The organism is Butyricicoccus pullicaecorum DSM 23266 (genome assembly GCF_900167005.1).
GTDB classification, from domain to species: Bacteria; Bacillota; Clostridia; order Oscillospirales; family Butyricicoccaceae; genus Butyricicoccus; species Butyricicoccus pullicaecorum.
Map to the genome: position 1 here is coordinate 1 of NZ_FUXW01000016.1, position 50676 is coordinate 50676.

The following is a 50676-nucleotide window of genomic DNA, read 5'->3' on the forward strand; positions in this document are numbered from 1 at the left end:
CCTGATGCTTGGTATGCCGAAGCAGTTAACTGGGCTGTTTGGCAGGGCTATATGAGCGGCTACGGTGCGGGCAGTTTTGGTCCGAACGATGCGCTAACGCGTGAGCAGCTGGTAACGGTTCTGTGGCGTTATAGCGGCAGCCCGGTGATGGGTGATTCATCTATGCTGAATACCTTCTCGGACGCTGCATTGACATCTGATTATGCGCAGCAGGCAATGATCTGGGCGTATGCGCAGGGTGTAATCAGCGGAAATGCGGATGGTACGCTCAACCCGCAAGGCACGGCAACTCGTGCTGAGATTGCACAGATGCTGATGAATTACTGTGAAAACGTCAAATAAATAACGTTCGCGTAAAGGGCTGACCGTTTGGTCGGCCCTTTTTGCAGCGCTGATTTCAAGTCCAATAAATATTTATATCATGGAGAATTGCCCACAAAACCAGTCTGTTTTACAGGGGAACAATCACACAGCACATCCCTATTGTATTTCAAACAAATCTGCACATAAAAGTACATAAAAATCCTCATATACCTTCTTATTGCTATGTTATAGCACAGAAATAAGGGGGTATTTTTTTACACACAGATCAGACAGTTCAATAAACAATATTTTAGAAAAAAAGGACTGTTTGAAATGAGTAAGATTGTGACAAAGAAAGCACGTTTTATGTTAGAAGCAGATGGATTCTCCATCCATACATTTGAAATATCCAGAAAGCTGACAAAGAGTGAATGGAATTACTGCAAAGAGAAGCTGTATGATCAGAATAAGATTTCTCCCAAGATTTGTATTTATCAAGAGTCGAAAGGTGTACATCGGGTATCACAGTATGAGAAGTATGGTCTGCGTATCACATTGGAGCACGCACACGATCAAGAGGACAGCCGCGGTTATTATGTACGCATGGTAGTCAATCCACGTAAGGTCATCGATCCGAATGCATCCTACATTGGCATTTTTCCACCTGTAAAATCTAGCATCACAGAGCTGCAAGCGGCGTTTCATGCACTTTTAGAGCAATCAGCCTTTAATGACCAACTGGATGACTATTACCTTAGTCGGGTGGATCTGTGCGTCAATATCCGCTGTGATCATAAGAAGATATTTCGCGAGGTTGTCCGTGTATTGCGAAAACTGCCCACGCCTCCAAAGTACAAGCGCGTGTCCCGCAAAGAAAAGGACAAGAAAAAGGCGAACAAGTACAACAAGCACTACATCAAGTTTCAATGTGGTACCCATAGCCTCGTCATTTATGACAAGACTTACCAGGCAACCGAACAAGGTTTGCGGGTCGATTATGAGGATTTACCCGAGGGTGTGCTGCGATTTGAGGTACAGTATCAGCGTTCTGTATTACGTGGATTGGAAAAGAAGCTGGGTACCGATAACCCGAGTGAATTGTTATGGCACTTGATGCAGAAAAGTGAAAAACGTATCTGCAAGCACTTCGAGCAGTGCTTTGCTGATGTTCAGTTCTGCCAGATCGAGGAGATTGAGAAGCGGATTGTGGGTTCAAAATACGAAGATGGGACCAAGCAAATAATGCTGGAACTTGCCCATAGAATGCAGCGCAAGCAGTCGGTCGATCAGGTATTGGAGGAAATGCGATCAGAAGGCTTTTTGGTAGAAGATTTGCTCAGAAAGGTGCACAAGCTGGGGTTCAGTCCCATCCCATTGTGGAAGAATTTCTGTGCTCAGCAGATTCCCGGACCGGTGTCCTTGCTTCGGATGATTTCGGAAGGTGAGGTTGTGATTCCATACCAGAAAATAAAATAATCGTGCAATCACACTGGAATTTTGCGGAAATCGCAACGAATTATAAATTCAAATGGGTAACAGTGGTATAAGGTGAATGCAGATAGTGTGCGCTGAGAACACCAGTTTTCAGGATCGTAAATCGTGTTATCAGGACATTACTGTATGCTATAAAATGAATCTTTTTGGAATGAGATAGGAGGAAGAAGGAATGAATCGTTTGCTGACTGTAAAAGAGGTTGCCGTGCTGCTCCAGACCAGCCGGGTGCAGGTGCGGCGTATGATTCAAAGCGGGGAGCTGGCTGCACTCAAAGTAGGCCGGGAGTATCGCATCCCGCTCGCAGCACTCGAGGAATTTGTGCAGGCAGCGATCTGTGAATAATACAAAAGAGACTGGCCCGAAGGTCAGCCTCTTTTCCTGTTGTTCCAGCATCATGCAAAGATACAGAATCATCACTTTTCGACGCGATACACGACGATTTTACAGCAAATCATCGGATATGTATCACCAACCCTGCCGTTTCGACAGATCAAGCATACCGAAGCAGAAGGCCTCCCACCATGTCAATGTGGTCTGTGACGGATCGCCCTCGCGGATGCGCATGGTCCGTCGGATCTCCTTGGGGATGACCACGCGGCCGAGGTCATCAATACGGCGTACAATGCCGGTTGCTTTCATATTTGGATCTCCTCCCAGAATCGGAATGTTCTTTACAAAGATTGTGATGGTAGTATTTGCACGGAGACAGCAAATATGTAAACGGCGGAACGAGGCGGGATTGACAAAAAACGGAAGGCGCGAAAAATGCTGGAAATATGGATGGTGTCCACGGATGGACGCAGTGTACACGGACGGCGGTCAGGCGAGGCGGCTGTCTACGAGCGGGAAGAGATACATTTTTGCGGGCGCGGCGCAAAAAAATCGGCCTGTTGTGCCTGTTGAGCGATGAAACAGAAAATATTTTTGAGTAGAGCAGAAACAACCAAAAAAATTGCGGTAAATTAAAAATTGCCCGAAAGAGTGCGTTCTGTTTCAATGTCAGATTGACGAAAAGTGCTAATATTTTAGTGGGTAAAACTGTGAAAGCGACGAAAGTATAAAAAAGGAGAAAAAACATTATACATTTATAGAAAACAGGTGTATAATACAAGAAAGTTGTTCCATAAGGACAGATGTATTTCTGCTGGGGACGGCTGAACGCATCACCTAATGAGGGAGGATACTATGATGAAAAAGGCACTGAGTCTGTTCCTCGCGGCTGCGATGTGTGCTGGCATGCTGGCTGGCTGCGGCGGCGGTGCAGACACGAATGAGGCAACCAATGGCGACTCCGGCGAGAGCACTGCGGCAGCATTCAAGATTGGCGGCACCGGCCCGCTGACCGGCGACGCTGCAATTTACGGCAACGCAGTTAAGAACGGCGCACAGCTGGCAGTTGACGAGATCAACGCAGAGGGCGGCGTACAGTTCGAGCTCAAGATGGAAGACGATGAGAACGATCCTGAAAAGGCCGTTTCCGCATACAACGCACTCAAGGACTGGGGCGTACAGCTGTCCCTGAGCTCGGTTACCAGTAAGCCGGCTGAGGCGACCGCAACCGAGAACTTTGCAGACCGTATCTTTGCTCTGACCCCGTCGGCATCTTCGACCGCGGTCACCGAGGGCAAGGACAATGTGTTCCAGATGTGCTTCGCAGACCCCAACCAGGGTACTGCATCGGCAGAGTACATCGCCGACAACCAGCTGGGCACCAAGATCGCAGTGATCTACAAGAACGACGATGTTTACTCCTCGGGTATCTACGAGAAGTTCAAGGCAGAGGCTGAGACCAAGGGCCTGAACATCGTTTCGACCACCACCTTCACTTCCTCCAGCGCAACCGACTTCTCGGTACAGCTGGGCGAGGCTAAGGCAGCTGGTGCAGACCTGCTGTTCCTGCCGATCTACTACCAGCCCGCATCTCTCATCCTGCAGCAGGCTAAGAGCATGGGTTATGCGCCCAAGTTCTTCGGCGTAGACGGCATGGACGGTATCCTGACGCTCGAGGGCTTCGATACCTCTCTGGCAGAGGGCGTTATGCTGCTGACTCCGTTTAACGCGGACGCAGAGGATGAGAAGACCCAGTCTTTCGTTACCAAGTACAAGGAACAGTTCGGCGATGTACCGAACCAGTTCGCAGCAGACGCATACGACTGCGTCTACGCATACAAGGCAGCCATCGAGGCATCGGGCGCAACGCCTGACATGTCGGCTGAGGAGCTGTGCGACCTGATGATTCAGACCTTCCCGACTCTGACCTTTGACGGTCTGACCGGTGAGGGCGTGACCTGGGATTCGACCGGTGCGGTCTCCAAGAGCCCCAAGGGCATGGTCATCCAAAACGGCGCTTATGTCGGTATGTAAAGCCAGAAAGTAAGAATGTACGAAATCCGCAGGGGAGGCAGCCGGCAGCATCAGCGCCCGGCGCTCCCCTGCGCTTTTTTGTTCCGCCTATGGTGCGGGGCGACGGCTCGCACGCTCGAACCTCCGCCCTGCATCATCGGCCATCCACTAGAGAAAGAATGAGGTGTATCGCATGACTTTCTTATCCTATCTGATCAGCGGTATCAGTTTGGGCAGCGTCTACGCAATCATCGCGCTGGGGTACACGATGGTTTACGGCATCGCAAAGATGCTGAACTTCGCGCACGGCGACGTCATCATGGTAGGCGCATACATATCCTTCTGTACGACGAGTTATCTCGGCCTGTCGCCGCTCGTATCCGTCCTGCTGGCCATCGTGGTCTGTACGGTTCTGGGCATCGTCATCGAGCGTCTGGCCTACAAACCGCTGCGTCAGGCGCCCGCGCTGGCCGTCCTGATTACTGCAATCGGTGTGTCGTACTTCCTCCAGAATGCAGCACTGCTCATCTGGGGTTCGAGCTCCAAGACCTTCTCGTCGGTTGTCGGTGACTGGTCGATCAAGCTCTTTAACGATCAGCTGACCATCACCGGTGTCACCATCGTCACCGTTCTGGCTTGTGTCGTCATCATGGTCGCTCTGACCCTGTTTACCACCAAGACCAAGCTCGGTACCGCTATGCGTGCGGTGTCCGAGGACAAGGGCGCAGCCCAGCTCATGGGCATCAGCGTAAACTCCACCATCTCGCTGACCTTCGCCATCGGCTCTGGCCTAGCTGCGATTGCAGGCGTTCTGCTGTGCTCGGCTTACCCGATGCTCATGCCGACCACCGGCTCCATGCCCGGCATCAAGGCATTCACCGCAGCCGTTTTCGGCGGTATCGGCTCCATCCCGGGCGCAATGATCGGCGGCATCCTGCTGGGCATCATCGAGATCTTCGCCAAGGCGTATATCTCCACCCAGCTGTCGGACGCTGTGGTCTTCGCCGTCCTGATCGTCGTCCTGCTCGTCAAGCCTGACGGCCTGCTGGGCAAGCGCGTGAGTGAGAAAGTGTGAGGTGAGCCAGATGAAACAGTCCAAAAATCTGCTGGCAGGCAAGCGCGATACCCTGATCTCGTTTGGTATCGTCATTGTCGCCTTCATTGTTGTTCAAATCATGATCATGACCGGCAACATCTCGTCGTCGCTCAAGGGTCAGCTGGTACCGATCTGTGCCTATATCGTCATGGCAGTCTCGCTCAACCTGACCGTCGGTATTCTGGGTGAGCTGTCGCTCGGCCACGCGGGCTTTATGTCGGTCGGCGCGTTCGCGGGCATTGTTGCCACGACCAGCCTGGCTGAGACCATTCCCGCAGCACCGCTGCGTCTGGCGATCGCTATGGTCATCGGTGCTGTCTGCGCTGCCATCGCGGGTGTCATCGTCGGCGTGCCGGTTCTGCGCCTCAAGGGCGACTACCTCGCCATCGTTACTTTGGCATTCGGTGAGATTATCAAGAATATTGTTGGTGTTCTGTACATCGGCCGCGACAGCAGCGGCCTGCACTTTAGCCTCATCGAGCAGAAGTTTGAGCTGGCTGAGGGCGGTAAGATGATTATCAACGGCCCCATGGGTGTCAGCGGTGTCACCAAGATTTCCTCGTTCACCGCGGGCTTTGTGCTCATCCTCATCACGCTTTTTATCATCCTCAATCTGGTACATAGCCGCACCGGCCGTGCCATCATGTCGGTACGCGACAACAAGATCGCAGCCGAGAGCATCGGTATCTCGGTCACCCGCTATAAGCTGCTGGCCTTCGTCATCTCGGCAGCATTTGCCGGTATGGCAGGTACGCTGTACGCCATGAACTTCTCGACCGTCACCGCGGCAAAGTTCGACTTTAACACCTCGATCCTCATTCTGGTCTTTGTCGTTCTGGGCGGCCTGGGCAATATCTGGGGTTCGATCATCGCGGCAGCCCTGCTGACCGTTCTGCCCGAGCTGCTGCGTGCGGTCAACGACTACCGTATGCTCATTTACGCAATCCTGCTGATTGTCATGATGATCTTCAACAACTCGGGTGTGAAGGAACGTCTGATGGAAAAGCGTGCGGCACGCCGCGCAGCAAAGCAGGTAAGTAAGGAGGGGCTCTGATATGGCAATGCTCGAAGTAACCAAGCTGGGCATCTCGTTCGGCGGCCTGCGTGCTGTTGACGAGCTGTCCATGAAGATTGAAAAGGGCGGACTGGTCGGTCTGATCGGCCCGAACGGCGCGGGCAAGACCACGGCGTTCAACATGCTGACCGGCGTGTACCGTCCGACCGACGGCGGTATCCGCCTGGACGGTCAGAACCTCGTCGGCAAGAAGCCGCACGAGATCTGCAAGATGGGCGTTGCCCGTACCTTCCAGAACATCCGTCTGTTCCCCAAGCTGACCGTGCTGGATAACGTCAAGGTCGGCCTGCACAATCAGGTTGGATACAGCCTGATCGAGAGCATGCTGCACCTGGGCAGCTACCGCAAGAAGGAGCAGGAGATGGACCGCCGCGCACTGGAGATTTTGAAGGTGTTCGACCTCGACCGCGAGGCGGGCAACCTGGCGGCAAACCTGCCGTACGGCAAACAGCGCAAGCTGGAGATCGCACGCGCACTGGCGACCGATCCCAAGCTGCTGCTGCTCGACGAGCCGGCAGCGGGCATGAACCCCAACGAGACCGGTGAGCTGATGGACACCATCCGTCTGGTACGTGAAAAGTACGGCGTGACCATCCTGCTGATCGAACACGATATGAAGCTGGTTCAGGGTATCTGTGAGTATCTGTACGTCCTGAACTTCGGCAAGCTGCTCGCCGAGGGTACGCCCAAAGAGGTACTCAACGACCCGGCGGTCATCAAGGCCTATCTGGGCGACTAAAGGAGGGCTTTTACGCATGGCAATGCTTACGGTAGAAAATTTAAACGTATATTACGGCATGATCCACGCGCTCAAGGACGTGTCGTTTGAGGTCAATCAGGGTGAGATCGTCGCCCTGATCGGCGCCAACGGCGCGGGCAAGACCACCACCCTGCACACGGTCAGCGGCATGCTGCCGGCGAAGTCTGGCTCGGTCAAGTTCGAGGGCAAGGAGATCATCAAGACCCCGGGTCACCAGATCGTCAGCCTGGGCATGTCCCACGTACCCGAAGGCCGCCGCGTGTTCGCCGGTCTGTCGGTTTACGAGAACCTCAAGATGGGTGCGTACACCCGCAAGGACAAGAAGGAGATCGCAGACACGCTGGAAATGGTTTATACCCGTTTCCCGCGCCTCAAGGAGCGTACCCGCCAGCTGGCTGGTACCCTGTCGGGCGGCGAACAGCAGATGCTTGCAATGGGCCGTGCGCTCATGGCACATCCCAAGATCATCCTCATGGACGAGCCGTCCATGGGTCTGTCCCCGCTGTTTGTCAGCGAGATCTTCAAGATCATCGAGGAGATCAACAAGCAGGGCGTTACCGTTTTGCTGGTCGAGCAGAACGCAAAGAAGGCGCTGTCCATTGCAAACCGCGCTTATGTCCTTGAGACCGGTAAGATCGTCAAGGAAGGCAACGCACGCGACCTGCTCAACGATGAATCCATCAAGAAGGCATACCTGGGCGAGTAATCCGCCTTGCACCGAGGCTTTGACCCTGTTACAATAAAGGGTAGGATAAACCAAAGGGGGCGTTATCTCTATGGAAAAAACGATCATCACCATTGCGCGTCAGTATGGCAGCGGCGGCCGCACGGTCGGTAAGATGCTGGCGAAGCGTCTGGGCATTCCGTACTATGACCGCGAGATCATCGAGATGGCCGCAGAGGACAGCGGTATCAATGCCGTACTGTTCCAGGATGAGAAAAAGCTGCACAGCCTGCGCGCTCTGCTTGGCGGCGGTTATCAGGGCAATAAGTTGCTCTCGCCCGAGAGTGCGGGCTTTACCAAGGACGATAATCTGTTCAACTATCAGGCAAAGATCATTCGTAAGCTGGCAGACGAGGGCTCGTGCGTGCTGATTGGCCGCTGTGCCGATCACGTTCTGCGCGACACACCGGGTGTTATCAGCGTGTTTGTCCACGCACCGGCTGATTTCTGCTTGCAGGAGGCAATGAAGGTCAATAGCCTGCCCGAGCGCGAAGTAGAAAAGCTGATTGCCAAGACCGACGATTACCGTGCACGGTATTATAAGTACTATACCGGTAAGGAGTGGAAGGACGCACGGAACTACGACCTTTCGCTTAATAGTAAAAAGCTGGGATTTGAGGGCACTGTAGAGGCGATTTTGGCTTATATTGAGGTGCGTAAGCGCTTCGATCCGGCGTTTCAGGACTAAGGGTTGAACCAATCCCGCCCGCAGGCGAAATAAAGCTTTCGCTCAAGCCTTTCTCGAAAGGCTTGCGGGTTCTCAGGGCAGAGTCCTGAGCCGGACTCCGCAGAGTCCGGAATCCCCTTTTTGAAACCCGGTGTCCGACCCGGGTTTCAACCAAAACAAACAAAAGGAAAAGACCGTCCGAAGGGACGGTCTTTTCAGAGATTGCGCGACCTGCGGGTCGCGCTTTTTTATTCTTTTTTTAGTTGATTCCGGTCGAAAGACCGGAATCAAGAGGGGAGTTTCGCTCGCTGCGGCGAGCGACTCAGGGCGCTGCCCTGAGAACCTGCAAACCTTTGAAAAGGTTTGATCCAAACTTCAATAGGGGTGCGGTGGTTAGCCGAGGGCGACATCCAAAATCATCATCAGCACAAATCCAACCGCAAAACCAATCGTACTGATATTACTATGCTCACCCTCTGAAGCCTCAGGAATCAGCTCCTCAACCACGACATAAATCATCGCGCCCGCCGCAAAAGACAGGAAATAGGGCAAAATCGGGGTCATAACCGACGACAGTGCGATGGTGATTGCCGCCGCAATCGGCTCTACAACACCCGACAGCGTGCCATAGACAAATGCGCGGGAACGGCTCATTTCACCGGCGCTGCGCAGGGGAAGCGAGATAATCGCGCCCTCGGGAAAGTTCTGGATGGCAATGCCGATGGACAGCGCGAACGCACCGGCGAGGGTCAGGGTGGTATTCTGCGCCATCAGACCGGCAAAGACCACACCGACGGCCATACCCTCGGGAATATTGTGGATGGTCACGGCGAGCACGAGCATGGTGGACTTGCGCAGCTGGCAGGCGGGGCCTTCTGCGACCGAGCTTTCCAGATGCAGATGGGGAATCAGGTGGTCGATGAGCAGCAGGAAAGCGATACCGGCCAGAAAGCCGACGGCAGCGGGGATGAAGGCCAGCTTGCCCATATCTTCAGACTGCTCCATCGCAGGGATGAGCAGCGACCAGATGGAGGCGGCTACCATAACGCCCGAGGCGAAGCCCAGCAGGCCTTTTTGCAGTTTGACGGGAAAGGCATCGCGCAGGAAGAAAACGCAGGCAGCACCCAGCGTGGTGCCGAGGAAGGGAATGAGTAATCCGACGAAGGTTTGCATACAAAGCTCCTTTCCAAATGACGGGACCGTCATTGATAATCTATCTTAATGTTAGCATAAACTAACATTTTGATTTTGTCAATCTAAAATATGCAAAAGGAGCGAGAAAAAGCCCGGAACGTGCGTGCGTTCCGGGCGAATTTTTTTTTGCGATAGTAACGCGGCGACACAGACCCCGCATGTTTGCGCGGGTCGTGCGTATAATGGGATTATCCCCGTTCGTCGATGGGGATGTAGGGCGCGGACTTGGACACCGCCTTGTATGCCGGACGGATGATACGTCCGCCGAATGCGACTTCCTCCATGCGGTGCGCAATCCAGCCCACGATACGAGCGGTTGCGAACAGCGGAGTAAACATTTCCTGCGGGATGCCCAGCATTTTGTAAACCAGACCGGAATATAGGTCGACGTTTGCGCACATGACCTTGGAATCCATGCCGCGGGACTCGGCAAAGGCAGCCGGAGTCAGGCGCTCGACGGTCTCGATGAGGTTGAACTCGTCGAGATAACCCTTTTTCTCGGCCAGCGGGCGTGCAGCCGCCTTGAGCGAGACCGCACGGGGGTCGCTCAGGGTGTAGATGGCGTGACCCATACCGTAAATCAGACCGCTGTGGTCACCGGCTTCACCGGCGAGGATGCGCAGCAGGTACTGATAGACCGCGTCCTGATCGCTCCAGTCCGTGACGTGCGCCTTGATGTCGTCGAACATCTGGACGACCTTGAGGTTTGCACCGCCGTGACGGGGACCCTTGAGTGAGCCGACCGCAGCGGCAATCGCCGAGTATGTATCGGTGCCCGAGGACGAGACCACGTGCGCGGTAAATGCCGAGTTGTTACCGCCGCCGTGCTCTGCGTGAATAATCAGGCAGCGGTCGAGCAGCTTGGCTTCGTCGTCGGTGAACGAGCCGTCCGGACGGATGAGGCGCAGGATGTTTTCGGCCGTGGACAGCTTGGGGTCGGGCTCGTGCAGGAACAGCGACTTGCCCTCAAAGTAGCGGCGGCGTGCCTGATAGGCGTGGGAGATGATAACCGGGAACTTGGCCATCAGACCGATGCCCTGACGGAGGATGTTCTCGGTCGAGATATCGTCCGGGGTGGGGTCGTAGGAGTAGAGCGCGAGGGTTGCGCTTGCCAGCTTGTTCATGATATCCGGGCTGGGCGCACGCATGATCATGTCCTCGGTGAAGTTGTCGGGCAGGGCACGCGCCTCGCCGATCATTGCCGTGAAGCGGCTGAGCTGCTCGCGGGTGGGCAGACTGCCGGACAGCAGCAGGTAGCCGACCTCGCCAAAGCCGAAGCGGTTCTCGTGCTCGAAGGCGTAGAGCAGGTCGTACAGATCGATGCCGCGATAGGTCAGCTTGCCCTCGATGGGTTCGCGCTCACCTTCGTTGAGCAGGTAGCCATGAACGTTACCAAGACGGGTGATACCGGCCATAACGCCTGTGCCGTCCGCGTTTCGCAGGCCGCGCTTGACATTGTACTTTGAGAAGGTATCCTTTTTGACCTGATGCAGCGGACGCAGCTGTTCACAGATCGTATGGATCGTTTCAGGGTCCATATTTTTCATCTGGTTGACCATGGCAAAATCCCCTTTTCTTAGAAAAACTATATGAATCAATATTACTATTATCCTGCAAAGTTGTCAATGTGTTAAAGTTAAAAATCGTGAAGTCAGGAGGGCGGAAAAAATGAGGAAAGTGCTGGTGATTGGACTACTTCTCACGGCTGTGATCTATATACTTCCGGTGTTTTGCGGACTTTTAGAGCAGGAAGAGCCCTTGTCGATCCCGCAAGAGAGCGTTGCAGCGGATGCAGAAATCACCGAGAGCCCACCAGCAGAGGGCGAACAAACGGTAACCGACGAGTCGATTGTTGCAAATGGAGAAATCACCGTCCTGGTGGACGGGGAAGCACGGACGATGAAACTGGAAGATTATGTGGTAAGCGTGGTCGCGGGCGAGATTTCGCCCGATTTTCCAACCGAAGCCATCCGCGCCCAGGCGGTCGCTGCCCGTACTTACGCACTCTATAAACAAAAGACCGGCAGACCGGCACAGCATGAAGAAGCCGACGTGTGCGACGACCCGGCGCACTGTGCCGCCTTCGTCGACCTCAAGACCGAAGCCGCAGCGCGCTGGGGCGAGCAGGCGGATACAGCCCAGGACGTCATCCGACAGGCGGTCGAGGATACAGCCGGTCAGGTGCTGACCTACGAGGGCGAGCCGATTGTCGCGGTGTTCAGTTCGGCAGCGGGTGAGAAGACCGAGCGCGCGGTCGACGTGTGGGGCAGTGACATTCCCTACTTGCAGTCGGTAGATAGTCCGGGCGGCGAGGCCTGCCCCAAGTATTACGATGCGGTCGTGCTGACCGCAGATGAGATTCGCGAACGCGCGGCCAAGACCCTGCCCTCAGCCGACCTGTCGGGCGACCCGTCGGGCTGGTTCAAGGCTTCCGAGCGCAGCGAGGCGGGCGGCATTGTGCGCATGAAGTTCGGCGGTGTGGAGGTCAAGGGAACGGTCATGCGTACACTGCTGGGGCTCAATTCCACCAATTTTACGGTCAAGATCGACGGAAATACCCTGACTTTTACGACCACCGGTTACGGTCACGGCGTGGGTCTGAGTCAGTGGGGTGCAAAGTACAGCGCCGAGCAGGGACAGACCTACGACGAAATTCTGGCACATTACTATCCGGGTACGACTTTGACCACGATTTCGACAGAATAACCGGTCGATTTCTTCGCGAAAATCCGGTATAAACCAGCGCAGCCCAGCCGATACTATCCCCGGAGGTGTTCAGAGTATGCGCAAGCAGGGATATACCGGTCAGGCGAACAAGTCCGACCGCAGTTTCTATGTCATTTTATCCATCTGTCTGGTTGTCATCGCGGTTTCCAGTTATGTCCTGTTCTTTTCGGCAGGGGAGAGCGACCAGACCGACCAGACGGTTTATCTGCCGTCGAGCAGCGATACCGCCGTGCAGACCCCGGTCGCAGTGCCCGACGTGGATATACCCGCCGAGCCGACCGAACCAGTGGTACAGCCTGAGCCAGAGCCCGAACCCGAGCCGGTGCCCGAGGCCGAGCAGCCCAAGGAGGAGACCGCAGCCGAACAGCCTGCACCCATCTGGGTCAGACCGGTAGACGGTGAGGTGCTCAAGGCGTTCTCAGGCGATACGCTGGTCAAGGATGAGACCATGGGCGACTGGCGGGTACACACCGGAACCGATTATGCCGCCCAGTCGGGTATGCGTGTGTATGCTGTGTCAGACGGCACGGTCGAGCGTGCTGAGGTCGACGCACAGTATGGCGGTACGGTTGTCATCAACCTGACCGACGGCAAACAGGCCGTGTATCAGTGTCTGGCCGAGGATTTGAAGGTCAGCGCAGGCGATCGCGTGCGTGCGGGTGATGTGATCGGTACGGTGGGAACAATCGGCTATGCAGAGTCCGGACAAGAAAGTCACCTGCATTTGGAATTATATGCGAACGGCGAAGCGATTGATCCCGAACAGGTTCTGGGCGTGAGCGAAGAGACTGTGGCGGAAGAGGATATTGCAGTCGATGTCAGTCAGCCGCAGGATGGGATCTATACAGAAGAATAGCACCGCACCAAACAATGAAGTTTTCGCCGGCCTTTTTCAAAAGGCCGCGGGTTCTCAGGGCAGAGCCCTGAGTCGCGCTCCGCAGAGCGCGAAACTCCCTTTTGATTTTCGCTTTTGCGAAAATCAACCAAAAAGAACAAAAAAGCGCGTCCGCAGACGCGCAATACTTCGCGCACAAAGTGCGCTCATGGAAAAGACCACCCAAAAGGGTGGTCTTTTCAGAGAATTTCGCTCGCTGCGGCGAGCGATTTTTTTGATGTTTGAATTGAAACCCGGGCCGGACACCGGGTTTCAAGAGGGGATTTCGCGTCCTGCGGGACGCGACTTGAGGCTCTGCCTCAAGACTCCGCAAGCCTTTCGAGAAAGGCTTGAGCGAAAGCTTCATTTCGCCTGCGGGCGGGACGAAAGAGTCGAGCGTCGATTTACTCTCTCTCAAAGATATAATGTTCACACATATCCGCGAACGCGCCCTCGTGTGCCGGACAGCACACATAATCAGCGTGCGCTTTGGCGGTATCCGTACCATCTGCCGGACAAGCCGACGTACCCGCCGCATCCAACAGCTGAATATCGTTTTCGTTATCTCCGATTGCCAATGTCCGCGCAGGGTCGATGCCCAGCGTCTCACACAGCGCGGTCAATGCCGTGCCCTTACTGATACCCCGTGCGTAGCAGTCGATATAATTATCATGGCTACGATGCCACTGATAGCGCGGGTCGGTATCCGCGGTCAGGATGGGCAGGGCGCGGTCGATGTCCTCAAGCGGCGCATTGAGCACGATCTTATTCATGGGTTTATAGATGATGGTCTTGAGGTCGGGAACTTCGACGAGCGGATAGCACAGCAGACGCGCTTCGTTTTCCAGCAGCGCCGTGCGGCGCGAGACGTACAGCTTGCCGTCCATCGGCAGGACGAAGGACAGACCAAGATCTACATAACGGTCGAAAATCTCGCACAGGATCTGGATGGATAACATACCGGTCATCTGGTTTTCGCGGGTGGCGATCGTGTATACACCGGCACCGCCCGAGTGAATAATATGGGTAAAGTCATCCCAGAGATTCAGACGGTCGAGCGCCGGGACAACGGCATCCAGTTCGCGGCCGGTCGCGATGGCGCAGCGAATGCCCTGGGCTTTCAGACGATGCAGTGCATCGCGGTCACGGTCACAGATATTTTCCCGATCGTAGAATAGTGTACCGTCCAGATCGGTCACGACAAAATCAAAGCAAGACATGATGGCAGAGTCCTCCGAATATAGCGTATTTGCATCTGTTCCCATCATACAGGTTACAGAGAGCAAAGTCAACCGGGGAACAAATGATAGAATTCAGAGAGTTTTTACAAAATTGCGTTGCATTTCATCCGGCGTTCTGATACCATCTAAAATAGATAATATGTTTGGATAAAGAGAGGGTTTGAAGTTTGGAAAGTTTATTCACATGGTTGGGCGCGGCGGGAAAAGAGACCGCCCTGTTCCTTGTGTCCATGCTGCCGCTCATCGAGCTGCGCGGTGCGGTGCCGATCGGCATTGCTGCCGGTATGCCTTGGACCGAGGTACTGCCCATCTGTATTCTGGGCAACCTGCTGCCCATCCCGTTTTTGCTGCTCTTTGCCGAGCGTCTGCTCGATTGGCTGGCCAGACAGCCGCTGTTTAAAAAACCGGCAACTTGGTACACCAATAAGCTCAACAGCAAGAAGGGACAGATTACAAAGTACGCAAAATGGGGTCTGTTCCTGTTTGTCGCTATCCCGCTGCCGGGCACCGGTGCCTGGTCGGGTGCAGCCATCGCAGCGCTGCTCAAAATGCCGCCCATCCGTGCGTTTTTCTCCATCGCTGCCGGTGTTGTCGCAGCCGGTCTGATTATGGCGGTTGCATCTTCGGGTGTATTTTCGCTCTTCACCTGATACGCGGCAAAAACTCAAACTGTATGAAAAAAGCGCCGTCTCGCAGACGGCGCAATTTTTTTTGACCGGTTTACACTTTTCGCAGCACCAGACGCAGACCATGCCGCCAGACCATAGGCGTAATGCGTCCCATGAGGAACTCAGCGGTTACATCGCCGTCGGTCACGATCTCCAGCATCGGACGGCCGGACAGGTAATCCAGCCGCAGACGACCCAGACCGTGGGACAGATACCACAGACAGCCGCCATAGGGCATTGCCGCGAGCTTTTCCATCAGGAAGCGCTGCGGAACGTAACAGATGACATGGAAGGCACTGTCGGGGTCAAAGAGCATGGCGGCGAGCAGATCGAGCGGGAGCTGCGAGCCGGGATGGAGCAGGAACGAGGGGCTGGCGCTGTCGCGCACGACCTGACCGAAGGCCTCGGCACAGTCGGCAAGCACGGGCGCGTCGGGATGATCGGAGCGGACACAGTGGAAGTGGATCAGTACGGGCAGATGCCCCGTCATCATGTGCAGCACGTCCAGAATCATCGGCACAGCATCGCGCTGTGCTTCGGGGGCAAAGAACTGCTCGTAAAGATAGGGGCGCAGCGTGAACATGTGCGCATTTTTGTGTGACTGATCCGCCAGCAGAACCCAGCAGGTACGAAAACGCTCGCGCTGCTTGTCGGTCAAATTTTCATCGATACAGTCGTTATGCATATACGTCCCTCCTGAATTGGACACAATCGGTTTGGTACACTTATTATATGGTTCACGGCGTGGAAAAGCAAGGCAGAGGCGGGCAAAATCGGCAGATTTTTTTGTGCCGCACAGGTCGGGAAAAATGGGATGCGTTCCCCTTGACAATTGAGTATGGGAGAGTATAATTAAAAATTGTCAGGAGCCTTTTTCTGGCAAAACCGATTAGAAATTTTGTATATTATGGGCCTGTAGCTCAGTTGGGAGAGCGTTCGGTTCGCATCCGAGAGGTCAAGGGTTCGAATCCCTCCAGGTCCACCAAAAATCGACAAGTTTCGCAAGGAGCTTGTCGTTTTTTTTTGCTTATTCGCGATGTTCGATTCGCTTTTCCGTGAAAACGGAGAAGTCGATTTTTGGAAGTAAGAAGTAATAGGGAATAGGTAATAAGTGGGATGATTTTTACTTCTTCACTCTTCACTATTCACTTTTACTTAAACAAGCGGGTCGATTTTTGGAAGTAAGAAGTAATAGGGAATAGGTAATAAGTGAAGGAATGATTTTCACTTCTTCACTCTTCTCTATTCCCTTTTCCCTAAAAAGGCCGTATAATTGAGAAAAAGAACGACTAACGGAGGGAAAATATGGTGACCGAAGTAGTAGCTGCTCTGATTTGGCGGGGCAAAGAGTTTATGATCTGTCAGCGACCGGCGCATAAGGCGCGGGGACTTTTGTGGGAGTTTGTCGGTGGAAAGGTAGAGCCGGGAGAGACCGGGGAACAAGCGCTGGTGCGTGAGTGCCGGGAAGAGCTTGGGGTCACGGTGTCGGTCGGCGAGCCGTTTATGGAAGTCACGCACACCTACCCGGACATTACCGTCCATCTGGTTCTCTTTCACGCCTCCATCGTGGAGGGCGAGCCGCAGATGCTCGAGCACAATGATATTCGCTGGATTACTGCGGATGAAATCGGACAGTATGCTTTCTGCCCGGCAGACGAGGAGATTTTAGAACGGCTGAGACAGACTTACGCCAACCAAAAAGCATAACAGTACAACAAAACCGCCTGAAAAGGCGGTTTTTGTGATATAGATGCTGTTACACGTGGGTAAAGCTCAGCACAATCAGCATCGCCGTGTCAAACAGCAGGACCAGCCAGAGCGCAGGATGGGACAGAATGGCACGCGGCTGGTTGGGGAAGGACACCGACTGCGGAAGCCGGAACGACTTGCGCCGAATGACGATGATAGAGCCGATCAGCACAAAAACGCCGGCGATGAAGAAGAGCAGAAGCGTGGCCCAAGCGCCCAGTTCGCCGCTCTTTTCGAGCAGGGGAAGCACGGTCGAAATGATATTTTTGGCAATGTGCAGGCAGATGGAAGCGGCGAGCGAGTAGCGCAGGGCGACAAAGCCATAGACCAGACCACCCAGTACAGCGGACAGCCCCTGATAGAAATTGTGGTGCATCAGTGCGAAGCACACCGCCGGCAGCACGATTGCTAGGTGCGTGCCATAGGGCAGCAGCTTGCGCAGGATAACACCGCGGTAAATCAGTTCCTCAACGATTGGGGCAACGATGCAGACGTACAGAGTCAGCGACAGGGAAGAGGCTGTATTGATGGTGACCTCACGCAGGCCGATGCCGACCAGACGCAGCGCGTGTTCTATGGCAGGCGTGCACAGCGAGAGCAGCAGATTGAGGATCAGAATGATGCTGAACAGATAGAGAAAGACGCGCACCGGGGGACGCTGTGTGCCGGTCACCGGATAGAGTCGCCAGACACCGGTACGGCTGCCGTAGCAGAGAATTGGAGAGGCGGCCAAGCAGGAACACAGCATGAACATAACGCCTTGGGGCAGATGGAGCGGGGGCAGGATGAAGGCTTGCAGCACGGCAAACAAGCCGCTGAACAGGAATAGACACAGCCAGACGGCGGTAAATGAGCGGGAGTCAGATTTTTCTTGCATGAGGGACGGCCTCCAGTCGACACGCGGCAGAGCGCACGGTATTTTGTTCATTGTAACATGCGCTGTGAGCGATTGAAAGAACAAAATGAGAATTTCTGCCATTTTTAAGATAAAAATGCAGGAAAAATGTGACGAAAAACCGATGATATAGGACAAAATGCGGGAAATATAATTTGCAAAAATTTCATAAAGTGGATAAAAACCTATGATATACTATTTCATATTTACAGGAATATTTTGCAGATAGATCATAAAAATAACCTTTTGAGCGTACAAGGAGGCCACGCCATGTCGTCTGAATTTGTCTTCCGAATCAGCCCGATGGATACCGCAGCTCTGATGCCGCAGGTCAGCTGTGCGCTGGAAGCCTATAACGAGCAGGAGTCCAGACGCAAGTACCCGGGTACTTGGCGTTTGGTCGACCGGCTGCGCCGAGTGCCCAAAGCACCCGCAGAGGTGCGCAGAAAACGCCGCAGACGGCGTACCGTGTTGGGACTGATCGACTGGTTGCTGGGTATGTACATATTCGTTCCAATAGTGAGTGCACCTGATCAATTAGGACATTTGCTTCCATGTAGTATTGTGGCTATTTTCACTGGCATAATTTTTTTGTGGCGGTATCAGCGAATATTGCTCGCTATATTGAGCATGCTCAGTGCATTTTTCCTATGTGTGTTAGGATATGGAGCGGGGGCAAGATACGGGATTTTGCTGCCTATAGGAATTGGTGAAGCCGTGCTCGGTTTGGCCTGCCTGCTCACGTGCAGGAAGCCGCGTGTAACTGCTTATGATCGCGCTGCAAAGGAGCTGCTTACACGACGAAATTATATGCAAAGATTGGAACGGGCATATTTTACGATTACTGAACAGGACTTAACACTGGAAGTGTATGACCAGCCCGACCAGAAGTACACCGTACCGCTCACGCAGCTAACCTACCTCATCGAGACCGAGGACTTGATGCTGCCCATTTATGCGGAGTCGGTGACCGTTCTGCAAAAGCGCGACCTGATCACCGGCACGCTGCCCGAACTGCGCGAATTTCTGGCAGACCGTCTGGTGCAGACCAGTCTGTGAATGTATTTCCTTAAAATAAAAGAAAAACCGCCTGCAAGGGCGGTTTTTTGTCTGTAAATGGGGATTCAATCACCCAAAAGGGAAAACTCGATGCGCGACGCAGCCGTGCCCAGTCCATCGAAGCCGACGCAGCGGCTTGGGCGGGCGTTGACGGCGGCATCGAGCAGGGGCTGCACCTGCGTAGCGGTGTCCACGGCCATGTCGAGCGTGAGCACGTCATCCCATGCACGGTTGAGGAAGGCGACTTCCCGGCGGCCATGCGTGCGGGTCAGAGACAGCGCACCCGCGCGGGACAGATAGCCGTCGATGACCGACTGGGCAAATCCGGCAGCGGTCAGACTGTCGCGCAGTCCGGTTTCAAAGAGCGCGGGTAAATCGCGCCACGCGAGCGGAGGCACGTCAAAGCACACAAAGCTATATCGGCTGTGACAGTGCACGGCGAGCAAGCTTTTGCGTCCGCATAGGTCGATGACGTGCGCGTCCCAGCAGTACCGGCGGTCGGGTTGGGTGCCGTAGTCGGTTTTTTGTTTGAGAAAACGCTGTAAGGGGAAGGTCAGACCGAGTTCCATGGAGATACCTCGCATAAAAAAGATAATGACGAAAGTTGCCTGCGCCCATTACGGGACGATTTTGCGGATTCGGGTCAGGTCACCGCTGCACAGGGCTTCTAAGTTGCGGAAAATCTTGTCTGCATCCCAGTCCCACCACCGTAGCGCGAGCAGGTAGTCGGTCAGTTCCGGGTCAAAGCGGGGACGAATCACACGGCAGGGATTTCCGGCTGCAATCGTGTAGGGCGGGATATCGCTGGCAACGACCGCATTTGTGCCAATGATCGCACCGTCACCGATGTGCACACCGGGCATGACGGTGACATTCTGTCCAATCCACACGTCGTTTCCTACCACCGTATCGCCCTTGAAGGGCAGTTCGTCCAGCGTCGGCGTGCATTTCTCCCATCCGTGTGCGAAGATGTTAAAGGGATAGGTCGTAACCGAGGCCATGCGGTGGTTGGCACCGTTCATCACAAATTCTACACCCTTGCCGATGGCACAGAACTTGCCGATGATGAGTTTGTCCCCGATAAATTCGTAGTGATGGGTCACGTGGGACTCAAAATCCACGCCGCCGGTCTCGGCATCGTCATAGTAGGTGTACACACCAATCTCAATGTTGGGGCGGGTGATGACGTTCTTGATGTAACAAAGACTGGGAATGGCTTCATTTGGGTGAATAGCGTCGGGGTTTGGTCCAAACATAAGATGGCCTCCTCTCATCGTTGTGCTGCCATCAGTATACCAGATTTTGAAATCTTCCGCAAGAAATATATTTTTCTCTTGACTTTGACGTTCCGTCAACTGTTACACTGTCGGTAAGGAGGGATGAACATGGAATATTCCATTCAGCAGCTGTCGCGCCTGTCCGGGGTGACCACCCGCACCCTGCGCTGGTACGACGAGATCGGTCTGCTCAAGCCCAGCCGGGTGGCGGAGAGCGGTTACCGCTATTACAGCGGGGCAGAGGTCGACCGATTGCAGGACATTCTCTATTATCGTGCGCTTGGGGTGGAGCTGGCACAGATCAAAGAATGCCTGGACAATCCTTCCTTTGACCGTCTGGCCGCTCTGCGCAGTCACCTGACCGCTTTGGAGACCGAGCAGAGGCGGCTGCAAGCACTGATTCGATCGGTGAAAGATACCATCAGAGCACAGGAAAGGAATGAGATCATGAGCGACGCACAGAAGTTTGAAGCATTTAAGGAAAGAGTCGTAGCGCATAACGAACAGACCTACGGAGCGGAAATTCGTGCCAAATATGGAGATGAGCAGGTGGACGCGGCACACACTGCGATCATGGGCTTGACGCAGGCGCAGTATGAGGAATGGAGCCGCCTGGGTCAGGAAATCCAGAACCGACTGGAAGATGCCGTGCAGGCTGGATTGTCCCCGCAGAGCGAGGAAGGGCAGGCTATTACCGACCTGCACCGCCGCTGGCTGACCATCACCGACAACCGGTACGACCCGGCCAAGCACCGTGGAATCGCAGAGCTTTATGTAGCAGATGAGCGATTCACCACCTACTATGACCGTCAGGTTTCGGGCTGTGCCCGCTTCCTGCGCGATGCCGTTCGATACTGGGCAAAGTAAAAAAGCAGGCCGTCTGTGCACTGGCGCAGACGGCCTTTGTCTTTAGTCTGTTTGCAGTTTCCAGCCAAAATCGTTGTGGTAGATCATCTGACGGGTCATACCGCCATCAATGCAGATGTTTTCGCCGGTGATAAAACCTGCCTTGTCCGAGCACAGGAAGAGCACCATGTTGGCGATATCCAGCGGATTGCCCACTCGGCCGGCAGGATGCTGGATCGCGTCTGCACCGTCATATACGGTGAAATCGGTGTCAATCCAGCCGGGAGAGATGGAGTTGACCCGGACTTTGCCCGCGAGACTGACCGCAAGCGCGTGGGTCAACGCGGAGATACCGCCCTTGGCCGCGGTATAGCTCTCGGTTTGGGGCTGACTCATGCGGTCGCGGGAGGAAGAAATGTTGATGACCGATGCACCGGGCGCAAAATAGGGCGCAAAGCGCTTGGTCAGATAGAACGGTGCGGTGACACCGACGCGCAGCGCATAGTTAAACTGTTCGTAGGTGCATTCGTCAATGCCTTTCATGAGCGGCAGAGCGTTGTTGACGAGCACATCCACCCGGCCATAGTCTGCAATGACCTTGTCTGCAAAGGCATCGAGCACGGTCTGATCGGCCAGATCGCCGACAAAATAGTCGTTTTCCAGCAGGTCGATCACGCATACGTGCGCACCGGCCTTGCGGAATTCATCCGCGATGGTCTTGCCGATGCCCTTGGCACCGCCGGTCACGACGACAACACGGTTTTGGAACATGGTCAAGCCTCCTTTTAGATGATAATGCCCTCACAGTGGTCGATTTCGTGCTGGATGATCTGCGCCGTCCAGCCGGTAAAGGTCTTGAAGCGCTCCTGAAATTTTTCATTCTGGTAGCGCACTTTGATGGACTGCCAGCGCTTTGTCGGACGGATGCCGGTCAGCGACAGACAGCCCTCTTCGGTCTGGTAGGGCTGGGATTTCTTGACGATTTCCGGATTGAACATAATCATATACGTGCCCTCGTTGTCAAACGCGATGATGCGTTTGTTGATGCCGATCATGTTGGCCGCCATGCCGACACAGCCGTCTTTGTGGTGTTCCAGTGTTTCCAGCAGATCGGCAGCGATGGACAGATCGTCCGGGGTTGCAGGCTCGGCCTTTTGGGCTAAGAAAGTTTCGTCTTTACAGATTTCTCGAATCATAATGTTTCTCCTGAAAGAAGGAATGGATTTTCTTTCATTATACATTCGAATGCAGTGTGCGGCAAGCTGGGATGGAAGATCGATTGGAAGTGTATGCATTGTCAGGTGGTATGGTGTATGCTATGATAAAAGAAATGATGCCTAGTGATATTGCGTAAAACGAAGAGTGCATGGAGATGGGGTTAAGACTCAACTAGGGAGTAACTAGGTGTTATGGATTAACTTCGGTAGAGAAACTTTTAAATTACTATATAATTTTAACTGGTGAATTATATGTGTTAGGAGGGCATGTAATGAGTATATCATTGAGCAACAAAATTAAATTAATATACATAATAATTTATTCTATCATATTTTATATATCATGTTATTTTATGGTGCCGCATGGATATAAATTATGGTTTGCACTTGGGTTTTGCTTTTGCGGATTTGCTATACCATGGATTCCTTTTCTTGCAGAAGAAAAAATTAAGAATGTTTGGATTTTAAGGTGTTTAAAGCTGGTATTTTATATTCCTATTATTTTGTTAATAATATATTTTGTAAAATTTAATATAATAGCAAAAAATAATTATTTTATCCCAGGGTCATCTGGGATAAAATATACTGTTGCGGTTGACTGGGAACTTGTTGAAAACAGTTATATTGGTGACGATTTTGACAAATTTATTTATTGTGAATCAAAAGAAGAACGAGTTAAATACAATACTTTGTATACAGCTAAATACGAAGAAGTAGTTAATTTATCGGCTAGAGTTCGCGAACATGATCAATATGATGAGGACGAATTTGGGGAAGAAGATATTGAATTTCTAGTAACAGAAGATTTTGGAAAGCAGCAAGTCGTATCTAAAAATATAGATCTTATTGCACAAACTGAAATAAATTATGATGGCGAAGAATTTGTAAATAGCGGTGGTTATTTTAAGCCTGAAGATTATGGAAGTGCAACTTGGAAATGTGTGATTACGATAAATCGAAAATTTGATTTTTGGGAAATTTTGTGTGCGAATTTAGACTAAAGTGATAATCCTCTGAGTTGATCTACTATAGCTACGGTGACAGAACTCGAAGCACGCACCCGCAGGGTGCGGCTTCGGCTCGCGGCGCGATTGAAAACAGGTTCGAGTCCTGGTGAAAGAGCACACAGGCAATAAAAAAACGGCATGCAGATTGACTGCATACCGTTTCGTTTGGTCGAGGTGACAGGACTCGAACCTGCGGCATCCTGCTCCCAAAGCAGGCGCGCTACCAGCTGCGCTACACCTCGAGGGGTAAATATTTGCCTATATAGTTTACCATGCAATCGGGCGATGCGTCAAGTACCAAAACCTGCGGTCGGTTTCTCAGGTGAAATTTGTGCAAAATTTCCCGGGTTTTTCCGCGCTTTTCCTTGACTTTACCGGGTAAACTGGTAGACTAACTGTATATACTCTTAAATCTATGTGTGTATACGCCATATACGCCGAAAGGAGAACAACAAAAAATGAAGAACAGCGAAAAGACCATGGAAAAAATCGTTGCCCTGTGCAAGGGTCGCGGTTTTGTGTACGCCGGCTCGGAGATTTACGGCGGCCTTGCGAACACCTGGGATTACGGCCCGCTTGGTGTTGAGTTCAAGAACAACGTCAAGGCAGCATGGCGCAAGAAGTTTGTGCAGGAGTCCCCGTACAACGTCGGTCTGGATTCTGCCATCCTGATGAACCCGACGACTTGGGTTGCATCCGGCCATGTCGGCGGTTTTTCCGACCCGCTGATGGACTGCAAGGACTGCAAGACCCGTCACCGTGCTGACCAGCTGATCGAGGAGACCACCGGTGAGAATCCGGCAGGCTGGTCGAACGAGCAGATGATGGCATATATTAACGAGCATCAGATCGCATGCCCGAACTGCGGCGGTCATAACTTCACCGATATCCGTCAGTTCAACCTGATGTTTAAGACCTTCCAGGGCGTTACCGAGAACGCAAAAAACGAGATCTTCCTGCGTCCCGAGACCGCGCAGGGTATTTTCGTTAACTTCCAGAATATCCAGCGTACCACCCGTAAGAAAATTCCGTTCGGTGTTGGTCAGGTTGGTAAGTCGTTCCGTAACGAGATCACCCCGGGTAACTTCACCTTCCGTACTCGTGAGTTTGAGCAGATGGAGCTCGAGTTCTTCTGCAAGCCGGGCACCGATCTGGAGTGGTTCAAGTACTGGAAGGACGCATGCCACAACTGGCTGCTGTCGCTGGGCATGAAGGACGAGAATCTGCGTCTGCGTGACCACGACCCGGAGGAGCTGTCGCACTACTCCAACGCAACCACCGACATTGAGTTCCTGTTCCCGTTTGGCTGGGGCGAGCTGTGGGGCATTGCAGACCGTACCGATTTCGACCTGACCCAGCATCAGAAGACTTCGGGCGTATCGATGGAATACTTCGATCAGGAAGCAAACGAGAAGTACATTCCGTACGTTATCGAGCCGTCTCTGGGTGCTGACCGTGTTGCACTGGCATTTCTGTGCGACGCATACGACGAGGAAGTTGTTGGTCAGGATAAGAACGGTAAGGACGACGTGCGCACCGTACTGCGTCTGCATCCGGCTCTGGCACCGTTCAAGGCTGCTGTACTGCCGCTGTCCAAGAAGCTGACCGAGCAGGCAATGCCGGTATGGGAGAAGCTGTCCAAGAAGTTCAATGTAGACTTTGACGATGCTGGTTCCATCGGTAAGCGTTACCGCCGTGAGGATGAGATCGGTACCCCGTACTGCATCACGGTTGACTTTGAGACCGAGCAGGACGGCTGCGTTACCGTTCGTGACCGTGATACCATGGAGCAGGAGCGTGTGAAGATCGACGATCTGGTACACTACCTGGCAAAGAAGATCGCATTCTAAGATCAGCACCGCACCCAATGTGGAAGCTTTCGCCAGCCTTTCTCGAAAGGCTGCGGGTTCTCAGGGCAGAGCCCTGAGACGCGGCTCGCAAGCCGCGGAATCCCCTATTTGATTTTCGCGCTTGCGAAAATCAACAAAAAGGAAAAAATAAAGCGCACTCCGCAGAGTGCGCAATCTCTAAAAAGACCGTCCGAGAGGACGGTCTTTTTTCTTGTGTTTGTTTTGGTTGATTCCCGGGGCGAACACCGGGAATCAAAGGGGATTCCGCGCTCTGCGGAGCGCGGCCAGCCTGCGCGGCTGGATCGCGCCGGGTCGCAGACCCGGACCCGCTTATCGCCTGCGGGCGGGAATTAAACTCACTCGTCGACCACAGGAGCCGGAGGTGCGTGTTCATCCAGGCGCTTATCCCACAAATAATGCTTGGTTTCCTTGACGATGACACCGGACAGCAGCAGGATAGACACCAGATTGGGAAATGCCATCAGGCCATTCATCAGGTCGGAGAACGTCCAGATAATACCAAGATCGGCAATCGCACCGTAGAACAGAACAACGAGGAAAACGATGCGGTAGATCATAACACGCTTTGCGCCGAACAGATAGGTGACGCAGCGCTCACCGTAATACGACCAGCCCAGAATGGTGGTAAATGCAAAGATGGACAATGCAATCGCCAGAACGTAGCTGCCAACGTAGGGAAGCTGAGAGAATGCGATCTGCGTCAGTGCATCATCCTTGACATTCACATACAGTTCAGGCAGACGCAGCTGGGTGGATACGATGACGATACCGGTAATGGCACATACGATAACCGTGTCCCAGAATGTACCGGTCATGGAGACCAGCGCCTGACGGACGGGGTTTTTGGTCTGTGCGGAAGCGGCAGCGATGGGAGCCGTACCCAGACCGGATTCATTGGAGAACAGACCGCGTGCGACACCGTACTTGCAGGCGATCATCATAGCCGAGCCCAGGAAACCACCGGTGATGGACTTGAGCGAGAATGCCGAAGTAACGATGGTGCCGAGTGCGGGCAGCAGGAAAGCACGGTTTAAGAACAGGATGACCGCGCAGCCAACGATGTAAAAGAGAGCCATGAAGGGCACGAGCTTTTCGCATACGCGGGAGATCTGCTTAACGCCGCCCAGAATGACGACAGCGGTCAGGATGGTGACGACGATACCCGAGATCGCCGGATTGACACCGAACGAAGTGCGGATAACATCGGTGATTGCATGAGACTGTACGGTGCAGCCAGCGCCGAAGGTTGCCAGGACGGCAAAAACGGCGAACAGGACGGCCAGCCACTTGATACCCAGACCGCGTTCGATAGTGTACATCGGGCCGCCGGCCATCGAGCCATCCTTGAGGCGGACGCGGTACTTAACCGACAGGAGCGATTCTGCGTACTTGGTGGAGATACCGAACACGCCGGTCATCCAGCACCAGAACACCGCGCCGGGGCCGCCGAGTGCGATTGCGGTCGAGACACCAATGATGTTGCCCGTGCCGATGGTCGCCGCGAGTGCGGTTGCCAGCGCACCGAACTGCGAGATATCGCCGTGCGCGCCGTCATCGGACTGGGTGGATAATTTGACGGCACGGAATGTGTGCCGTTGGATGAACTTGAGACGGAACGTCAAAAACAGATGCGTTCCGAAGAGCAGCACGATCATCGGGACACCCCAGATGAAGTCGCGCAGCCAGGAGATCGCGTTTTCTAACATGACTGAAATTACCCTTCCTTTTGTTTCAGCGGCACCGCCGCTCTTTTTTTCTTACACACAACGCTTATTATTATAGCACAAAGGGCTGTGTTTTGGAGAAAACAGCGGAAAATAAGCAAAAAATACGGGTTTTCGGTTGCGAGGAGAGCTGAAAACGAAAGGGATACCGTAAAAAATTCTGATTACGAGCAAGAAAACAGAAAAAATTTCTGTATGAGCAAAAAGAATTTAGAGCACAGACAAAAATTTTTGGAAGGTCAGAGAGAAAACCGAAAAGAATACGGAGAAGACAGAAAAAGACCCGAATCCATTTGGACTCGGGTCTGAACAAACAAAGGGGCTTACTGCTCGCCGCCCATAAGTTTGACCATAACGGCCTTCTGTGCGTGCAGTCTGTTTTCTGCCTCTTCGAACAGCTCGTCTGCGTGTGCCTCGAAGACCTCGTCGGTGATCTCCTGACCGCGGTAAGCGGGCAGACAGTGCTGAACCATAGCGCCCTCGTGTGCGGCAGCCATCAGGGTATCGTTGACCTGATAGCCCTGGAACGCCTTGGCGCGTGCTTCCTTCTCAGCCTCCTGACCCATAGAAGCCCAGGTGTCGGTGTAGACGACGTCGGCGTTTGCAGCAGCTTCCATCGGGTCGGTGGTGAGCATGAAGTTGGGGTTGCCTTTGGCGAACTCGAGCACGGTCGGGTCGGGCTGGTAGCCCTCGGGGCAGGCGATGTGAACCTTCATGCCGGTCTTGAGGCCGCCGACGATGAGGGAGTTTGCCATGTTGTTGCCGTCGCCGATGTAGGTCAGCTGGATGCCGTCGAGCGAAGCGTACTTTTCGCGGATGGTCATGAGGTCGGCCAGAACCTGACAGGGATGGCAGAAGTCAGTCAGACCGTTGATGATCGGGATGGAGCCGTATTCTGCGAGATCCTCGACTTCCTTCTGGGCGAAGGTACGAATCATGATGCCGTCGAGGTAGCGGGACAGAACGCGAGCGGTGTCCTGAACGGGCTCGCCGCGGCCGATCTGTAGGTCACGGGAGGACAGGAACAGCGCCTGACCGCCGAGCTGGTACATACCGGTCTCAAAGGAGACACGGGTACGGGTGGAGGATTTCTGGAAGATCATACCCAGAGACTTGCCCTCGAGCAGGCGGTGCGGAATGTTGTTCTTCTTCTCGTATTTGAGCTGGTCTGCCAGGTCGAGGATGGAAACGATCTCCTCGGAGGACAGATCGAGCAGCTTGAGCAGGTGTTTCATGGTGCAATATCCTTTCTATCAGTCACAAAATACGGTTTTCATGATGGCGATGGCCTCGTCGAGCTCCTCATAGGTGATGGTGAGCGGCGGCAGCAGGCGGACAGCGTTTTTGCCTGCCGTGATGACGAGTACGCCGTGCTCGATGAGCTTGTTTGCGAAGACGCTGTGCTGACCCTCATCGACGATGATGCCGAGCATCAGACCCTTGCCGCGCACGCCGTGGATGGCGGGAGAGCCCAGGGACAGGATGGCGTTTTTGAGGTATTCGCCCTTTTTGCGGACTTCCGCGAGGAATTTCTCGTCGTTTACGATGGAGAGTACAGCGTTTGCAGCCGCACAGACGGTCGGGGTACCGCCGAAGGTGGTCGCGTGGGTGCCCGGGGTCAGGACATCGCAGCAGTTTTTCGCCGCCATGACCGCGCCGATCGGCACGCCGCCGCCCAGACCCTTGGCCATGGTCACGACGTCGGGCAGGATGCCGTACTGCTGGAAGCAGAACAGCGAGCCGGTACGGCCGATGCCGGTCTGCACTTCGTCCACGATGAGCAGCAGATCCTTCTCGGTGCACAGCTCACGGACAGCCTGTACAAAGGCCGGATCCTGCGGGAGCACGCCGCCCTCACCCTGAATGAGCTCGAACATGACAGCGCAGGTCGAGTCGTCGATCTTGGATTTGAGGTCGTCCAGATCGCCTGCGGTTGCGTAGTCAAAGCCCTCGGTGAAGGGGAAGAAGTAGTCGTGGAAGCGGGTCTGACCGGTTGCCTTCAGCGTGGTCACCGTGCGGCCATGGAAGGAGTTCCAAAGGGTGATGATCTTGCTGCGGCCCTTGCCATACTTGTCGTAGCTGTATTTACGTGCGAGCTTGATGGCGCCTTCGTTGGCCTCTGCGCCCGAGTTTGCGAAGAAGACTTTGCCCATGCCGGTCGCCTCTACCAGCGTTTTTGCGGTCTGTACCATGGGTGCGGTGGTGAACAGGTTGGACACGTGCATGAGCTTGTGAATCTGTTCCTCGATGGCGTGGGTGAGGACGGGGTGATTATAGCCTAAGCAGTTTACGCCGATGCCGGATGCCAGGTCGATATAGCGCTTGCCCTCGACGTCCCAGAGCTGTGCGCCCTGACCGTGGTCAAGTGCGATGGGGAAGCGGCCATAGGTCTGCATGACGTATTGCTGTTCTTCTGATTTGAGTTCCTGATAAGTCATAGATGATCCCTTCTATTGTGAGAGATGGGTGAGGTCGTTCTGGGGATGATTGGGAAGAGAACGACGGTTTGGTTGAAACCCGGGGCGGACACCGGGTTTCAAAAAGGGGATTTCGCACTCTGAGGAGTGCGACTCAGGGCGCTGCCCTGAGAACCCGCAGCCTTTGAAAAGGCTGGCGAAACTTTCATAACGCCTGCGGGCGGGAATCCGTTTAGATAAACATGGTGCCGACGCCGTCGTCGCTGAGCAATTCGATCAAGATGGAGTGCTTGACGCGGCCGTCCTGAATATTGGCACGTTCGACGCCCTTACGGATGGCCTCGACGCAGCAATCGACCTTGGGAATCATGCCGCCCGAGATGACGCCGTCGCGGATGAGCGCCGGGACTTCGGAGACCTTCAGACGGGTGAGCAGGGTGCTTTCGTCCTTGGGGTCACGCAGCAGGCCGCGCACGTCGGTCAGCAGAATGAGCTTCTTTGCGCCCAGAGCAATGGCGAGCTTTGCCGCCGCGGTATCGGCGTTGATGTTGTAGTTGGTGTCGTCGTCGATGCCCTGTGCAACGGTGGACACGACCGGGATGTAGCCGCGTGCCAGCACGTCGATGACAGGCTGGGGATTGACCTCAACGATGTCACCGACATAGCCGTAATCGGTGCCTTCCTCATCGGTCATGCGCTTGGCGCGGAACATGCCGCCGTCCATGCCGCCCAGACCGATGCCCTGACCGCCAGCATGCTCGAGCAGGGTGACAAGGTCTTTGTTGACCTTGCCGCACAGGATCATCTGAACGATGTCCATGGTTTCGCGGTCGGTGTAGCGCAGACCGTTGACAAAGCGGGATTCCTTGCCGATCTTTTTGAGCATTTCCGAGATTTCGGGGCCGCCGCCGTGGACGACGACCACGCGCACGCCGACGAGCGAGAGCAGAACGATGTCGTGAATGACCGCGTCCTTGAGTTCTTCGTTAATCATGGCGTTGCCGCCGTACTTGACGACAACCGTCTGACCATAATATTCCTGAATGTAGGGAAGGGCTTCGACCAGCACGTTTGCGCTGGTAGCCGGATCAAGATGATTCATCGCTGTATTCTCCTTAGGTGCGGTAATCGCCGTTGATTTTGACGTAATCGTAGGTCAGATCGCAGCCCCAGGCGGTGACCGAAGCGTCACCGGCATGCAGGGTAACGTCGATTAAGACCTCGTCCTCGAGCAGAACCTTCTTTGCAATCTCCTCGTCAAAGTCGAGTGCACGGCCAGCCTTGCACACAGCGACTGCACCGGCCTTGGAAGAGAAGGACACGTCAACGGTCTCGGGGTCGAATTCCTCACCCGAATAGCCCATCGCGCACAGGATACGGCCCCAGTTTGCGTCAGCGCCGAACATAGCAGCCTTGACGAGCGAGGACTTGCACACAGCCTTGGCAAGACCTTCCGCAGTGTCCTCGTCGGGAGCGCCCGAGACCGTGCAGGTAATCAGGCGGGAAGCGCCCTCGCCGTCCGACGCGATCTTGCGTGCGAGCGTGATGCAGACTGCCTCGAGTGCCTCGTAGAATGCCTGACCGTCTGCGCTGGAAGCGTCTGCGATCTTGTCGTTTCCGGCCATACCGTTGGCCAGAATGCAGCAAGTGTCGTTGGTCGAGGTGTCGCCGTCGACCGAGACGCGGTTAAAGGACTTCTGAACGGCGCGGAGCAGCATGGCTTGCAGCAGATCACCGTCGACTGCGCAGTCGGTGGTGAGGAAGCACAGCATGGTGCCCATGTTGGGGTGAATCATACCCGAGCCCTTGCAGATACCGCCCAGATGGCAGGTCTTGCCGCCGGCGGTGAACGATACCGCGATGGTCTTGGGGACGGTGTCGGTGGTCATAATGGCGTTTGCCGCCGCGTCCGAGCCGTCCGGGGTCAGCGTGATGGTGTGCAGGTTTTCCTCGATGCACTCGATGTTGATACGCTGACCGATGACGCCGGTCGAGCAGACGATGACGTCATTTTCCGGGATGTTCAGCAGCTTTGCGCAGGCAGCGGCTTCGCGCTGAGCATTTTCCATGCCGTCGGGTGCGCAGGCGTTGGCGTTGCCCGAGTTTACGATGACTGCCTGTGCGACCTGATTTGCCAGATGGTCACGGGTGACCTGAATGGGCGAAGCCTTGACGCGGTTTTTGGTATAGACAGCGGCAGCGGTGCAGGGGATTTCCGAGAAGATAATTGCGGTGTCGTCCTTCTGGGACGAAGCCTTGATGCCGCAGCGCGTCGCGCCGGCAGAGAATCCCTGTGCAGCGGTTACGCCGCCCGAGATGATTTCATACATGAGGAAAAACCTCCTTACAGGGTCAGCCCGGTGGTCTCGTCCAGGCCGAGCATGAGATTCATATTTTGAACGGCCGCACCCGACGCACCCTTGCCGAGGTTGTCGAACAGTGCGGTAACGATGGTCTGCGAGCGGTGACCGTGCACGTACAGGGTCAGACTGTCGCGGCCAGAAAAGGTGTTGGCCGAGATCATGGGTGCGCCCTCGCCGAGCGGCGCGACCTTGACCATCTTCTGACCGGCGTAGTGTGCGCTGAGCGCCTGCCATACGATGTGCACGTTGTGGTCGGGCAGCATGACCGTGGTCGCCATGCCCTTGTAGTAGTCGTCAACGACCGGGCAGAAGACCGGAGGCGTTGCCAGACCGCACACCTTCTGCATTTCGGGCAGGTGCTTGTGCTGGAGGTTGAGACCGTACACGCGGGGGGCATACAGGTCGTTTGTCTTGTCCTCGGCCTCATAGGATGCGATCATCTTCTTGCCGCCGCCCGAGTAGCCGGTGAGCGAGAAGCAGGTGAGCGCGTCGGTCGCGGACAGCACGCCGTGGGCGACCAGCGGATAGACCGAGGCGATAAAGCCGGTGGCATGACAGCCGGGGTTTGCCACACGGGTGGAAGTCTGAATAGCTGCGCGGTGATCGTCCGACAGCTCGGGGAAACCGTATGCCCAGCCGTCTGCCGTGCGGTGTGCGGTGGATGCGTCAATGACGCGGGTGTGATCGTTTTCGATCAGGGAGACGGCCTCCCGTGCCGCCGCATCGGGCAGGCACAGGAACACGATATCGGCTGCATTCAAGAACTTGCGGCGTTCTTCGGTGTCTTTGCGTTTCTCTTCGTCGATCAGCAGCAGCTCGAGGTCGTCGCGTGCGCCCAGACGCTCATAGATTTGCAGGCCGGTCGTGCCTTCCTTGCCGTCGATGTAAATTTTGGGGCGCATCAGTTTTCGCCTCCCTGAGCCGCGAGAAAGTCCTCGATGACCTTGAGCTGACGTGCGACCTCATCGGGCGCCGGGCCGCCGATCGAGCGGCGCTCGCGCACGCAGGTGGACAGGTCGATTGCGTGGTATACGTCGTCCTCGAACATGGGGGTGATTGCCTTGTACTCGTCCAGAGACAGGGTGTCGAGGGTCTTGCCCTGCTCGATGCAGTAGTGCACCAGCGTACCGGTTGCCTTGTAGGCATCGCGGAAGGGCATACCCTTCTTGGTCAGGTAGTCGGCGCAGTCGGTCGCGTTGATAAAGCCGCGCTTTGCAGCGTTCTTCATGTTTTCGGTCAGCACGGTCATGGTGCGGAACATGGGCGCGATGACGCGCAGGCAGTTCTTGACCGTGTCGATGGCATCAAAGGTGGCTTCCTTGTCTTCCTGCATATCCTTGTTGTATGCGAGCGGGATGGCCTTCATGAAGGTCAGCAGGGTGGTCAGCGCACCGTATACGCGGCCGGTCTTGCCGCGGATGAGTTCACAGATGTCCGGGTTTTTCTTCTGGGGCATGATGGACGAGCCGGTGGAATAGGCATCGTCCAGCTCGATGAACTTAAATTCCCACGAGCACCACGCGATGACTTCCTCGGACAGACGGGACAGGTGCATCATCAGGATGGACAGGTCGGCGCACAGCTCGATGCAGTAGTCACGGTCGGATACGCCGTCGAGCGAGTTGTCCATGACGGCCGAGAAGCCCAGCTGCTCAGCGACGAATGCGCGGTCGATGGGGTAGGTCGTGCCGGCCAGTGCACCCGAGCCGAGCGGGAGCGCGTCCATGCCCGAAAGGCAGTCGTCCAGACGGCGCACGTCGCGCTTTAACATATTGGCGTAAGCCATGAGGTGATGGGCGAAGGTGATGGGCTGCGCACGCTGGAGATGGGTGTAGCCGGGCATAACGGTCTCGGTGTGCTTGGCAGCGACCTCGCACAGCGCGTGCATGAAGCCCAGCACCAGTGCGCGGATCTCCTTGATTTCACGGCGGACATACAGACGCATGTCGAGCGCGACCTGATCGTTTCTCGAGCGTGCGGTGTGCAGGCGCTTGCCCGCGTCACCGATGCGCTCGGTCAGGAGCTGCTCGTTTGCCATGTGGATATCTTCGTAGAGTTCGGGCGAGAAGTGGATCTTGCCCGCTTCAATATCGGCAAGGATGCCCTGAAGGCCCTCGATAATCTTGTGTACATCGTCCTGGGGGATAATGCCCTGACGGCCGAGCATGGTCGCGTGTGCGATCGAGCCCTGAATATCCTCGGCATACATCCGGCAGTCGAACATAACGGAGGAGTTAAAGTCGTTGACGACGGCGTCGGTTTCCTTCTGGAACCGGCCGGCCCACATTTTAGCCATATCTGTAAAGTCCTCGTTTCGTGATAGAGTGATAAAGTGGTAGGACGGAAGAACGGGGCGAGTTGCCTCGCCCCATCCGTTTCTTTGTCAAATTTATTCCACAGAGGGGAAGCCAGCGCCGGTCTTTTCCTGAAGAGCCAGGTCGTTCATTGCACGAACCTTGAGCGGCAGACCGAAGAGGTTGATGAAGCCTGCGGAATCGGCCTGATTGTAGGAATGATCCTCGCCGAAGGTTGCGATATCCTCGGAGTACAGCGAATACGGAGAGGTGACCGATGCGGGGATGATGTTGCCTTTGTACAGCTTGAGCTTAACGTCGCCGGTAACGGTCTCCTGGGTGGAGGTGACGAACGCGCTCATTGCCTTACGCAGGGGCGTGTACCACTGGCCGTTGTAAACCAGATCGGCAAACTTGAGAGCCAGCTGCTGCTTGTAGTGCTGGGTCTCCTTGTCGAGGGTGATCTCCTCGAGCTTCTGGTGCGCTGCGTACAGAACGGCACCGCCCGGGGTCTCATAAACGCCTCTGGACTTCATGCCGACCAGTCTGTTCTCGACGATGTCCAGGATGCCGCAGCCGTTCTCGCCGCCGAGCTTGTTGAGGGTCTGGATGAGGGTAACCGAATCCATTTCCTCGCCGTTGACAGCGGTCGGAACGCCCTTTTCAAAGTGGATGGTGACGTAGGTCGGAACGTCGGGAGCCTGCTCGGGAGAAACGCCGAGCTCGAGGAAACCGGGCTTGTTGATGGGAGCTTCGTTTGCCGGGTCTTCGAGGTCGAGGCCCTCGTGGGACAGATGCCACAGGTTCTTGTCCTTGGAGTAGTTGGTCTCCTTGTTGATCTTGAGCGGGATGTTGTGCTTTTCTGCGTACTCGATCTCCTTCTCACGGCTGTTGAGTTCCCAGAATCTCCAGGGAGCGATCACGTCCATGTGCGGAGCGAATGCCTTGATCGCCAGCTCGAAACGTACCTGATCGTTGCCCTTACCGGTGCAGCCATGGCAGATGGCGTCTGCGCCTTCCTTCAGCGCGATCTCAACGATGCGCTTTGCAATGATCGGTCTTGCAAAGGAGGTGCCGAGCAGGTACTGCTCGTAGGTTGCGCCAGCCTGCATGGTCGGGATGATGAAGTCGTCAACAAATTCCTTGTTCAGGTCTTCGATGTACAGCTTGGAAGCGCCGGTCTTGAGTGCCTTTTCTTCCAGACCGTCCAGCTCGGTGCCCTGACCGACGTTGCCGGAAACTGCGATAACCTCACAGCCATAGTGCTCCTTGAGCCACGGAATCAGAACCGAGGTGTCAAGGCCGCCGGAATATGCTAAAACAACTTTGTTATATTTCTTTTCCATTTGAAATCCCCTCCGGAATCACGTGTTTTTTTCGATGGGCTTATTATACACCCGTAAAATTGAGAATGCAAGAAAAATTTTATAAATATTTTATACAGCGTATAAATATACAAACTGTGCATGAATGGCAGAAAAAATGAGACACGAAATTCCACTGAAAAAACAACAAATCTCTTGCTATTTTGATGGGATAGGGCTAAAATAGCAGTATATTCGATTCTGTCAGGCGTCCCGGGTGAGGACGCCTCTTTATAAACAAGAGGTAAAACGCTATGATGAGTAATAAGAACCTGACCATGCTGACCGATTTTTATGAGTTCACCATGGCCAACGGATACTTCGAAAAGGGCATGGGAAACCGGCGCGCATACTTTGATATGTTCTTCCGTCGGGTACCGGACGGCGGCGGCTATGCCGTTATGGCCGGTGTCGAGCAGCTGGTAGATTATTTCAAGAATCTGCACTTTACCGAGGAGGATATTGAGTACCTCCGCGGCCGCGGATGCTTCTCTGAGGCGTTCCTCGACTATCTCAAGGACTTCAAGTTCGAGTGCGACGTATGGGCCATTCCCGAAGGCACCCCGATTTTCCCGGGTGAGCCCATTGTAACCGTTGCAGGCCCCATGGTACAGGCACAGTTTGTCGAGACCATGATTCTGCTGACCATCAACCACCAGACGCTCATCGCCACCAAGGCCAGCCGCATCACCCGTGCAGCGCAGGGCCGTACCGTGCTCGAGTTCGGTTCGCGCCGTGCACAGGGCTACGACGGCGCGGTCTACGGTGCACGCGCAGCCTACATCGGCGGCTGCCAGGGCACGGCCTGCGTCATCGCCGACCGCGATTTCCGCATCCCGGCAGGCGGCACCATGGCACACTCGTGGGTACAGATGTTTGATTCCGAGTACGAGGCGTTCAAGGCTTACGCCGAGATCTACCCGGACAACTGTGTCTTCCTGGTTGATACCTATAATGTACTCAAGTCGGGCGTGCCCAACGCCATCCGCGTGGCAAACGAGGTGCTGGCACCGATGGGCATCCGTCCCAAGGGCATCCGTCTGGACTCGGGCGATATCGCTTACCTGTCCATCAAGGCACGTGAGATGCTGGACGAGGCGGGATACTCGGATATGCAGATCATGGCATCCAACTCGCTCGACGAGTATCTGGTACGCGACCTGCTCAGTCAGGGCGCACAGATCGACTCCTTCGGCATCGGTGAGCGCCTGATCACCTCCAAGTCGGAGCCGGTCTTCGGCGGTGTCTACAAGCTGGTTGCCGTTGAGGACGAAAAGGGCGAGATCATCCCCAAGATCAAGGTGTCTGAGAACGTCGAGAAGATCACCACCCCGCACTTTAAGCAGGCTTACCGCTTCTTTGATAAGCTGACCGGCAAGGCGCTGGGCGATGTGCTCACGCTGCGCGATGAGGTCATCAACGAGGAGCAGCCCTACATGCTGTTCCATCCCATCCACACTTGGAAGAAGAAGATTGTCACCGATTACGTGGTCAAGCCCTTGCAGGTGCAGCTCTTTGACAAGGGCGAGTGCGTTTATGAATGCCCGCCGGTTGAAGAGGTTCGCCAGTATTGCCACGACCAGATCGAGACCCTCTGGGAGCAGACTCGCCGCTTCGAGAATCCCCAGACCTACTACGTCGATTATTCGACCAAGCTCTGGCGCGTCAAGAACGCTCTGCTCGAAGCTGTACAGTAAATATAAGATTGGGACGCAGCGCAAAAAGCTGCGTCCTTTTTTTGTGCGTACTTGACGGAATGCGCAGGGTGATTTCGTTTGATAGGTGAAAGGGGGTGAGCAGATGCAGTCTGCTGACAGGATCGAATTTCTGGTGCATACCTATGCCGACCGGATTACGCGCATCGGCTATACCTGGTTTGGCAACGTGCACGATGCGCAGGACGTATGCCAGACCGTGCTGCTGCGGCTGATGACGCATGACTGTCCGGACGACAGCCCGGAAGCCGAGCGCGCCTGGGTGCTGCGCGTGACCATCAATGTGTGCAAGGACATCAAGCGCAGCGCGTGGTTTCGCCGCACGGTCGGATTGGACGAGGGCGCAGCGCTCACGGTCGAGCTGCCCGAACCGGGAGACGATACCGTGCTGCGTGCCGTGCAGAGTCTGCCGCTCAAATATCGAAAGGTGATTTATCTGCACTATTATGAGGGATATGCGGTCGGGGAGATCGCGAAACTGTTGGGATTGCCGCCCAATCTGGTCTCCACTCATCTGACCCGTGCCAAACGCAAGCTGCGCAAACAATTAGGAGGTGAGCCGAATGAACAGACAATATCGGGATGAACTGGACAAGGTACGGCTGAGTGCGCAGAGCAAGCAGCAGCTAATTGACCGCCTGCACGAGCAGAGCGCACCGCAAACCGCGAAAAAGTGCGGCAGAAAGCGTCGTGCCGTCGTGCTTGCCGTGGCAGCCTGTGTGGTGCTGGCTGCGACAGCGGGCGCGGCCGTCCTGCACGATACCTTGCGGCATCTGTGGACCTATGAGTCACAGCCGGTCTACGAGGCATACAAGACCGACCTTGGACGCACGCAGACAGCGGACGGCTGGACGGTCACACTGACCGACTGCGTGGGCAGCGAGAACATGCTGTATATCGGTGTGGAACTGACCGTACCCGAGGGCACAGACCCCAATGAACCTTATCGGTTCGGGGATTACGATATGACTTTCCCGGATGGCAGCCGAGCGACCATTGGCGGCGGTATCAATGAAGCGCCGCCCTATGACGGGCCGGACGGCAGCACGCTGCACTTTGTCTGGCACATGAATGTCGCGCCCGACAGCAGGGCAGAGCCGCAGAGCTTGCAGGGCAAGACAGTCGATCTGACCATCAATTCGGTCTATCGTCTGGACTGGAATGCGGAAACCGACCGCTATGACGAAATCCTGATGACCGACCACGTCTGGAAGTTTGAGGACGTCAAGCTGGACTATCCGACCGCGGACACCACGTATGCGGTGGACAAACCGGTCGAATATCTGGGCGGTACGGCGACGCTGGACGAGATTACGGTCTCGCCGTTCGGTGTGAAAGTGAGCATTTCGGGCGGCAGTGTGCTGCATCATCACGCGGAAAACCGTGCAAAGGATGGGGACTGCCTCATGTGTGCACTGACGGTATATGATGCAGACGGCAATGTGCTCTACGAAAACCCGCAGTGGGGCGGAGCCGGAAGCCAGTGCGATGAGGACGCGGGTACGACGGTCATCTATCATGATTATCAGACCGCGGATTGGGACAAAATCCTGATCGACCCGGCGAAGGTCGCCAAGGTAAAAGTAAATAACGTGGAAATTCCGCTGAGATGACAAAAGACCGCTCCCGACTTGGAGCGGTCTTATTTTGTAGTCAAACAGACGGATTCTTGGTATGTCCCGCGTGCTTGTGCATCGCCGCCAGAACGGGATTATAGATTGCCCCGGTCGGACAGTTCTTCTTGCACTTGCCGCAGCGCACACACAGCTTGCTGCCGGGTTCCTTGTGCAGGTCAATGTCCATCGGACAGCTCTTTTTGCACTTACCGCAGTCGATACACTTGTCCGAATCGACTTCGTACCGCAGCAGCGCGACCGGGTTAAACAGACCGTAAATCGCGCCGAGCGGGCACAGATAGCGGCAGAATGGCCGATAGACCACAATGCTCAAAAGAATCACGACGGCCAGAATGAAGAATTTCCATGCAAACAGCATGCCGGCTGCCGAGCGGATGCCCTCGTCCAGAATGGTCAGCGGAATGCCGCCGAACAGCATACCGGATGGACAGATATACTTGCAGAACCACGGGTCGCCAATGCCGACGATATTCACCACAGTCAGCGGCAGAATCACGACGAACAGTACCAGCACGATATACTTGAGCGCGCGCAGGAACTTGTCTCCGGGCAGCTTTTTGAGCTTTTTCGGGAAGGGGATTTTGTGCACAAGCTCCTGAAATAAGCCGAACGGACACAGCCAGCCGCACACAAAGCGGCCGCACAGCGCACCGACCGCAACCAGAAAACCGATTGCGTAGAAGGAAAACTGCCGTCCGCGGCTGCCCAGAACGGCCTGTAAGGCCCCGATGGGACAGGCGCCGAGCGCACCCGGACAGGAATAGCAGTTGAGTCCGGGAACGCACAGCTGCTTGAGCGGTCCCGAGTAAATCTTGCCCTCCACAAAACCGCGCACATAGCCGTTGGTCAGTGCGGCAAAGCAGGCCTGAACGATCAAACGAAGATGTTTCATGTCAGCCCACCCCGATACATTCCAGACAGATGGTCGCAGCCTTGCGCAGCACGATTTCGGCTTCGCCGTCCATTGCGCCGTAAATCATCATGCCGATGCCCACGAGCAGCAGCGCGGGTGCAATCCATGCCTTACGCCGCGTCATTGGTGCTGTCCTCCGCAGAAGTGGTCTCGTCGGCCTTGACCATTTCCAGACGCTCGGAGATGACCTGAGACCAAGTATCCTTTTTCTGTGCACCGAGAATGCCCTTGCCGACCAGCTTACCCTCGCTGTCAAAGAAGAAGGTCACGGGAACCGAGGACGAAGCGGTCAGAACCGGGTACAGATCTTCCGAGGGCTGGAGGTGCAGATAGTTTGCCTTGGTCTGGGAGACGATCTCCTTGGCATCTTCCAGCATATCCTCAGTGCCGTTGAGGTCGGCGCACACGCCGATGATCTGGTAGTTCGTGCCGCCTTCGGCAGCCAGTTCGCCCAGTTCGGGCATCTCATTGATGCACGGGCCGCAGAAGGTCGCCCAAATATTCATCATGGTCAGCTTCGCATTTGCAAATACCGATTGATCGACCTCGTTGCCGGCCAGATCTTTGGCGGTAAAGGTCAGCTGGAAGGTCTCGGCGCTGTCATCCGAAGATTCCGATGCCGTGCTGTCGTCTGAGGATTCCGACGCTGCGCTGTCGTTCGATTGGGTGTCATCGGTCTGACTGGAACGCGGCGCAGACGAGTCTGTGTTCGGTGTCGTGCCTGCCGAATTGCCGCAGCCCGAAAGCATCAGCAGCGCCAGCAGCAGGATGAGGGATTTCTTCATGAAAAGTCCTCCTTTTGCGTGGAAAGTATTACTTCGACTATATCATATCTGACCTGCAAAGGGAAGAGACTAAGTCACATAACGACAGAAAATTTGTAAGAATGCAAAGAAAGTAAAGAAATGGAGACTAAAAAGTTATGTAAGATGAGAAAACGGAAAATATCCGAACAGGGACTGCGTTTTTGGCAGCCGGTATGCTATAATAAGACAATAGACCAAACGAGGGGAAAGGAGAGAAACCCCCAATATGCGAAATTTCCGCATTACCGTCAGCTATGACGGCAGTCGGTATCAGGGCTGGCAGCGTATCGGCAACGGACAGAGCATCCAGGGCAAGATCGAGGCCGTGCTGAGTGAGATGACCGGACATAAGGTTGAGATTCACGGCGCGGGACGCACCGACGCGGGTGTACATGCCCGGGCGCAGGTCGCGCACTTCAAGATCAACACCGACCGCACGCCGGACGACATCCGTGCGTATTTGAACCGCTATCTGCCCGAGGACATCGCGGTCACGGCATGTGAGACAGTGGACGACCGATTCCACGCCCGACTGAACGCGACCGGCAAGCGGTATGTATACCGCATCTGGAACAGCGACACGCCCAACGTGTTCGAGCGCAAATACCTGTGCCGGATGGAACAGAAGCTGGATACCGTGCAGATGCAGCACGCCGCCGATCTGCTCATCGGAACGCATGATTTTAAGGCGTTCTGCGGCAATAAAAAGATGAAGAAGTCCACCGTGCGCACACTGCACACGGCACGGGTCGAGCGATTGGGCGACGAGGTGCGCCTGACCTTTGAAGGAACCGGATTTTTGCAGAATATGGTGCGTATTTTGGCAGGTACGCTGGTCGAGGTCGGACAGGGCAAGCGAAATGCGCAGGAAATGACCGCGATTCTGGACAGTTTAGACCGTGCAAGTGCTGGCATCACCATGCCGCCGCACGGCCTGATTTTAGACGAAGTATATTATGATGCAACCGGAAAGGAAGGTAAAACCGTATGAAGATCGGATTTTTAGGCTTTGGCAATATGGCACAGGCGATGGCAAAGGGATTGCTGCTGACCGAGTCCGTCGCACCGCAGGACATTTACGCCTGCGCGAAGGATTGGGAAAAGCTGTGCCGCAATACCCAGCCGAGCGGCATGGTGCCCTGCCATTCGGCAGAGGAAATGATTGAGCAGGTTGATTTGGTAGTCATCGCCATCAAGCCCTATATGATTCCCAAGGTCGTTCCTGCTCTGCACGATCTGCTGACCGATAAGATCATTATTTCGGTCGCAGCGGGCTATACGTATGATAAGTTCAATGAGCTCATGGGCGACGACCTGCACGTGCTGTGCACCATCCCGAATACGCCAATTTCGGTCGGTGAGGGTATTATCGTCTGCGAGCAGACCCATAGCCTGACTGCGGACGAGTTTGCAGCTTTTGAGCAGATCTTCTCGAAGTCGGCACTCATTCAGCCGGTCGAGAGTCATCTTCTGAGCGTTGCAGGTACGGTTGCTGGCTGCTCGCCTGCGTTTATTAGTATGTTCTTGGAAGCTCTGGGCGATGCAGGCGTCAAGCACGGCCTGCCGCGTGCACTTGCGTATCGTCTGGCAGGTCAGGCACTGTGCGGAACGGGTAAGATGCACGTCGAGACCGGTACCCATCCGGGCGCAATGAAGGACGCAGTCTGCTCGCCGGGTGGTACGACGATCAAGGGCGTGAGCGCACTCGAGCACCATGGCTTCCGCTCGGCGGTCATCGACGCAATCGACGCGATTGAAGGTAAGTAAAAGAAACGGAATCCCGCCCCGTGGGCGAAATTGGGTCCGGGCCTGAGGCCCGGCGCGATCCAGCCGCGTAGGCTGGCCCGTCCAGGTGGAACCTGGTCGCCATCCGCAGATGGCGAAATCTCTCTTGAAACCCGGTGTCCGACCCGGGTTTCAATCAAAGCAAACAAAAAGGAAAGACCGTCCCTTTTGGACGGCCTTTCCAAGAGATTGCGCGACCTGCGGGTCGCGCTTTTATTTTTGGTTTTGGTTGATTCCGGTCTTTTGACCGGAATCAAAAGGGGAGTTTCGGACTCTGCGGAGTCCGACTCAGGGCTCTGCCCTGAGAACCCGCAAGCCTTTCGAGAAAGGCTTGAGCGAAAGCTTTATTTGGGCTGCGGTGCAGAGCGGCTCATCTGAATCGCTTTTTCCACCGCATTCAGAATATTTTCATATCCTGTACACCTACACAAATGCCCGGAAATGCGTTTACGCAATTCTTCTCGGGTATATTCCTTCCCACTCATTACAATTTCAAGTGCGGACAGAATCAGACCCGGAGTACAGAATCCGCACTGCACGGCGCATTCATCGATGAATGCCTGCTGAATGGGGGACAATGTACCGTCGGCCTTGCGCAGACCCTCCACGGTCAAGATCGACTTACCCTCAGCCCAGACCGTGAGATACAGGCAGGAATCGACAGCTTTTCCATCGATGAGCACAGTGCACGCGCCGCACTCGCCGACTTCGCACCCGCGCTTGACGCTGGTCAGACCCAGACGGTCGCGCAGGGTATCGAGCAGGGCTTCACCGTCCTCTACGGCAACCGTGGTCGGCACGCCGTTGACGGTCAAAGAAATGAGATTGCGCATGATTAGAACACACCTCCTGCACGTGTCCAGGCGCTGCGGATGGCGCGTCTGGCGAGTTCGGTGATGAGCTGCAAGCGGAATTCGCGGCTGGCGCGCCAGCTCGAGCGCGGCGAAGCATGTGCGGCAGCGGTGCGGGCGATCTCACCCAGCAGCGCGTCGGTGAGCACTTCGCCGTGTGCGAGTGTCTCGGCTTCGGTGCAGCGGATGGGCGTGGGGGCTGCCACGCCATAGGCCAGTCGAAGATCGGCGACCGTGCGCTGGTCGGTGGCAGGCTTTACGAGCGCTGCACAGCCGAGCGTTGCAATTTCCATCGCGGCACGCTTGCCGTATTTGATGTACTGACCGCCAAATCCCTGAAAATCAGCCGGGAAAATGCGGATTTCGGTCAAAATTTCATCTCGATTGCGTACCGTGCGTCCCGGACCGGTATGGAATGCGGTCACCGGTACCACACGCTTGCTGGCAGCACTTTGCAGCGTCAGTTCTGCGTTCAGCGCGAGCAGCATGGGGGCAGAGTCGGCACTTGTCGCACCGTTGCACAGGTTGCCGCCAATGGTACCCGCCTCGCGGGTCTGCGGGCCGCCGACCTGATCGACCGCCTCACCCAGATAGGGCACAAACTCCTCAATGATGGGGTCAGCCGTGATGCGGGCAAAGCTCGTGCATGCGCCGATGACGATGGAACCGTCAGCCTCCATGCGCACGCCGGTCAGCTCGGGCAGTTCGTGGATGGACACGAGCGAAGCCCCGGCAGCCTTGCCCTCACGCACGCGGATGAGGACGTCGGTACCGCCCGCGATGACCATACTTTCCGGGTCGTCTGCCAGTGCGCACAGCGCATCGTTCAAATCTTTGGCAGGATACAGCCGTTTGATGTCAAACATGGTCTTCGCCTCCTAACAGTCCGGCGGCACGGAAGTGCTCGATGAGTTTTTGCGGGGTGAGCGGCAGCGAATGTACCGACACACCGGTCGCGTGAAGCAGCGCATTGCGGATGGCCGGTGCGACCGGGATGGCAGGCGGCTCGCCGAGCGCCTTGTTGCCATACGGGCCGGTCGGGTCGTCCACCTCGACAAAGAGTGCCTCTAGTTTGGGGGTATCCATCGCGGTCGGGATTTTGTAGTCGAGCAAGTTTGCGTTGAGCGGCTTGCAGGCATCGTCAAAGAGCATCTCTTCGCTCAGTGCGTAGCCCAGACCCATGCTCATACCGCCGTGTACCTGTGCCTCGGCGAGCTTGGGATTGATGAGCCGTCCACTGTCATGCACATTGACAAGGCGCAGGACGTGAATCTGACCGAGTGCAAGGTCGACCTCGATCTCGGCAAAGCATGCGCCGGTGGCGAAGGTGTTCTGCTCGCAGTGATAGGTCTCTTCAGCGGTCAGATGGCGGCTGTTTGTCAGGCTGTAACAGCTTTCCATGCCCACATCGGCAACGGTCAGCACGGTTTGACCGGTTTCGTCCACAATCTGACCGTCTGTGATGGTCAGACCCTCAGCCGAACGCTCCAGCATACCTGCGGCATAGTCCAAAATCTTGCCGCGCAGACTTTCACCAGTCATCTTGCACGCCATACCGCTGACGTAAGTTTGCCTCGAGGCGTAAGCGCCGGTGTCAAAGGGGGAAACGTCGGTGTCCTGCACCGACTGGATATCGATGGCATCGACCGGCAGGCCGATGGACTCGGCTGCCATCTGGGTGAACACGGTGTCCGCGCCCTGTCCGATCTCGGTCGCGCCCATCTGCACGGTCACGCGGCCGTCCTCATGCAGCATCATGCGGCAGGATGCGGTCTCGAGCGAGATGGGATAGACGTTGGATTTGTAGGTGAAGAGCGCCATGCCCACGCCGCGGCGGCGGTCGCCGGTCTGGTTCTGGTACAGACGGCGCTTTGCGTCCCAATCAATCGCCGCACGGCCTTTTTCCAGTACCTGATCCAGACCGTAAGCGTGCATGGTGATGCCGTTGTGCGGGTCGACGTATCCGGCCTGCACGCAGTTTTTGAGGCGGAATTCCAGCGGGTCCATGCCGAGCGCGTAAGCCAGATCATCGGTCAGCGCCTCGGTGATGAAGCAGCCCTGCGGGATGCCGTAGCCGCGCATGGCGCCGGCAGTCGGGCGGTTGGTGTAGACCGTGTAGCTCTCGGAGTCGAGCGAGACGCGGTCGCGGTAGCACTGTTTAAAAACATTTGCCGCATTGGCAGCAATCGCATGACCGTGCGAAGCGTAGCCGCCCTGATTGGACTTTGCACAGTAGGTGCGTGCGAGCAGCGTGCCGTCCGGGCTTGCGACCGCCTGCACGTCCCAGTCAAAGGCGTGGCGGGTGCGGGTGCAGCCCAGCACTTCCTCGCGGCTGAGCTCGATATTGACCGCGTGGCCGCCGAGCTGGGTGGTCAGCCATGCGGCCAGGGGTTCGACCAGAACGTCCTGCTTGTTGCCGAAGCCGCCGCCCATGTAGGGCTTGATGACGCGCACACGCGACCAAGGAATGCCCAGCGCCTGACCGCACACGCGGCGCACGATGTGGGGAATCTGGGTGGAACTGACCACCGTGATTTTCTGTCCTTCCATGTACGCGAACGAGTGCACGGGCTCCATGTGACAGTGCTGCACAGCGGGCACACTGTAATGTCCGGATACGACGACCGCGCCGGGTGTTGCGGCAGCCTCATCAAAGGTGCCGTCTCCCAGATGGAACTGGGAGTGCACCACCACATTGCCGGGTTTTTCCTCGTGCAGACAGGGCGCACCGGGTGCCATCGCCTCGTCGGGCGTGGACAGTGCGGGCAAGACCTCAATGTCTGCCTTGACCAGCCGCGCCGCGCGCTCGGCGCTGATACGGTCACGGGCAACCACAACCGCAATCTCATCGCCCCACACGCGGATATGCGCATTGAGCAGCTTGCGGTCACAGATGTCCTGATGGGACGGAACGGTCGACCAGGGGTGCCCGGCGGTCGGGAACTGAATGTCGGGCACGTCGAAACAGGTGAAAATACGCACAACGCCGGGGACGGCCTGCGCCTCAGTGAGATCAAAGCCGCGCACCCAGCCGCTTGCGACCGGTGCACGCACGATCTTCGCGACGTAGGCGTTCGCGGGGACCAGATCGGCGGTGTACTTTGCCTCTCCGGTGACTTTTGCGAACGCATCTACGCGTGGGATACTCTGACCAACTGCCATAAGAGATTCCCTCCTTTATACCGCCGTGCTGCGCGCGCGGCGGACGGTTATTTCTCGAAATCCTTGTAGAGCAGGCTGGGCTGAATGCCCATGTTATTCTGATACTTGCCGCTCTTGTAGGGTTCGTACTCACCATGAATGTCGTGATAGTAAATCTGACAGATCTCTACATTGGGATAGATGCGGATGGGCTGGACACAGAAGATTTCCAGCGTCCAGTAACCGGCAAAGCCAACGTCGCCGAAACCGGCGGTGACATGGATGAACAGACCCAGACGACCGGTCGAAGAACGACCCTCGAGCATGGGGACAAAGCCGTCGGTGCGGGTGAACTCGTTGGTGCGTCCGAGGTACAGACGGCCGGGTTCAAGCACCAGACCTTCTTCGGGAATGGTCAGATGGCGGGTCGGGTTGGGGGTCTTCATGTCCAGAACGTCGTGCTCGTAGACCAAAAGCTCGTTTGCCAGCGACAGATTGTAGCTGTTGGGGTTTAAGCGGCTGGGATCGTAGGGTTCAATGACGATCTCCTTGCCGAGGTGCTTTTCGATTTCCTTGCCGGATAAAATCATGGGAAAAAGGTTCCTTTCACATAAGTTTAAGGCCCGAAACATACTTATGAGCGACCGCACGGTCGTCTGCGAGGTAGACCACGCGGGTCAGGCGCTCCAGCGGGGACAGGTCGAACGGACAGGGCAGCATTGCGTCGTCCAGGACGAGTGCGTCAAATTCGAAACCGGACTCGAATGCACCGACCTTGCCGAAGAATGCGCCGCCGCCGCGGGTGGCCAGATAGAAGGCTTCGGGCAGGGTGATGGGGGCGAGAGAAGCATCCTGGAGCCGCCAGCGCAGCTTGGATACCTGAATGGTGTCTGCGATGGCGCGCAGCATGGACAGGTGGACACCGCCTGCGATGTCCGAACCCAGACCAACCGACAGCCCTTCGTTTAAGAAGGCGCGCACGGGTGCGATGCCCGAGGACAGGTTGACGTTGGACTGGGGACAGTGCGCAACAAACACGCCGTTTTGCTTCATCCGTGCCCGCTCTGCCTCATCCGACCAGACGCAGTGCGCCATGATGGTCGGGCAGCCGTCGCCGCCGAACAGACCGAAGCGGTCATAGGCATCGCCGTAGCCGGTCGAATCCGGGCACAGTTCGGATACCCAGGCGATTTCGCCCTGGTTTTCCGACAGATGGGACTGCACGGGCAGACCGGTCTCGCGCTGAAGGTCGCGCAGACCTTCCATGAGCGCGTCCGAGCAGCTCGGGATAAAGCGCGGGGTCAGGATGGGACGGGAGCGGGTGAAGTCCCGGCAGCCGTCCAGCCACTGACGGGTGGCAGCGAGTGACGCCGCGGCGCTCTCCTCACGCAGACAGTCCGGGCTGTTGCGATCCATGTTGACCTTGCCCACACGGGTGATTAGACCGCTGTCCTCGAGCAGACCCATGAGGGTCAGGGTTGCGTCCACGTGCAGCGTGCCGAACAGCACGGCGCGGGTGGTCGAGCTGCGGCGCAGATCGTCGACAAACAGCGTGTACGCACGGCGTGCATAGTCCGGGTCGGCATAGCGTGCTTCCTGCGGGAAGGTCTGGGTGTCCAGCCAGTCCAGCAGTTCGAGATCCATGCCGAGCGAGCGGAACGCATACTGCGGCGCGTGCGCGTGCAGGTCGACCAGGCCGGGGATGATGAGCTTTCCGGTGTAGTCGTGCACCGGGAGCGATGCAAAGCGTTCGGGCAGGGTGGGGAAGACACCGGCGCATACACCATCCTCACAGACCACATACTGATTTTCACAGATGGTCATGTCCTGCGGGGTGCGGCTCCAGAGAATATCGCCCTTGAGTACAAAAGAATTCGTCATATATATGCCTCCTAGCGTAGGGAAATGCGCGGAAAAACGTCCTAAAAATAAAAAAACAACTGGGAAGCAGGACGAGTCCCCGCATGGTGGAGGACTTATAGTCAACTGTTCCGGCAGTTGGTAGAAACGCTCAACCGATTATGAGCATATATAAGTCATGAATCTGATTTCATTATAACGGGCAGACTTTCTCTTGTCAATTCTAAGAACGAAGGATGACAAGCGGCGAAAAATCAGGTATAATAGGCGCAGAGCGACGATCTTTCAGCTTTTTGGCCGATCATCGGCTGCGATAGAATGTATTTTAAAAAGTTGCCACGGGTCATGGAAAAAGCGAGATTTAGGGTTAAAATTGACCGAAAGCTGTGGTATAATAGCCATAAAACGGCTATTATACTTTTATTTTATAATTATACCATCAGCGGCACGTGGTTTCGTGTTTGGTATTGGATGTTTGCCTGCCGCTGTGGTATAATGGATAAGACAAGGAGGAAGAACCCCAATGACAGAGCAATTTGAAATTGTTGCATTGACGGACGTAGACGTGGCTTACGTACAGCCCACCCCCAACGAGGGAGAAGTGATCGTCCGCAAGAGCATTACCGCTTATAAGCGTCTGGACAACGGCAAGGTACAGGAGGGTCTGTTCGAACTGGCAGCCCTGGCTGCACCGGCACGTGCCCAGCTGTTCCGTATTTCTCTGCCGTCCGACACCCTAGTGCGCGTCAAGGTGGCCAAGGGTGAGCAGGGCAAGCTGTGGATGACCGAGCTGCCCGCACCGGCAAAGGACGAGGAGATGGAAGCCCTGCTGGCCGAGCAGGTTGCCGAGAAGACCGTCGAGGACGAGCACTTTGGCGTATTCACGTTTGACCGTGAGACCTGCGTTTACCAGTGCGAGATCGACTGGCGTGAGAAGAAGATCACGCTCGAGGTCGAGGACATGGAAGAGACCAAGCCCCGCGAGGTTGCACGCGCACTTCAGCAGGAGGCCGAGAAGTGGGAGCTTGCTGCCCGTGCACAGATCAAGACCGTAAAGCCGGCTGCATCGCGCATGTCGCTGCGCACGCTGTCGGTTGACGATCAGGGCGCGTTCACCTTCTGGTTTGCCGGTAAGGCAGGCATCGCCTGCGCAGCTGGTTCGCTGGAAGAGGGCATCACCGACGCAACGGTCATCTAAAATCGATTTTTACAGCAGAAAAGCCGCTGGTATCTGAGGGATACCGGCGGCTTTGTGTTTTTTACATTAAATCAATCAGATCAAAGATGACCTTTTGCTGTTTTTCGTTCAATCGTGCCCAACGGCTCAGTAATTCTTTTTGGCAATCGGTTAAAACAACCGCTGACGCATCATCTGCTAGTAACTGAGAGAGTGTAATGCCAAATGCACGACAGATTTTCTCTAATGAGGGGATGGTGGGAATGAGATTTTTGCGATACCAGGAAGAAATTGTGGATTGTGGAAGCCCAGAACGCTCGGCAAGCTGATATTCTGTCCAGCCGCGCGACTGACGGTGCTTGGTGATGGTGGAAAGAATATCGTTCACCGCACATACCCCTTTCGTTGTGTTCTTCGTAAATTATACTTCGACATATCGTTGCAATTTAATCATTTTAATCGTATAATTTTTACGAAAGAATGAACTATGCAGGGTGTGATGGTATGAAGCGAAAGATTTGTTTTATGATCGGACATCGAGATACAGAAGAGACAGTTTATCCGGCTTTACAAAGAGCTGTTCGACAGCATGTTGCAGAATATGGTGTGAATGAATTTGTAGTAGGAAGATATGGGCAATTTGATCGTTTGGCAGCACATGCCGTACGATGTGTGAAAGAGGAATATCCACAGGTGATATTAACGCTCTTACAGCCATATTACGCGGAAAAACCTTCGTCCATCCAGACCGACCTATTTGACCATATCTGGTATCCATCCCAAATGGAACATGTACCATATCGTTTTGCAATTGTACGTGCGAACCGCTGCGCAGTTGAGCACGCCGACCATTTGATTGCCTATGTACATCGCACGCCCAGTCAAGCCGGAGCGTTGCTGGCCTACGCCAGGAGAAGAGAGACACAGGGCAAGATGATCGTTTTTTCGTTAACTGATTTTCTTCTGTGAATATAAAAAAGCTGTCAGGGGATGAACCCTTGACAGCTTTTGTTCTTATAAGTTTCGGCGAGAAAAAACGGAGATAAGCCCCAAACATCATAAAAGTTTGCAAGGCACTTAATGTAAGCTCATTTGATAGCAGATGGGCTTATATGAAGTGCCTTTTTTCATTTTATCGCCTTTGAACAAGAAACGAGAAAATAGATACCATAAGGAAAATATTGACAGAGGATGATATTGTCATGCCAAAAGAATATTTTCTCGCTTGCAACAGGCAGCAGAAGAACTTGTGCAATGCATGATTTTCTCGCAAGAAATTCAGGGGATGCTTGAAAACCTGTGGATGAATATTCATGACATAATACATATTTTTCCAAATGCATAGCATAAAACAGAGACCGACAAGAAAGGAGAAAAATGAATATGGAAGATGCAAGGATCAATACAACAGAAGAATGGAAGTACATGCAGCAGGTTTGTGAACAGCTGTGCTTTGGAATTTATGAGCTGCGGTGTCTGGCGGATAATGGAGAACAAGTGCTGCGCTATTTCATCGTCATCAAGGATGAAAACGGTCTGAT

The 50676-nt window shown here is 55.1% G+C and carries 50 protein-coding genes, 2 tRNA genes, 1 pseudogene and 1 riboswitch; of the genes and pseudogenes, 25 read left to right on the top strand and 28 right to left on the bottom strand.

Annotated elements, in window-relative coordinates; translation table 11 throughout:
* The 3 genes from B5D52_RS13920 to B5D52_RS13930 form a co-directional block, all read left to right on the top strand.
* On the top strand, window positions 1–342 hold a 342-nt coding region (locus tag B5D52_RS13920; protein WP_143287353.1), incomplete at its 5' end, for an S-layer homology domain-containing protein.
* A gap of 294 nt (window positions 343–636) precedes the next feature.
* The gene (locus tag B5D52_RS13925) at window positions 637–1779 is read left to right on the top strand and encodes a hypothetical protein (RefSeq protein WP_016148581.1); all 1143 of its coding nucleotides are present in this window, start codon (window positions 637–639) and stop codon (window positions 1777–1779) included.
* A 190-nt stretch (window positions 1780–1969) separates the two neighbouring features.
* On the top strand, window positions 1970–2140 hold the full coding sequence (locus B5D52_RS13930; protein ID WP_016148580.1) for a helix-turn-helix domain-containing protein: 171 nt from the start codon (window positions 1970–1972) through the stop codon (window positions 2138–2140).
* Window positions 2141–2338: 198 nt separating this feature from the next.
* Here B5D52_RS13930 and B5D52_RS16615 read toward each other — a convergent pair.
* A pseudogene (locus B5D52_RS16615) lies at window positions 2339–2437 on the bottom strand (AbrB/MazE/SpoVT family DNA-binding domain-containing protein); the annotation flags it as partial.
* A gap of 549 nt (window positions 2438–2986) precedes the next feature.
* On the opposite strand from B5D52_RS16615, the gene B5D52_RS13940 reads away from it, so the two are divergent.
* From B5D52_RS13940 to B5D52_RS13965, 6 genes are all read left to right on the top strand, one after another.
* The gene (locus B5D52_RS13940) at window positions 2987–4162 is read left to right on the top strand and encodes an ABC transporter substrate-binding protein (RefSeq protein WP_040332883.1); all 1176 of its coding nucleotides are present in this window, start codon (window positions 2987–2989) and stop codon (window positions 4160–4162) included.
* Window positions 4163–4334: 172 nt separating this feature from the next.
* A complete protein-coding gene (locus tag B5D52_RS13945; protein ID WP_016148577.1) occupies window positions 4335–5216 on the top strand; it encodes a branched-chain amino acid ABC transporter permease in 882 nt (293 codons plus the stop codon).
* Between the two features lie 10 nt (window positions 5217–5226).
* A complete protein-coding gene (locus B5D52_RS13950; RefSeq protein WP_016148576.1) occupies window positions 5227–6291 on the top strand; it encodes a branched-chain amino acid ABC transporter permease in 1065 nt (354 codons plus the stop codon).
* Window position 6292: 1 nt separating this feature from the next.
* On the top strand, window positions 6293–7051 hold the full coding sequence (locus B5D52_RS13955; protein ID WP_016148575.1) for an ABC transporter ATP-binding protein: 759 nt from the start codon (window positions 6293–6295) through the stop codon (window positions 7049–7051).
* 16 nt (window positions 7052–7067) lie between these two features.
* Window positions 7068–7778 (top strand): ABC transporter ATP-binding protein, encoded by a 711-nt coding sequence (locus B5D52_RS13960; protein ID WP_016148574.1) that lies wholly within the window; start codon window positions 7068–7070, stop codon window positions 7776–7778.
* Between the two features lie 70 nt (window positions 7779–7848).
* The gene (locus B5D52_RS13965; protein WP_016148573.1) at window positions 7849–8484 is read left to right on the top strand and encodes a cytidylate kinase-like family protein; all 636 of its coding nucleotides are present in this window, start codon (window positions 7849–7851) and stop codon (window positions 8482–8484) included.
* Window positions 8485–8856: 372 nt separating this feature from the next.
* Here the strand turns inward: B5D52_RS13965 and B5D52_RS13970 are convergent, their stop codons facing one another.
* Entirely contained in the window at window positions 8857–9636 is a 780-nt protein-coding gene (locus B5D52_RS13970; protein WP_016148572.1) for a ZIP family metal transporter, read from the bottom strand.
* 209 nt (window positions 9637–9845) lie between these two features.
* Window positions 9846–11216 carry a citrate/2-methylcitrate synthase gene (locus B5D52_RS13975; protein ID WP_016148571.1) on the bottom strand — a complete coding sequence of 457 codons (1371 nt, stop codon included), beginning with the start codon at window positions 11214–11216 and terminating at the stop codon, window positions 9846–9848.
* A 109-nt stretch (window positions 11217–11325) separates the two neighbouring features.
* Between B5D52_RS13975 and spoIID the strand changes: the two genes are divergently transcribed.
* Together spoIID and B5D52_RS13985 are read left to right on the top strand one after the other, a co-directional pair.
* Window positions 11326–12363, top strand: coding sequence for a stage II sporulation protein D (gene spoIID, locus B5D52_RS13980; protein ID WP_016148570.1), 1038 nt, complete (start codon window positions 11326–11328; stop codon window positions 12361–12363).
* A 76-nt stretch (window positions 12364–12439) separates the two neighbouring features.
* Entirely contained in the window at window positions 12440–13240 is an 801-nt protein-coding gene (locus B5D52_RS13985) for a M23 family metallopeptidase (protein WP_016148569.1), read from the top strand.
* A 422-nt stretch (window positions 13241–13662) separates the two neighbouring features.
* Here the strand turns inward: B5D52_RS13985 and B5D52_RS13990 are convergent, their stop codons facing one another.
* The gene (locus tag B5D52_RS13990) at window positions 13663–14478 is read right to left on the bottom strand and encodes a Cof-type HAD-IIB family hydrolase (protein WP_016148568.1); all 816 of its coding nucleotides are present in this window, start codon (window positions 14476–14478) and stop codon (window positions 13663–13665) included.
* Window positions 14479–14666: 188 nt separating this feature from the next.
* Here B5D52_RS13990 and B5D52_RS13995 point away from each other — a divergent pair, with 188 nt between their 5' ends.
* Window positions 14667–15149 carry a COG2426 family protein gene (locus tag B5D52_RS13995; RefSeq protein WP_016148567.1) on the top strand — a complete coding sequence of 161 codons (483 nt, stop codon included), beginning with the start codon at window positions 14667–14669 and terminating at the stop codon, window positions 15147–15149.
* Window positions 15150–15219: 70 nt separating this feature from the next.
* On the opposite strand, the gene B5D52_RS14000 is transcribed toward B5D52_RS13995, so the two are convergent.
* A complete protein-coding gene (locus B5D52_RS14000) occupies window positions 15220–15852 on the bottom strand; it encodes a hypothetical protein (RefSeq protein WP_016148566.1) in 633 nt (210 codons plus the stop codon).
* Between the two features lie 224 nt (window positions 15853–16076).
* Between B5D52_RS14000 and B5D52_RS14005 the strand changes: the two genes are divergently transcribed.
* Window positions 16077–16152 (top strand) — tRNA-Ala (locus B5D52_RS14005).
* A 323-nt stretch (window positions 16153–16475) separates the two neighbouring features.
* Complete coding sequence (locus B5D52_RS14010; protein ID WP_040332987.1) at window positions 16476–16874, top strand: (deoxy)nucleoside triphosphate pyrophosphohydrolase; 399 nt, start codon at window positions 16476–16478, stop codon at window positions 16872–16874.
* 49 nt (window positions 16875–16923) lie between these two features.
* On the opposite strand, the gene B5D52_RS14015 is transcribed toward B5D52_RS14010, so the two are convergent.
* Complete coding sequence (locus B5D52_RS14015) at window positions 16924–17793, bottom strand: CPBP family intramembrane glutamic endopeptidase (protein ID WP_016148564.1); 870 nt, start codon at window positions 17791–17793, stop codon at window positions 16924–16926.
* 288 nt (window positions 17794–18081) lie between these two features.
* Between B5D52_RS14015 and B5D52_RS14020 the strand changes: the two genes are divergently transcribed.
* A complete protein-coding gene (locus B5D52_RS14020; RefSeq protein WP_016148563.1) occupies window positions 18082–18870 on the top strand; it encodes a hypothetical protein in 789 nt (262 codons plus the stop codon).
* Window positions 18871–18935: 65 nt separating this feature from the next.
* Here the strand turns inward: B5D52_RS14020 and B5D52_RS14025 are convergent, their stop codons facing one another.
* Together B5D52_RS14025 and B5D52_RS14030 are read right to left on the bottom strand one after the other, a co-directional pair.
* A complete protein-coding gene (locus B5D52_RS14025; RefSeq protein ID WP_016148562.1) occupies window positions 18936–19439 on the bottom strand; it encodes a DUF6933 domain-containing protein in 504 nt (167 codons plus the stop codon).
* Between the two features lie 48 nt (window positions 19440–19487).
* Complete coding sequence (locus tag B5D52_RS14030) at window positions 19488–20126, bottom strand: Vat family streptogramin A O-acetyltransferase (RefSeq protein ID WP_016148561.1); 639 nt, start codon at window positions 20124–20126, stop codon at window positions 19488–19490.
* A gap of 129 nt (window positions 20127–20255) precedes the next feature.
* Here B5D52_RS14030 and B5D52_RS14035 point away from each other — a divergent pair, with 129 nt between their 5' ends.
* Window positions 20256–21014 (top strand): MerR family transcriptional regulator, encoded by a 759-nt coding sequence (locus tag B5D52_RS14035; RefSeq protein WP_016148560.1) that lies wholly within the window; start codon window positions 20256–20258, stop codon window positions 21012–21014.
* Window positions 21015–21056: 42 nt separating this feature from the next.
* Here B5D52_RS14035 and B5D52_RS14040 read toward each other — a convergent pair whose 3' ends face one another.
* Window positions 21057–21764: an SDR family oxidoreductase gene (locus B5D52_RS14040; protein ID WP_016148559.1), complete on the bottom strand. Its 708-nt coding sequence runs from the start codon at window positions 21762–21764 to the stop codon at window positions 21057–21059.
* Between the two features lie 14 nt (window positions 21765–21778).
* Entirely contained in the window at window positions 21779–22189 is a 411-nt protein-coding gene (locus B5D52_RS14045) for a peptide deformylase (protein WP_016148558.1), read from the bottom strand.
* Between the two features lie 293 nt (window positions 22190–22482).
* Between B5D52_RS14045 and B5D52_RS14050 the strand changes: the two genes are divergently transcribed.
* The gene (locus B5D52_RS14050) at window positions 22483–23211 is read left to right on the top strand and encodes a hypothetical protein (RefSeq protein ID WP_016148557.1); all 729 of its coding nucleotides are present in this window, start codon (window positions 22483–22485) and stop codon (window positions 23209–23211) included.
* A gap of 172 nt (window positions 23212–23383) precedes the next feature.
* Here B5D52_RS14050 and B5D52_RS14055 read toward each other — a convergent pair.
* Window positions 23384–23459, bottom strand: a tRNA-Pro gene (locus tag B5D52_RS14055).
* A 216-nt stretch (window positions 23460–23675) separates the two neighbouring features.
* On the opposite strand from B5D52_RS14055, the gene B5D52_RS14060 reads away from it, so the two are divergent.
* Entirely contained in the window at window positions 23676–25067 is a 1392-nt protein-coding gene (locus B5D52_RS14060) for a glycine--tRNA ligase (RefSeq protein ID WP_016148556.1), read from the top strand.
* Between the two features lie 356 nt (window positions 25068–25423).
* Here the strand turns inward: B5D52_RS14060 and B5D52_RS14065 are convergent, their stop codons facing one another.
* The 8 genes from B5D52_RS14065 to B5D52_RS14100 all read right to left on the bottom strand — a co-directional run bounded on the left by B5D52_RS14065 (window position 25424) and on the right by B5D52_RS14100 (window position 35232).
* Window positions 25424–26794, bottom strand: a complete 1371-nt coding sequence (locus B5D52_RS14065) for an alanine/glycine:cation symporter family protein (protein WP_016148555.1) — start codon at window positions 26792–26794, stop codon at window positions 25424–25426.
* 341 nt (window positions 26795–27135) lie between these two features.
* On the bottom strand, window positions 27136–28047 hold the full coding sequence (gene argF, locus B5D52_RS14070) for an ornithine carbamoyltransferase (protein WP_016148554.1): 912 nt from the start codon (window positions 28045–28047) through the stop codon (window positions 27136–27138).
* Window positions 28048–28065: 18 nt separating this feature from the next.
* Window positions 28066–29250, bottom strand: coding sequence for an acetylornithine transaminase (locus B5D52_RS14075; RefSeq protein WP_016148553.1), 1185 nt, complete (start codon window positions 29248–29250; stop codon window positions 28066–28068).
* Window positions 29251–29461: 211 nt separating this feature from the next.
* Entirely contained in the window at window positions 29462–30331 is an 870-nt protein-coding gene (argB, locus tag B5D52_RS14080; protein ID WP_016148552.1) for an acetylglutamate kinase, read from the bottom strand.
* A 13-nt stretch (window positions 30332–30344) separates the two neighbouring features.
* Window positions 30345–31559, bottom strand: a complete 1215-nt coding sequence (gene argJ / locus B5D52_RS14085) for a bifunctional glutamate N-acetyltransferase/amino-acid acetyltransferase ArgJ (protein WP_016148551.1) — start codon at window positions 31557–31559, stop codon at window positions 30345–30347.
* A 14-nt stretch (window positions 31560–31573) separates the two neighbouring features.
* Complete coding sequence (argC, locus tag B5D52_RS14090; protein WP_016148550.1) at window positions 31574–32494, bottom strand: N-acetyl-gamma-glutamyl-phosphate reductase; 921 nt, start codon at window positions 32492–32494, stop codon at window positions 31574–31576.
* On the bottom strand, window positions 32494–33888 hold the full coding sequence (gene argH / locus B5D52_RS14095) for an argininosuccinate lyase (protein ID WP_016148549.1): 1395 nt from the start codon (window positions 33886–33888) through the stop codon (window positions 32494–32496). Before argH ends, argC begins: the two co-directional genes overlap by 1 nt.
* 93 nt (window positions 33889–33981) lie before the next feature.
* The gene (locus B5D52_RS14100; protein ID WP_016148548.1) at window positions 33982–35232 is read right to left on the bottom strand and encodes an argininosuccinate synthase; all 1251 of its coding nucleotides are present in this window, start codon (window positions 35230–35232) and stop codon (window positions 33982–33984) included.
* A 275-nt stretch (window positions 35233–35507) separates the two neighbouring features.
* On the opposite strand from B5D52_RS14100, the gene B5D52_RS14105 reads away from it, so the two are divergent.
* From B5D52_RS14105 to B5D52_RS14115, 3 genes are all read left to right on the top strand, one after another.
* A complete protein-coding gene (locus tag B5D52_RS14105) occupies window positions 35508–36947 on the top strand; it encodes a nicotinate phosphoribosyltransferase (protein ID WP_040332986.1) in 1440 nt (479 codons plus the stop codon).
* A gap of 103 nt (window positions 36948–37050) precedes the next feature.
* A complete protein-coding gene (locus B5D52_RS14110; protein ID WP_016148546.1) occupies window positions 37051–37551 on the top strand; it encodes an RNA polymerase sigma factor in 501 nt (166 codons plus the stop codon).
* A complete protein-coding gene (locus tag B5D52_RS14115) occupies window positions 37529–38578 on the top strand; it encodes a DUF4179 domain-containing protein (protein WP_016148545.1) in 1050 nt (349 codons plus the stop codon). Before B5D52_RS14110 ends, B5D52_RS14115 begins: the two co-directional genes overlap by 23 nt.
* 40 nt (window positions 38579–38618) lie before the next feature.
* Here the strand turns inward: B5D52_RS14115 and B5D52_RS14120 are convergent, their stop codons facing one another.
* The 3 genes from B5D52_RS14120 to B5D52_RS14125 are packed head-to-tail and all read right to left on the bottom strand — an operon-like array spanning window position 38619 to window position 40300.
* Window positions 38619–39494: a 4Fe-4S binding protein gene (locus B5D52_RS14120; protein WP_016148544.1), complete on the bottom strand. Its 876-nt coding sequence runs from the start codon at window positions 39492–39494 to the stop codon at window positions 38619–38621.
* A gap of 1 nt (window position 39495) precedes the next feature.
* Complete coding sequence (locus B5D52_RS16260) at window positions 39496–39639, bottom strand: CD1871A family CXXC motif-containing protein (RefSeq protein WP_016148543.1); 144 nt, start codon at window positions 39637–39639, stop codon at window positions 39496–39498.
* A complete protein-coding gene (locus B5D52_RS14125; protein WP_016148542.1) occupies window positions 39626–40300 on the bottom strand; it encodes a TlpA family protein disulfide reductase in 675 nt (224 codons plus the stop codon). Before B5D52_RS14125 ends, B5D52_RS16260 begins: the two co-directional genes overlap by 14 nt.
* 247 nt (window positions 40301–40547) lie before the next feature.
* Here B5D52_RS14125 and truA point away from each other — a divergent pair, with 247 nt between their 5' ends.
* Window positions 40548–41312: a tRNA pseudouridine(38-40) synthase TruA gene (gene truA / locus B5D52_RS14130; protein ID WP_016148541.1), complete on the top strand. Its 765-nt coding sequence runs from the start codon at window positions 40548–40550 to the stop codon at window positions 41310–41312.
* Window positions 41309–42088, top strand: coding sequence for a pyrroline-5-carboxylate reductase (gene proC / locus B5D52_RS14135; protein ID WP_016148540.1), 780 nt, complete (start codon window positions 41309–41311; stop codon window positions 42086–42088). The genes truA and proC overlap by 4 nt, the downstream gene beginning before the upstream one ends.
* Window positions 42089–42450: 362 nt before the next feature.
* Here the strand turns inward: proC and xdhC are convergent, their stop codons facing one another.
* Genes xdhC through B5D52_RS14160 form a run of 5 tightly spaced genes read right to left on the bottom strand, consistent with a single transcriptional unit; the run spans window position 42451 to window position 47979 of the window.
* Complete coding sequence (gene xdhC / locus B5D52_RS14140; protein WP_016148539.1) at window positions 42451–42939, bottom strand: xanthine dehydrogenase subunit XdhC; 489 nt, start codon at window positions 42937–42939, stop codon at window positions 42451–42453.
* Window positions 42940–42941: 2 nt separating this feature from the next.
* Complete coding sequence (gene xdhB, locus B5D52_RS14145; RefSeq protein ID WP_016148538.1) at window positions 42942–43823, bottom strand: xanthine dehydrogenase subunit XdhB; 882 nt, start codon at window positions 43821–43823, stop codon at window positions 42942–42944.
* Window positions 43816–46119: a xanthine dehydrogenase subunit XdhA gene (gene xdhA / locus B5D52_RS14150; RefSeq protein ID WP_016148537.1), complete on the bottom strand. Its 2304-nt coding sequence runs from the start codon at window positions 46117–46119 to the stop codon at window positions 43816–43818. The genes xdhB and xdhA overlap by 8 nt, the downstream gene beginning before the upstream one ends.
* A gap of 47 nt (window positions 46120–46166) precedes the next feature.
* On the bottom strand, window positions 46167–46688 hold the full coding sequence (gene dcd / locus B5D52_RS14155; protein ID WP_016148536.1) for a dCTP deaminase: 522 nt from the start codon (window positions 46686–46688) through the stop codon (window positions 46167–46169).
* Between the two features lie 16 nt (window positions 46689–46704).
* On the bottom strand, window positions 46705–47979 hold the full coding sequence (locus B5D52_RS14160; protein WP_016148535.1) for an amidohydrolase family protein: 1275 nt from the start codon (window positions 47977–47979) through the stop codon (window positions 46705–46707).
* Between the two features lie 78 nt (window positions 47980–48057).
* Window positions 48058–48153: riboswitch (purine riboswitch) on the bottom strand.
* 328 nt (window positions 48154–48481) lie between these two features.
* On the opposite strand from B5D52_RS14160, the gene B5D52_RS14165 reads away from it, so the two are divergent.
* Window positions 48482–49156, top strand: a complete 675-nt coding sequence (locus B5D52_RS14165) for a hypothetical protein (RefSeq protein ID WP_016148534.1) — start codon at window positions 48482–48484, stop codon at window positions 49154–49156.
* 61 nt (window positions 49157–49217) lie between these two features.
* Here the strand turns inward: B5D52_RS14165 and B5D52_RS14170 are convergent, their stop codons facing one another.
* Complete coding sequence (locus tag B5D52_RS14170) at window positions 49218–49523, bottom strand: helix-turn-helix domain-containing protein (RefSeq protein ID WP_073993782.1); 306 nt, start codon at window positions 49521–49523, stop codon at window positions 49218–49220.
* A gap of 116 nt (window positions 49524–49639) precedes the next feature.
* On the opposite strand from B5D52_RS14170, the gene B5D52_RS14175 reads away from it, so the two are divergent.
* On the top strand, window positions 49640–50104 hold the full coding sequence (locus B5D52_RS14175; protein ID WP_040332880.1) for a hypothetical protein: 465 nt from the start codon (window positions 49640–49642) through the stop codon (window positions 50102–50104).
* Window positions 50105–50676 lie beyond the last annotated feature (572 nt).

Bases quoted from the DNA above. Each gene is read 5' to 3' on its own strand.
- argJ (WP_016148551.1), bottom strand. From the start codon at position 31,559: ATGTATGAAATCATCTCGGGCGGCGTAACCGCTGCACAGGGATTCTCT.
- B5D52_RS13940 (WP_040332883.1), top strand. From the start codon at position 2,987: ATGAAAAAGGCACTGAGTCTGTTCCTCGCGGCTGCGATGTGTGCTGGC.
- argC (WP_016148550.1), bottom strand. From the start codon at position 32,494: ATGCGCCCCAAAATTTACATCGACGGCAAGGAAGGCACGACCGGCCTG.
- B5D52_RS13950 (WP_016148576.1), top strand. From the start codon at position 5,227: ATGAAACAGTCCAAAAATCTGCTGGCAGGCAAGCGCGATACCCTGATC.
- argH (WP_016148549.1), bottom strand. From the start codon at position 33,888: ATGGCTAAAATGTGGGCCGGCCGGTTCCAGAAGGAAACCGACGCCGTC.
- B5D52_RS14035 (WP_016148560.1), top strand. From the start codon at position 20,256: ATGGAATATTCCATTCAGCAGCTGTCGCGCCTGTCCGGGGTGACCACC.
- B5D52_RS13985 (WP_016148569.1), top strand. From the start codon at position 12,440: ATGCGCAAGCAGGGATATACCGGTCAGGCGAACAAGTCCGACCGCAGT.
- B5D52_RS14075 (WP_016148553.1), bottom strand. From the start codon at position 29,250: ATGACTTATCAGGAACTCAAATCAGAAGAACAGCAATACGTCATGCAG.
- B5D52_RS13975 (WP_016148571.1), bottom strand. From the start codon at position 11,216: ATGGTCAACCAGATGAAAAATATGGACCCTGAAACGATCCATACGATC.
- B5D52_RS14125 (WP_016148542.1), bottom strand. From the start codon at position 40,300: ATGAAGAAATCCCTCATCCTGCTGCTGGCGCTGCTGATGCTTTCGGGC.
- B5D52_RS14115 (WP_016148545.1), top strand. From the start codon at position 37,529: ATGAACAGACAATATCGGGATGAACTGGACAAGGTACGGCTGAGTGCG.
- B5D52_RS13965 (WP_016148573.1), top strand. From the start codon at position 7,849: ATGGAAAAAACGATCATCACCATTGCGCGTCAGTATGGCAGCGGCGGC.
- B5D52_RS14065 (WP_016148555.1), bottom strand. From the start codon at position 26,794: ATGTTAGAAAACGCGATCTCCTGGCTGCGCGACTTCATCTGGGGTGTC.
- argB (WP_016148552.1), bottom strand. From the start codon at position 30,331: ATGAATCATCTTGATCCGGCTACCAGCGCAAACGTGCTGGTCGAAGCC.
- B5D52_RS14045 (WP_016148558.1), bottom strand. From the start codon at position 22,189: ATGATTCGAGAAATCTGTAAAGACGAAACTTTCTTAGCCCAAAAGGCC.
- xdhB (WP_016148538.1), bottom strand. From the start codon at position 43,823: ATGTTTGACATCAAACGGCTGTATCCTGCCAAAGATTTGAACGATGCG.
- B5D52_RS14040 (WP_016148559.1), bottom strand. From the start codon at position 21,764: ATGTTCCAAAACCGTGTTGTCGTCGTGACCGGCGGTGCCAAGGGCATC.
- xdhA (WP_016148537.1), bottom strand. From the start codon at position 46,119: ATGGCAGTTGGTCAGAGTATCCCACGCGTAGATGCGTTCGCAAAAGTC.
- B5D52_RS14015 (WP_016148564.1), bottom strand. From the start codon at position 17,793: ATGCAAGAAAAATCTGACTCCCGCTCATTTACCGCCGTCTGGCTGTGT.
- B5D52_RS14025 (WP_016148562.1), bottom strand. From the start codon at position 19,439: ATGGAACTCGGTCTGACCTTCCCCTTACAGCGTTTTCTCAAACAAAAA.
- B5D52_RS13945 (WP_016148577.1), top strand. From the start codon at position 4,335: ATGACTTTCTTATCCTATCTGATCAGCGGTATCAGTTTGGGCAGCGTC.
- B5D52_RS14105 (WP_040332986.1), top strand. From the start codon at position 35,508: ATGAGTAATAAGAACCTGACCATGCTGACCGATTTTTATGAGTTCACC.
- B5D52_RS13960 (WP_016148574.1), top strand. From the start codon at position 7,068: ATGGCAATGCTTACGGTAGAAAATTTAAACGTATATTACGGCATGATC.
- B5D52_RS14030 (WP_016148561.1), bottom strand. From the start codon at position 20,126: ATGTTTGGACCAAACCCCGACGCTATTCACCCAAATGAAGCCATTCCC.
- B5D52_RS13925 (WP_016148581.1), top strand. From the start codon at position 637: ATGAGTAAGATTGTGACAAAGAAAGCACGTTTTATGTTAGAAGCAGAT.
- B5D52_RS13990 (WP_016148568.1), bottom strand. From the start codon at position 14,478: ATGTCTTGCTTTGATTTTGTCGTGACCGATCTGGACGGTACACTATTC.
- B5D52_RS16260 (WP_016148543.1), bottom strand. From the start codon at position 39,639: ATGACGCGGCGTAAGGCATGGATTGCACCCGCGCTGCTGCTCGTGGGC.
- B5D52_RS14020 (WP_016148563.1), top strand. From the start codon at position 18,082: ATGTCGTCTGAATTTGTCTTCCGAATCAGCCCGATGGATACCGCAGCT.
- dcd (WP_016148536.1), bottom strand. From the start codon at position 46,688: ATGATTTTATCCGGCAAGGAAATCGAAAAGCACCTCGGCAAGGAGATC.
- B5D52_RS13930 (WP_016148580.1), top strand. From the start codon at position 1,970: ATGAATCGTTTGCTGACTGTAAAAGAGGTTGCCGTGCTGCTCCAGACC.
- B5D52_RS14120 (WP_016148544.1), bottom strand. From the start codon at position 39,494: ATGAAACATCTTCGTTTGATCGTTCAGGCCTGCTTTGCCGCACTGACC.
- B5D52_RS14160 (WP_016148535.1), bottom strand. From the start codon at position 47,979: ATGACGAATTCTTTTGTACTCAAGGGCGATATTCTCTGGAGCCGCACC.
- xdhC (WP_016148539.1), bottom strand. From the start codon at position 42,939: ATGCGCAATCTCATTTCTTTGACCGTCAACGGCGTGCCGACCACGGTT.
- truA (WP_016148541.1), top strand. From the start codon at position 40,548: ATGCGAAATTTCCGCATTACCGTCAGCTATGACGGCAGTCGGTATCAG.
- B5D52_RS14165 (WP_016148534.1), top strand. From the start codon at position 48,482: ATGACAGAGCAATTTGAAATTGTTGCATTGACGGACGTAGACGTGGCT.
- B5D52_RS14175 (WP_040332880.1), top strand. From the start codon at position 49,640: ATGAAGCGAAAGATTTGTTTTATGATCGGACATCGAGATACAGAAGAG.
- proC (WP_016148540.1), top strand. From the start codon at position 41,309: ATGAAGATCGGATTTTTAGGCTTTGGCAATATGGCACAGGCGATGGCA.
- B5D52_RS14000 (WP_016148566.1), bottom strand. From the start codon at position 15,852: ATGCATAACGACTGTATCGATGAAAATTTGACCGACAAGCAGCGCGAG.
- B5D52_RS14100 (WP_016148548.1), bottom strand. From the start codon at position 35,232: ATGGAAAAGAAATATAACAAAGTTGTTTTAGCATATTCCGGCGGCCTT.
- argF (WP_016148554.1), bottom strand. From the start codon at position 28,047: ATGAAACACCTGCTCAAGCTGCTCGATCTGTCCTCCGAGGAGATCGTT.
- B5D52_RS14110 (WP_016148546.1), top strand. From the start codon at position 37,051: ATGCAGTCTGCTGACAGGATCGAATTTCTGGTGCATACCTATGCCGAC.
- B5D52_RS13970 (WP_016148572.1), bottom strand. From the start codon at position 9,636: ATGCAAACCTTCGTCGGATTACTCATTCCCTTCCTCGGCACCACGCTG.
- spoIID (WP_016148570.1), top strand. From the start codon at position 11,326: ATGAGGAAAGTGCTGGTGATTGGACTACTTCTCACGGCTGTGATCTAT.
- B5D52_RS14050 (WP_016148557.1), top strand. From the start codon at position 22,483: ATGAGTATATCATTGAGCAACAAAATTAAATTAATATACATAATAATT.
- B5D52_RS14060 (WP_016148556.1), top strand. From the start codon at position 23,676: ATGAAGAACAGCGAAAAGACCATGGAAAAAATCGTTGCCCTGTGCAAG.
- B5D52_RS13955 (WP_016148575.1), top strand. From the start codon at position 6,293: ATGGCAATGCTCGAAGTAACCAAGCTGGGCATCTCGTTCGGCGGCCTG.